This is a genomic window from Catenulispora pinisilvae, assembly GCF_015356865.1.
GTDB lineage: Bacteria > Actinomycetota > Actinomycetes > Streptomycetales > Catenulisporaceae > Catenulispora > Catenulispora pinisilvae.
The window spans coordinates 1-43,573 of record NZ_JAAFZA010000071.1; the positions used below are offsets into that span (position 1 = coordinate 1).

Annotated in this window: 40 protein-coding genes and 2 pseudogenes; 23 read left to right on the forward strand and 19 right to left on the reverse strand. The window is 70.3% G+C overall.

Annotated elements, in window-relative coordinates; translation table 11 throughout:
• The 4 genes and pseudogenes from IZR01_RS20525 to mctP form a co-directional block, all read left to right on the forward strand.
• Nucleotides 1–271: pseudogene (locus tag IZR01_RS20525) on the forward strand (hypothetical protein); the annotation flags it as partial.
• Nucleotides 268–1,032: a bestrophin-like domain gene (locus IZR01_RS20530; protein WP_194895020.1), complete on the forward strand. Its 765-nt coding sequence runs from the start codon at nucleotides 268–270 to the stop codon at nucleotides 1,030–1,032. The pseudogene IZR01_RS20525 and the gene IZR01_RS20530, both read left to right, overlap by 4 nt.
• 111 nt (nucleotides 1,033–1,143) lie before the next feature.
• On the forward strand, nucleotides 1,144–1,533 hold the full coding sequence (locus IZR01_RS20535; RefSeq protein WP_194924767.1) for a DUF3311 domain-containing protein: 390 nt from the start codon (nucleotides 1,144–1,146) through the stop codon (nucleotides 1,531–1,533).
• Nucleotides 1,530–3,236, forward strand: coding sequence for a monocarboxylate uptake permease MctP (mctP, locus tag IZR01_RS20540; RefSeq protein ID WP_228554753.1), 1,707 nt, complete (start codon nucleotides 1,530–1,532; stop codon nucleotides 3,234–3,236). The genes IZR01_RS20535 and mctP overlap by 4 nt, the downstream gene beginning before the upstream one ends.
• Nucleotides 3,237–3,393: 157 nt before the next feature.
• Here the strand turns inward: mctP and IZR01_RS20545 are convergent, their stop codons facing one another.
• The 3 genes from IZR01_RS20545 to IZR01_RS20560 all read right to left on the reverse strand — a co-directional run bounded on the left by IZR01_RS20545 (nucleotide 3,394) and on the right by IZR01_RS20560 (nucleotide 7,484).
• Entirely contained in the window at nucleotides 3,394–4,806 is a 1,413-nt protein-coding gene (locus IZR01_RS20545; protein WP_228559895.1) for an acyl-CoA dehydrogenase family protein, read from the reverse strand.
• Nucleotides 4,807–6,149: 1,343 nt separating this feature from the next.
• Nucleotides 6,150–6,743, reverse strand: a complete 594-nt coding sequence (locus IZR01_RS20555; RefSeq protein ID WP_194924768.1) for a pyridoxamine 5'-phosphate oxidase family protein — start codon at nucleotides 6,741–6,743, stop codon at nucleotides 6,150–6,152.
• Between the two features lie 57 nt (nucleotides 6,744–6,800).
• The gene (locus tag IZR01_RS20560) at nucleotides 6,801–7,484 is read right to left on the reverse strand and encodes a PadR family transcriptional regulator (RefSeq protein WP_194895024.1); all 684 of its coding nucleotides are present in this window, start codon (nucleotides 7,482–7,484) and stop codon (nucleotides 6,801–6,803) included.
• Between the two features lie 110 nt (nucleotides 7,485–7,594).
• Between IZR01_RS20560 and IZR01_RS20565 the strand changes: the two genes are divergently transcribed.
• Together IZR01_RS20565 and IZR01_RS20570 are read left to right on the forward strand one after the other, a co-directional pair.
• Entirely contained in the window at nucleotides 7,595–8,722 is a 1,128-nt protein-coding gene (locus tag IZR01_RS20565) for an LLM class flavin-dependent oxidoreductase (protein WP_194924769.1), read from the forward strand.
• Complete coding sequence (locus IZR01_RS20570) at nucleotides 8,719–9,690, forward strand: alpha/beta hydrolase (protein WP_194924770.1); 972 nt, start codon at nucleotides 8,719–8,721, stop codon at nucleotides 9,688–9,690. The genes IZR01_RS20565 and IZR01_RS20570 overlap by 4 nt, the downstream gene beginning before the upstream one ends.
• A gap of 11 nt (nucleotides 9,691–9,701) precedes the next feature.
• On the opposite strand, the gene IZR01_RS20575 is transcribed toward IZR01_RS20570, so the two are convergent.
• The 4 genes from IZR01_RS20575 to IZR01_RS20590 all read right to left on the reverse strand — a co-directional run bounded on the left by IZR01_RS20575 (nucleotide 9,702) and on the right by IZR01_RS20590 (nucleotide 13,561).
• Nucleotides 9,702–10,454 (reverse strand): DUF4097 family beta strand repeat-containing protein, encoded by a 753-nt coding sequence (locus IZR01_RS20575; protein ID WP_194924771.1) that lies wholly within the window; start codon nucleotides 10,452–10,454, stop codon nucleotides 9,702–9,704.
• 9 nt (nucleotides 10,455–10,463) lie between these two features.
• Nucleotides 10,464–11,210 (reverse strand): DUF4097 family beta strand repeat-containing protein, encoded by a 747-nt coding sequence (locus IZR01_RS20580; RefSeq protein WP_194924772.1) that lies wholly within the window; start codon nucleotides 11,208–11,210, stop codon nucleotides 10,464–10,466.
• Between the two features lie 157 nt (nucleotides 11,211–11,367).
• Entirely contained in the window at nucleotides 11,368–12,258 is an 891-nt protein-coding gene (locus IZR01_RS20585) for an acyl-CoA dehydrogenase family protein (RefSeq protein WP_194924773.1), read from the reverse strand.
• A gap of 160 nt (nucleotides 12,259–12,418) precedes the next feature.
• Nucleotides 12,419–13,561: an acyl-CoA dehydrogenase family protein gene (locus IZR01_RS20590; RefSeq protein WP_194924774.1), complete on the reverse strand. Its 1,143-nt coding sequence runs from the start codon at nucleotides 13,559–13,561 to the stop codon at nucleotides 12,419–12,421.
• Nucleotides 13,562–13,603: 42 nt separating this feature from the next.
• Between IZR01_RS20590 and IZR01_RS20595 the strand changes: the two genes are divergently transcribed.
• From IZR01_RS20595 to IZR01_RS20620, 6 genes are all read left to right on the forward strand, one after another.
• The gene (locus tag IZR01_RS20595) at nucleotides 13,604–14,788 is read left to right on the forward strand and encodes an acyl-CoA dehydrogenase family protein (RefSeq protein WP_194895031.1); all 1,185 of its coding nucleotides are present in this window, start codon (nucleotides 13,604–13,606) and stop codon (nucleotides 14,786–14,788) included.
• 14 nt (nucleotides 14,789–14,802) lie between these two features.
• Complete coding sequence (locus IZR01_RS20600) at nucleotides 14,803–15,585, forward strand: SDR family oxidoreductase (RefSeq protein WP_194924789.1); 783 nt, start codon at nucleotides 14,803–14,805, stop codon at nucleotides 15,583–15,585.
• Nucleotides 15,578–16,171 (forward strand): TetR/AcrR family transcriptional regulator, encoded by a 594-nt coding sequence (locus IZR01_RS20605; protein WP_194895032.1) that lies wholly within the window; start codon nucleotides 15,578–15,580, stop codon nucleotides 16,169–16,171. Before IZR01_RS20600 ends, IZR01_RS20605 begins: the two co-directional genes overlap by 8 nt.
• Before the next feature lie 89 nt (nucleotides 16,172–16,260).
• A complete protein-coding gene (locus IZR01_RS20610; RefSeq protein WP_194924775.1) occupies nucleotides 16,261–17,412 on the forward strand; it encodes an acetyl-CoA C-acetyltransferase in 1,152 nt (383 codons plus the stop codon).
• A gap of 182 nt (nucleotides 17,413–17,594) precedes the next feature.
• Nucleotides 17,595–18,059, forward strand: coding sequence for a hypothetical protein (locus IZR01_RS20615; RefSeq protein WP_194895034.1), 465 nt, complete (start codon nucleotides 17,595–17,597; stop codon nucleotides 18,057–18,059).
• Nucleotides 18,060–18,203: 144 nt separating this feature from the next.
• Nucleotides 18,204–18,440 carry a hypothetical protein gene (locus IZR01_RS20620; protein ID WP_194895035.1) on the forward strand — a complete coding sequence of 79 codons (237 nt, stop codon included), beginning with the start codon at nucleotides 18,204–18,206 and terminating at the stop codon, nucleotides 18,438–18,440.
• Between the two features lie 109 nt (nucleotides 18,441–18,549).
• Here the strand turns inward: IZR01_RS20620 and IZR01_RS20625 are convergent.
• Nucleotides 18,550–18,837 (reverse strand): annotated as a pseudogene (locus IZR01_RS20625) (cell division protein CrgA); the annotation flags it as partial.
• Nucleotides 18,838–18,980: 143 nt separating this feature from the next.
• On the opposite strand from IZR01_RS20625, the gene IZR01_RS20630 reads away from it, so the two are divergent.
• Complete coding sequence (locus tag IZR01_RS20630) at nucleotides 18,981–20,192, forward strand: alkane 1-monooxygenase (RefSeq protein ID WP_194924776.1); 1,212 nt, start codon at nucleotides 18,981–18,983, stop codon at nucleotides 20,190–20,192.
• A gap of 192 nt (nucleotides 20,193–20,384) precedes the next feature.
• Here IZR01_RS20630 and IZR01_RS20635 read toward each other — a convergent pair whose 3' ends face one another.
• The 6 genes from IZR01_RS20635 to IZR01_RS20660 are packed head-to-tail and all read right to left on the reverse strand — an operon-like array spanning nucleotide 20,385 to nucleotide 25,493.
• A complete protein-coding gene (locus IZR01_RS20635; protein WP_267254852.1) occupies nucleotides 20,385–21,467 on the reverse strand; it encodes a helix-turn-helix transcriptional regulator in 1,083 nt (360 codons plus the stop codon).
• Nucleotides 21,468–21,503: 36 nt separating this feature from the next.
• Nucleotides 21,504–22,094, reverse strand: coding sequence for a GNAT family N-acetyltransferase (locus tag IZR01_RS20640; protein WP_194924777.1), 591 nt, complete (start codon nucleotides 22,092–22,094; stop codon nucleotides 21,504–21,506).
• A 10-nt stretch (nucleotides 22,095–22,104) separates the two neighbouring features.
• The gene (locus tag IZR01_RS20645) at nucleotides 22,105–23,175 is read right to left on the reverse strand and encodes an NAD(P)H-dependent flavin oxidoreductase (protein WP_194924778.1); all 1,071 of its coding nucleotides are present in this window, start codon (nucleotides 23,173–23,175) and stop codon (nucleotides 22,105–22,107) included.
• A 7-nt stretch (nucleotides 23,176–23,182) separates the two neighbouring features.
• A complete protein-coding gene (locus tag IZR01_RS20650) occupies nucleotides 23,183–23,953 on the reverse strand; it encodes a CoA-transferase subunit beta (RefSeq protein WP_194895039.1) in 771 nt (256 codons plus the stop codon).
• Nucleotides 23,950–24,735, reverse strand: a complete 786-nt coding sequence (locus IZR01_RS20655) for a CoA transferase subunit A (RefSeq protein ID WP_194924779.1) — start codon at nucleotides 24,733–24,735, stop codon at nucleotides 23,950–23,952. The genes IZR01_RS20650 and IZR01_RS20655 overlap by 4 nt, the downstream gene beginning before the upstream one ends.
• A 2-nt stretch (nucleotides 24,736–24,737) precedes the next feature.
• Nucleotides 24,738–25,493: an enoyl-CoA hydratase family protein gene (locus IZR01_RS20660; protein WP_194924780.1), complete on the reverse strand. Its 756-nt coding sequence runs from the start codon at nucleotides 25,491–25,493 to the stop codon at nucleotides 24,738–24,740.
• 181 nt (nucleotides 25,494–25,674) lie between these two features.
• Here IZR01_RS20660 and IZR01_RS20665 point away from each other — a divergent pair, with 181 nt between their 5' ends.
• From IZR01_RS20665 to IZR01_RS20675, 3 genes are all read left to right on the forward strand, one after another.
• Complete coding sequence (locus IZR01_RS20665) at nucleotides 25,675–26,805, forward strand: hypothetical protein (protein WP_194924781.1); 1,131 nt, start codon at nucleotides 25,675–25,677, stop codon at nucleotides 26,803–26,805.
• Between the two features lie 182 nt (nucleotides 26,806–26,987).
• A complete protein-coding gene (locus tag IZR01_RS20670; RefSeq protein ID WP_228559897.1) occupies nucleotides 26,988–28,040 on the forward strand; it encodes an ATP-binding cassette domain-containing protein in 1,053 nt (350 codons plus the stop codon).
• A gap of 112 nt (nucleotides 28,041–28,152) precedes the next feature.
• On the forward strand, nucleotides 28,153–28,962 hold the full coding sequence (locus tag IZR01_RS20675) for an ABC transporter permease (protein ID WP_194895043.1): 810 nt from the start codon (nucleotides 28,153–28,155) through the stop codon (nucleotides 28,960–28,962).
• Here IZR01_RS20675 and IZR01_RS20680 read toward each other — a convergent pair.
• A complete protein-coding gene (locus tag IZR01_RS20680) occupies nucleotides 28,944–32,573 on the reverse strand; it encodes a BTAD domain-containing putative transcriptional regulator (RefSeq protein ID WP_194924782.1) in 3,630 nt (1,209 codons plus the stop codon). The genes IZR01_RS20675 and IZR01_RS20680 overlap by 19 nt on opposite strands.
• A 73-nt stretch (nucleotides 32,574–32,646) precedes the next feature.
• Here IZR01_RS20680 and IZR01_RS20685 point away from each other — a divergent pair, with 73 nt between their 5' ends.
• From IZR01_RS20685 to IZR01_RS20710, 6 genes are all read left to right on the forward strand, one after another.
• Entirely contained in the window at nucleotides 32,647–33,417 is a 771-nt protein-coding gene (locus IZR01_RS20685; protein WP_194924783.1) for an SDR family oxidoreductase, read from the forward strand.
• Between the two features lie 70 nt (nucleotides 33,418–33,487).
• Nucleotides 33,488–34,393 carry an SDR family oxidoreductase gene (locus IZR01_RS20690; protein WP_194896353.1) on the forward strand — a complete coding sequence of 302 codons (906 nt, stop codon included), beginning with the start codon at nucleotides 33,488–33,490 and terminating at the stop codon, nucleotides 34,391–34,393.
• Nucleotides 34,394–34,585: 192 nt separating this feature from the next.
• Nucleotides 34,586–35,329 carry a glucose 1-dehydrogenase gene (locus tag IZR01_RS20695; protein WP_194896352.1) on the forward strand — a complete coding sequence of 248 codons (744 nt, stop codon included), beginning with the start codon at nucleotides 34,586–34,588 and terminating at the stop codon, nucleotides 35,327–35,329.
• Nucleotides 35,330–35,420: 91 nt separating this feature from the next.
• Nucleotides 35,421–36,131, forward strand: coding sequence for a peptidylprolyl isomerase (locus IZR01_RS20700; protein ID WP_194896351.1), 711 nt, complete (start codon nucleotides 35,421–35,423; stop codon nucleotides 36,129–36,131).
• Nucleotides 36,132–36,233: 102 nt separating this feature from the next.
• Nucleotides 36,234–36,800, forward strand: a complete 567-nt coding sequence (locus IZR01_RS20705) for a SigE family RNA polymerase sigma factor (protein ID WP_228555141.1) — start codon at nucleotides 36,234–36,236, stop codon at nucleotides 36,798–36,800.
• On the forward strand, nucleotides 36,797–38,182 hold the full coding sequence (locus IZR01_RS20710; protein ID WP_194924784.1) for a PBP1A family penicillin-binding protein: 1,386 nt from the start codon (nucleotides 36,797–36,799) through the stop codon (nucleotides 38,180–38,182). Before IZR01_RS20705 ends, IZR01_RS20710 begins: the two co-directional genes overlap by 4 nt.
• A 123-nt stretch (nucleotides 38,183–38,305) precedes the next feature.
• Here IZR01_RS20710 and IZR01_RS20715 read toward each other — a convergent pair whose 3' ends face one another.
• Entirely contained in the window at nucleotides 38,306–39,985 is a 1,680-nt protein-coding gene (locus IZR01_RS20715) for a DUF885 domain-containing protein (protein ID WP_194924785.1), read from the reverse strand.
• A gap of 176 nt (nucleotides 39,986–40,161) precedes the next feature.
• Nucleotides 40,162–40,965 (reverse strand): maleylpyruvate isomerase family mycothiol-dependent enzyme, encoded by an 804-nt coding sequence (locus IZR01_RS20720; RefSeq protein WP_194924786.1) that lies wholly within the window; start codon nucleotides 40,963–40,965, stop codon nucleotides 40,162–40,164.
• Nucleotides 40,966–41,357: 392 nt separating this feature from the next.
• On the opposite strand from IZR01_RS20720, the gene IZR01_RS20725 reads away from it, so the two are divergent.
• Complete coding sequence (locus tag IZR01_RS20725) at nucleotides 41,358–42,254, forward strand: DMT family transporter (protein WP_228559901.1); 897 nt, start codon at nucleotides 41,358–41,360, stop codon at nucleotides 42,252–42,254.
• On the opposite strand, the gene IZR01_RS20730 is transcribed toward IZR01_RS20725, so the two are convergent.
• Both IZR01_RS20730 and IZR01_RS20735 read right to left on the reverse strand, forming a co-directional pair.
• Nucleotides 42,212–42,979: a DedA family protein gene (locus IZR01_RS20730; RefSeq protein ID WP_228555139.1), complete on the reverse strand. Its 768-nt coding sequence runs from the start codon at nucleotides 42,977–42,979 to the stop codon at nucleotides 42,212–42,214. The two genes, IZR01_RS20725 and IZR01_RS20730, sit on opposite strands and share 43 nt — an antisense overlap.
• Before the next feature lie 80 nt (nucleotides 42,980–43,059).
• Complete coding sequence (locus tag IZR01_RS20735; protein ID WP_194924787.1) at nucleotides 43,060–43,428, reverse strand: CBS domain-containing protein; 369 nt, start codon at nucleotides 43,426–43,428, stop codon at nucleotides 43,060–43,062.
• Nucleotides 43,429–43,573: the final 145 nt, after the last annotated feature.

Here is a 43,573-nt window from a genome sequence, read left to right on the forward strand (position 1 = left end):
GCCACCGCCCCCGCGTCCCCGGCCGCCGGCACCTCGTCCGGTGCCGCCGCCTCCGGTGCACCACATCGTGCCGTCGCCCAAGCTCCCGGTGAAGAAGCCTGGGATCCCCCCGGCACAGGCGGCGCTGATCCCGGCCCGCCAGGACCAGGGCCCCGACTGGGGCCTGACCACACTCGTCGCCCTGATGGTCCCGGCGACCATCGCGGCGGCCGCCGCGGCCGGCGGGGCCGCCGGCGGACCAACCGGCCCGGCCACAGGAGGCAAGCCATGATGGTGTTCTGGGCGATACTCGCGCTCGTCGTCGGGGTGATCGTCGCGGTCGGACTGGCCAGGATGCTCGGCCGTTCCGAGCGCGCGGTGTCTGGCTCGCACAACCCGCAGGCCCTGTCGGTGGTCGGCAGTGCCCTGCTTTCCTCGTTCATCCTGGTGACCGCGTTCCTGATCGCCAGCACCTGGTCCACATACAACACCGACCGTCAGCACACGTATGACGAGGCCCGGTCTGTGACCACCGCGTACTGGCTGGCCGGCAAGCTCCAGCCCGCCGACCGGGACCGGGTGCGCGCCGGGCTGACCATGTACGCCGACCAGGTGATCGCCGACGACTGGCCGGCGATGGGCCGGCATCAGACCTCGGACACGGCCGCCGCCACGCTGGACGCCCTGCGGGTCGAGGTCGGCGCCGTCAAGCCGGCCACCGCGGCCGACGAGCAGGACCGGGCCGACGTCTCCGCCGCCCTGGACGACCTCTACTCCAAGCGGCTGATCCGGGCCGCGGACGTCAACTACTCGATGCCCTCGCTGCTCTACCTGGCGCTGGTGATCGCCGCCGTGCTGCTGGTCGCCTACCCGCCGCTGGTCGGACTGACCGCCAACCTTCGCAACACGGTCGTGCTGTCCGGTCTCGGCGCCATGGTCGGCTTGGGAATCCTCATCGTGATCGGGCTCTCCCATCCCTACTCCGAGCCGTTGAGTATCGCCCCGACAGCCTTCCGACACGCACTGCAACAGTTCACGCAGATCAACGGATGACGCCAGTAGCATCCGTTACCGAGTCGTTGTCAATTAACCCGTGATCGGAAACGCGCCGGGCGACTAGATTTCGGCGCAGTTTCCCTACGTAAACGGGAGGGGTCTCGTCTCATGTCAGAGAGCGAGCAGAGTACTAGAGGGCCGGTGGTGACGCCGGCCCGCCTCATCGCGGCGGTCTGCGTCATCGTGCCCTTCATCGCCGTGTTGGGGGTGCCGATTTTCGATAAGGACAAGCCGGAGGTGGCGGGCTTCCCGTTCTTCTTCTGGTGGCAGCTGCTCTGGGTCGCGGTGACGGCCGCGCTCATGGGGCTGGCGTACTACGTCGTGCGGCGCGAGGAGTTGGCGCGCCGGCCGGTCGCGGTCGGGGGGACAGTCGTAGCGGCTGCCCCGAAGGCGGACGGCGGCGACGGCGCCGCCTCTTCCGAGACGGACGGTACCGACGGTACCGACGGCACCAACGGCACCGAAGGTGACACCGCCGAGGAAGGGGACGCGGAATGACCCGCCCGCTGAGCGCATCGAGCGTCCCGACCCCGAACGTCGGCTCGCACGGCATCAACCAGACCGAGCTGTTCGTCGTCATCTTCTTCTTCCTGGTGGTCTCGGTACTCGGCTTCCTGGCCGCGCGCTGGCGCAAGGCGCGCGACGCCAACCACCTGGAGGAATGGGGCCTGGGCGGCCGCAGCTTCGGCGGCTGGATCACCTGGTTCCTGCTCGGCGGCGACCTCTACACCGCCTACACCTTCGTCGCGGTCCCGGCCGCACTGACCGCCGGCGCCTTCGGCTTCTTCGCGGTGCCCTACACGATCATCGTGTGGCCGCTGGTCTTCCTGTTCCTGCCCCGGCTGTGGTCGGTCTCGCGCAAGCGCGGCTACGTCACCCCGGCCGACTTCGCCCGTGGCCGCTACGGCTCCAAGAGCCTGGGCCTGGGCGTGGCCATCGTCGGCGTGGTGGCGACGATGCCCTACATCGCGCTACAGCTGGTCGGCATCCAGGCCTGCCTGGACGTCATCGGCATCGGCGGCAAGGGCTCCTCGACCTTCGCCAAGGACCTGCCGCTGTTCATCGCCTTCGCAGTCCTGGCGGCTTTCACCTACACCTCGGGCCTGCGCGCCCCGGCGGTGATCGCGTTCGTCAAGGACTTCCTGATCTACCTGGTCATCATCGTCGCGGTCATCTACATCCCGACCCGGGTCGTCGGCGGCTGGCACGGGATCTTCCACCTGGCCTCCACCACCAAGGGCAAGACCAAGCCCGGATTCCTGTCCCTGAACGAGGCCAACGGCAAGGCCAACGCCTTCCCCTACGCGACCCTCGCGCTCGGCTCGGCGATGGCGTTGTTCATGTACCCGCACGCGCAGATCGGCGTGCTGTCCACCAAGAATCGCAACACGGTCCGCAAGAACCTGGCCGGCCTGTCGCTGTACTCGCTGGTCCTGGGCTTCATCGCACTGCTCGGCTACATGGCCCTGGCCGTCGGCTTCAACGGCACGCCCACCGGCCACCTCGGCGGCAACGCCCAGCGCGCGGTCCCGGCCCTGTTCGACGCGGTGTTCCCGTCCTGGTTCGCCGGCGTCGCCTTCGCGGCCGTGGCGATCGGCGCCCTGGTCCCGGCGGCGATCATGTCGATCGCGGCGGCGAACCTGTTCACCCGCAACATCTTCGTGGACTTCATCAAGCCGGACGCCACCCCGAAGCAGCAGGCGCAGGTCTCCAAGACCGTCTCACTCCTGGTGAAATTCGGCGCCCTGATCTTCGTCCTGGGCCTGGACGCCACCAGCGCGATCAACTTCCAACTGCTCGGCGGCGTCCTGATCCTGCAAACCTTCCCAGCCATCGTCATCGGCCTGTTCAACCGCTGGTTCCACCGCTGGGCCCTGGTCGCGGGCCTCTGGTCGGGCGTGATCTACGGCATCGTGGTCGCCTGGCAGCAGAAGAAGTTCGCCGCCGACGGCAAGACAGTCCTCCAGCAGCACTTCGGCAACCAGATCGCGAAGGTCCCGGGCACGCACCTGTACTCGTACATCGCGATCACGGCGCTGGTCCTGAACCTAGTCGTCGCAGTGGCGCTGACCCTGGTGTTCCGGGCACTGAAGGTGGCCGACGGCGTCGACGAGACGCAGGCCGGCGACTACACCGCCGACGAAGGCGACGCCGACCTGCCGGACCTGATCGAGGCCGAGCCGGCGCTCGCGGAGATCTAGAGCCGATTTGGCCCCAGTGGTTGATCCAGCATTTGATCCAGCGTTAAGGCTGGAGCTAAAGACAAGGCCCCGATCCCTTATGGGCTCGGGGCCTTGCTTGTTCCGCAACAGGCAGCGGCAACGCGCAACGGGCAGCGGCAACGCGCAACGGGCACCGTCAGGCGGCGAGGCCGACCGCGTGCGCATACCGCCGACGGTGCCACGCGGGGGTGCCGAAGAGCTGCGAGGTGGCGTGCGCACGCTTGAAGTAGAGATGGATCGGGTGCTCCCACGTGATGCCGATGCCGCCGTGCAGCTGGATCGCCTCACCGGCGATGACGGAGAAGGCCTCGGAGCAGTAGGCCTTGGCACGTGACGCGGCGACGGTGAGTTCCTGCCCTGATACAGCTGCGAACGCGGCGGCGTAGGAGGCGGAGCGTGCCGACTCCAGAAGGGTGAACATGTCGGCGAGGCGATGCTTGACCGCTTGAAAGGAACCGATGGGGCGGCCGAACTGCACACGCTGCTTCGCATAGGCAAGGGTCAGGTCGAAGGCACGCTGGGCCGCCCCCACTTGCTCGGCGGAGATGGCGACGCAGGCCAGGTCGAGGATCCGGTCGAGGGGAGCGTCGGCACTGAGCAAGGTCGCGGGGGAGCGGCGGAATTCGACGCGCGCCTGCGGTCGACCCGGGTCGACAGTCTCGATCGACCGCAGCACGGCATCTGAGGCGGCGACCGCAAACAAACCGACACCCGGCGCTGGTTGGGACCCGCGCGCCAGGCTTCGGCGTGCCTCCTGCGCTAGACCCCGGGGTGCCTCTTGCGGCAGATCCGGGCGTGCTTCCCGCGCCAGGCCCGGAGGTGCCTCTTGCGGCAGATCCGGGCGTGCTTCCTGCGTCAGGCCCGGAGGTGTCGCTTGTGCCAGGTCCGGGCGTGCTTCGTGGGTTAGACCCGGGCGTGCCGCTTGTGCCAGGCCCGGGCGTGCTTCGTGGGTTAGACCCGGGCGTGCCGCTTGTGCCAGGTCCGGGCGTGCTTCGTGGGTTAGACCCGGGCGTGCCGCTTGTGCCAGGCCCGGGCGTGCTTCCTGCGTCAGGCCCGGAGGTGCCGCTTGTGCCAGGCCCGGGCGTGCCTCCTGCATCAGTCCACTGCGATCCGCTATCAGCGCCGGCACCACCAACAAGTCTGCCTCGCCGCCATCCAGCACATGCTCATCCACGCCAGTCAGCCGCCAGCCGCCACCTTCGCTACTAGCCTCGACAGCCCCGCCCCATCCCACCGTCGCCCGCGTCTCACCCGCTGCGATCCCCGGCAGCAAATCCCCCTTAGCCCGCACCGAATCCCCCGCCAGAATCGCCTGCGCAGCCAACGTCGTGCTCAGAAACCCGGGCGCCGCCAAAGCCGCCCCAAGCTCCTCCAACACCACATGCGTCTCCAACACCGAGAACCCGGCACCGCCGAATTCCTCGGGAACCGCAAGCCCAAGCGCTCCGACCTGCTCGGCGAGCAGCCGCCACACATCGCCACCGGCGGCCCGCTCCAGCAGCGTCCGCACCGTCCGCCGGAGTTCTTCCTGTTCGGGGTCGAAGCGCATGGCGCGGACCGTAGCCGCCTTCGCGGCAACTCGCCAGAGCGATCTAGGGGCGGTCGGGGCGGGGAGTTTTCGAGTCGGGGAGTTTCGAACCGAACTGCGGTTCGGCTGTGGCCTTAGAAGCTGTTTACGGCCTTCGGTATTAGTTGTGCCGGTTCGGGGTTCGGGTCGGCGAGTCTGTGTGTCGGCTGCCAGTTCCCGCGTTCACGACCCCGCCGCACCTCAGGCCTCTTCGACTCCGGTGGGTCGGAGCAAGGGCAAAAAGTCAAGGTCAAGAGCCCTGGTGAAGGGCCGGCGCCTCCGGCGGGGGCTCTTGGCTCCCTCGGGGAACTGGCGCTGCTCCATAGGGTGGTCCGGCTAGGGCCCTGCGGCGGCGGTCCCTGAGGCGGCTACGGTTCGTTCCCCTCGCTCGCGTCGTCAGCCCGATGGGTACAGCGCCGAACCCCGGGAGTAAAGTCCGCGCCCTTACGGTAAGCGGGCAGGTGGCGGCTGCGTACAGCGCGAACTTGACTCCCGAGAACCGGCACTGTAGGCAAAGCCCTGCCGACGCGACCGAGGGGAACGAACCGAAAACCGGCCGGAGAAGTACAAAACTGGTGGTGCGGGGCCGTCGGCTCGGTGAGTTCGGCTGCCGGTCCAGGTGCTGGTAACGCAGCAGTCGCGCGGGCGCGGATTTTGGGCTGGCGGGTGCGGACCGGCCCGGCTGCCGATATGAATACCGACGGCCAGCGGATTGGCATCGCCCCCAAGTCTGATCGAGTGCGCGTGGGTTGGAGGCTGCTTAGCGGGTGTCGAGCAAGCCCGGTGGATGCTGCCGGTGTCAAAGCGACCGGAGGGTTCCATTCGGCAGCGGCGCGCTCGGCGTTGAGCACCAGGTTGCATATTTCCTCGCGTGCGACCGCGTTGACGGCGCGCGGATCGGAGTCGGCAGATAGGTACTTCTGCACCAAGGCTTCGAAGACGACGCGAACGACGATGAATTCGGCAAGGGCGAACTGCCTCGCCTCGATTCGCGTCTCTACGGTTGCCAGTTGACGGCGGCCTTCGACCGGGTCGTGGATCAATGTCGACAGGCCATGCTCCGACTGCCGACGCGGGCTGTCGGTTCTTGGCCTTGATCACTTGTCGCCGACCGGAGATTGTCAGGAGTCTGGCTCGCATCTGGGCTTCATTGTTGCCTGCGTCGCAAGGGGTGGCAGGCCGTCTCGGCCGTGTGCAGCGGTCTCGCGTCTGGGCGGCGAAGCCGGCTTCGCCGTAGGGGGCTTTGATGAAGGGCGGGCTGGTATTCGGGGTGATGTCGAACACGGCAGACAGGTGCAGCGGGTCGTCGTTGTGCGTGACTTCCTCTACGCCTGCTGCCCCGACTTCAGTTGTGAGCGCAGCGTCTCGACCGGGACGGCCGGCAGCCCGTCGATGCTCGTCGTGTTCTTCCGCGCCACGTAATCCACGTGGAACTCCTCGTCGCGTCGTCCGAAGTACTCCGCGAGCAGCCGTCGGTCGCCCTTGTACTCCATGAACGGTACGGCGTAGCCGCATGAGTCGCTGATCCGTGTTGCCCGCACCAGGACGATCGCGCGGGCGCCGGGGTCGGCGGCGGCTGGGAACAGGGCGATGTGGTCGTCCCAGCGTGGGTCGTCGTGCCATAGGACCTCGCCGGTGCCGTGGACGCGGACGATGTTCGGTGGCCCCTCGAATGCCACCCACATCAGGGTGATGCGGCCGTTTTCGCGGAGGTGGGCCAGGCTTTCGGCGCCGCTGCCGGTCAGGTCCAGGTACGCCAGTCGGTCCGGGCCGAGGACGGCCAGGGAGCCGAGGGTGCCCTTGGGCGAGAGGTTGACGTGTCCGTCGGCGGCCAGCGGGGCGGTCGCGACGAAGAACAGGGGCTGCGCCTCGATGAACTTGCGCAGTTTGGCGTCGATGACCTCGTGCACGTTAGCCATGCTCCGAGTGTCCACCCGTGCCCGTATTCTGGGCAATATCGTTTCGAATAGTGGACGTTATTCAGTGCTTGGCACTCCCGGCAGTCGCGGTGCCAGCGAAGGCGAATCCGGCGGCAACGGTACGGGCTCGGTGGCTCGCCCCGAAGCCGCCAACTCGTCCAGATCGCCCAGCATCTGCTCGGCGAGGTCTCGTTCCGCCGCGTGGTACCGCTCGGCCCACTTCAGCGCGATCTCCGGGTACGCCCAAGCCGTCTCGTCGTGGGCGGCCTCGGCGTCCACCGCGGCCTCGGCCCGCCGCCGCTCGGAGTTGTCCCGGTGCTCGGTCACGATCTCGCGCAGCCGCTCCGGCTCGGTCAGGTGTCCCAGCCAGACCCGCAGGAGCACCCCGTGCTTCAGCACCGGTACCTCCACCGGCGCCGTCCGGGACCAGTTCCGCACCGCCTCGCGCCCGGTGTCGGTGATCGCGTACACGCGCTTGCCGCGCACCTCGTCCTGCATCACGGTCCGCGACGTCACGTACCCGTGCTTCTCCAGTCGCTTGAGCTCGCTGTAGATCTGGCTGAATGACGGCGACCAGTAGAACAGTTTCAGCGACCAGTCGGCCCACTTCTTGATGTCGTAGCCGGACAGCTCCTGCTCGAACGACAGCATGCCGAGCACCGCCCAGCTGGTCGCCGGCAGCCGCGGGTCGTCGGCGCCGGTCTCGGCGTCCACCGGTTCGTCCTGTGCTTGAGGGGCCATCTCAGCAACAGTAGTGGAGGCCGCGGCGGGCCTTGACACCTCGCACCGCCTGAGATTCCATGCGCCACGCAGTGTGTTTCTAATAGGAATACAAACCGCGGGAGGCGCCCGTGCAGTTCTCCGTGATCTTCGAAGCCCAACTCGCCGACCCCACGCCGCAGCGTGAACGCGCGACCCTGGCCGACTGCGTCGAGCAGGCCGTGGCCGCCGAGGCCGCCGGCTTCGACCGGATCTGGGCCGTGGAGCACCACTCGCTGCTCCGCTACGCCCACATGTCCGCCCCCGACGTCTTCCTGGCCCACGTCGCCGCCAAGACCAGCCGCATCCGCCTCGGCCACGGCGTCGTCTGCCTGCCGTTCGGCTACGGCCACCCGATCCGGGTCGCCGAACGGGCCGCGATGCTCGACGTCCTGTCCGGCGGCCGCCTCGACCTCGGGGCCGGACGTGGGGCGACCCGGCAGGAGATGGCGATGTGCGGTGTGGACCCCGCCTCGACCTACGAACAGGTCGAAGAAGCCTTACGGATCATCGGAAACTGCTGGACGGCCGAGCAGTTCCAGTGGCACGGACTGCTCGACATCGGCCCCGGCCAGGTGCTGCCCCGCCCGATCCAGACCCCGCACCCGCCGCTGTTCATGGCGTGTTCGAAGGCTGAGACCCTGCGCACCGCGGCCGACTACGGCGTCGGCGCGCTGGTCCTGGGCTTCGCCGGTGCCGAGGAGATCTCGGCGCTGCGGCGGGTCTACGACGCGGCGCTGGCCGAGCGCACCGGCGAGCGGTTCGTCTCGGCGGTCCGCAACGACCACTTCGCCGCACTGTGTCCGACGATCGTGGCCGACGACGGCGCCGAGGCGTTCCGGATCGGCGCGCGCGGCCAGCGCTTCTTCGCCGAGTCGATCCTGCACTGGTACGGCGGCGGCCCGGAGCCGTCCGAGGACACCGCGGACGACGACAACGCGGCCGTGCTCAAGCTGGAGCGGGAAGTGGTCGTCGCCAAGCTGCACGAGGCGAACATCCCGGTCCGTCCCAGCTCCACCGGCACCTACAACGTGGACCACGCCTACGGCACCGCGTCCCGCGCCGTCGAGTACGTCGAACAACTCGCCCGGATCGGCGTCGACGAGGTGATCTGTCTGATCCAGATGGGTACCGTCCCGCATGACGCCGCGCTGGAGACCATCGGCCAGTGGGGAGCTCATGTCATCCCGCACTTCCGGAAGAAGGACGAGACCCGATGACGCTCGATCCAAGTGCCCGCGCCATCGTCGACGTGCTCACGGCGGTCTTCCCCGATCTCGGCGAGACCGTCACCGACGCGGTCCAGGCCCGCGAAATCCTTGCGCACGCACCGGAACTGCCGATCCTGGTGGAACTTCCCTCGGTCGTGGACCGGACGGTCCCGGGGCCCGAAGGCGCCTCCGAGGTCCCGGTCCGGATCTACCGCCCGGTCGCGGATCAGGATGCTGATCCCGATGCGACGACACCTGTCGTCGTGTTCTTCCACGGCGGCGGCTTCTCGATCTGCAACATCGCCGTCTACGACAACTTCTGTCGCGACCTCGCGCACTCGACGGGCGCGACGGTGGTCTCGGTGGAGTACCGGCTCGCGCCGGAGACGCCTTACCCGGGTGGCCTGAACGACGCCTACGCCGTCACGAGTTGGGTCAGCTCGCACGCCGCTGAACTGCGAGTGGACCCGGCCCGGCTCGCCGTCGCCGGGGACAGCTCCGGCGGCAATTTCGCGGCGGTGGTGTCGTTGATGGCGCGGGATCGCGCCGCGCAGGGGAGTCCGAGCCCTGCGATCGCCCTCCAACTGCTCATCTATCCGTCCGTGGACATCGGCGAGAACGGCTACCCGTCGCGGGAGGAGAACGCGACAGGGTTCTTCCTCACCGCGAAGCACATGGCCTGGTTCCACGAGCAATACGTGCAGGGTGCCGACGTCGCCGATCCCTACATGTCGCCGATCAATGCGCCAGATCTCAGTGGTCTGCCGCGGGCCTGCATCGTCACCGCCGAGCACGATCCGCTGCGGGACGAAGGCGACGCCTACGCGGCCAGGCTCGCCGCGGCCGGGGTCGCCGTGGAGCACCTTCCGGTGGAGGGGATGTTCCATGGCTTCCTGAACATGCCGCATCCGACCGCCGCGAAGACCCGCGCCGCGGTGTTCGCCGCGGTGCGGGCCGGTCTAGCGGTCGGCCGATGAGTGCCTGAGCGCTACTTGACCGTGACGGGGGAGTTGGTGGTCCGCACCGTGATCAGGTTCTCGGAGTGGCGGTTCGAGCCGTTTTCCAGATTCGTGTCGCCGTTGGTGGCATGGGCGTCGTCGAAGTAGCTGGTGCGACCGTCGGTGGTGATGTCGACCGGCGCGTTGGTGCTCAGTGCTGTGATGTTCTTCGGGCCGCCGGCGAAGGCGGCCTGGATCGGGGCGTTCGTGGTCTTCATGTATGCGTCGCCGCCGCCGAGCTGGTCCGTGGTGATGCCGCCGTTCGTGGTCTTCAGGTTCACGGACCCGGACACGTTGCTCACCTGGACACCGCCGTTGGTGGTCACCACCTGCACCGAAACGGACGGCGCTACCTGGATGTCGATGTCCGCGCTGCCGCACTGGCCGCCGTCGCAGGACTTCGACAGGGTCAGCACGCCGTTCGCGAGACTCTGGTCGAGGGCTACCGGATGGCCGTCGCCGCCCAAGTCGCCCCACTGCAACGTGGCGTGCCCGGACACGCCGGGAACCGTGGCGTTGCCGGTGATGTGCACCGAGCTGTCGGTGTCGGACACCACGATCTTCTGGACCGGACCGGCCTGGTCGATGTCCACCTGCTCGGTCTTCTCGCTCACCGAGCCGGACACCACGAGCGCGGCGGCACCGGCCGGGACCGCGATCGCGGCGACGATGCCGAGCAGGGCGACGGTGCTGATCCGGACGGTCGTGATCGGGCGGCGGGTCGGGGTGGGTTCGGAGGTCATTTCAGGGCCCTAACTGATGGTCACGTCGCCGTTGGCGGTGGTCACGTCGATCTCGTTCGGCGACCTGCGGTCCCGCACGTTGGACAGCTGCCGTGTGCCGTTGGTGACGTGGACCGCGTCGGAGTACGCGGTGCTGCCGTCGGTGGTGATGTGCACGTCGGCGTTGATGGTGCCGGCGGTGATCCGGGACGGCGCGCCGCGGAACGAGGCGTCGATGCCGCCGTTCGTCGTCTTGAAGGAGCAGTTCGCCGACCCCAGCCCGTCGGCCTCGATCCCGCCGTTGCTCGACGTCAGCACGGCGGCGCCGCTGACCCCGTTGAGCACGATCTGCCCGTTGGAGGTGGTGGCCTGTACTGAGACGGACGCGGGCACCGTCAGTGTGATGTCGATCGGCCCGCACCCGCCGTCGGAGCAGTCCTTGGTGAGCGTCAGCACCCCGCCGGCGACACTCTGCCGCAGCGCCGCCCGCTTCCCGCCCTTGCCCTTCCACTGCACGACGGCCTGCCCGTCCACGCCCGTGACCGCCGGATCGCCGGAGATCTGCACGTCGCTCTCGGAGTCGTCGACGACGACCCGCGTGATCGGTCCCGCCGCCCGGATCGGGACCTGTGCCTGCTGGTCGGTGACCTGCGTGGACATCCCCATCGTGGCGACGGCGACCGGCACGCTCACGGCCACGATCACGCCGGCCATGGCGAGGCTGCTCATCCGCAGGGCGCCGATCGGGGCGCGGGGCGGGGTGGCGTCGAAGGTCATGAGTAGATGGTGGCTCGGCGGCGCGGGTCGGGGCGATGGGGGTAACCCCACTGTTGGGCGGTACTCACCCTACCTGGGAGGATCTTGGGGCGGCGCGGACCGCCGCCGGAGAATCTGCCGGATAGCGGTCTGACCTGCGTGAATCGTGAGTCCCGGGTCAAAGCTCCCCGAGGTCCCGGAGCAGCCGATCGCGGTGGAAGGCGGGGCCGCCCCAGGCGGCGTGCAGCGACCGGATCTTCTTGAAGTAGACGGACAGGTCGTACTCGTCGGTGTAGCCGATGGCGCCGTGGAGCTGGAGCGCGGCCCGGGCGGCACGGTAGGCGGCCTCGCTCGCGGCAGCCTTCGCGGCCGAGACATCGCGCGGCTCGGCGCTGAGCGCGGCGGCGAAGACCAGGGGCCGGGCGAACTCCAGGCCGGTGTGCGCATCGGCGAGGCGGTGCTTGACGGCCTGGTACTCGCCGATCGCGCGGCCGTACTGAACGCGCTGCTTGGCGTAGGCGACGGTCATATCGAGGGCGGCACGTCCCAGGCCCAGGAGCTGCGCGGCGGTGAGGAGCGCGGCGGTGTCGAGGATCAGCTCGGCGGGAGCGGGAGCGGGCTCGGGCTGGGGCCGCTCGGCGATGCGGAAGAGGGACCGGGTGGGGTCGAGCGAGGCGACCGGCTGCGAATCGGCAGCAGGGAAACAGGCCTCTGCGATATCGGCATTCGGTGCGTAGGGCGAGACCGGCGGCACGGCGGCGGTCACGATCGCCCCGGCGGCGATGCGCGGCCGCCACTCGGGGAGCGCGGCCGCGACGGCGAGGGATTCCGGATACGGGCCGGGAGCCGCGTGGTAGCCGATGCGCTCCATGGCGGTACACAACTCGACCGGATACTCGCCGGCCAGCGAGTGCACGCCGATGGCCGCCAGCCCGCGCCAGATCTCCAGCCCCGGCTTGGTATCACCCGCTGCCCAGGCGCGCGCCGCGGCCACGCCGTTCGCGTCGCGCAACAAGGAGTCGACCGCATCGCGGAAGTCGCGCTGCTCCTCGGTCAGTGCGAACCTCACCGCGCCGCCTCCTCAGCTCGCGCCCGATCACCAGCGTCAGGGATATCAGTGTCACCGGGGCCATCAGCACCACCGGGGACGCCAGCATCACCGGGAACACCAGCATCACCGGGGACACCAGCGTCACCGGACATCACCATCGCGCCGCGCGACTCCACTGTCACCGAGCCCCCCTCGGCAATCCGAGCACCCGCTCGGCCACCACATTCCGCTGCACCTCATTGGTCCCGGCGTAGATCGGTCCGGCGAGCGCGAACAAGTACCCGGCCATCCAGGCCGAGTCCAGCGTCTCCGCTTCCGGTCCCAGCAGATCCAGCGCCGTCTCGTGCATCGCCAGGTCCAGCTCCGACCAGAACAGCTTGTTCACGCTCGTCTCGGCCCCCAGCGTGCCGCCGTCCGCGATCCGCGCCGCGGTCTCGAACGTCGCCAGCCGGTAGGCCCGCGCGCCGATCCAGGCGTCCGCGACCCGGTCGCGGAACTCCGCCGGCCGGCCCGCCGCCTGCCACGACGACACCAGCCGTGCGGCCGTGGCCATGAACCGCCCCGGCGAGCGCAGGTAGAGCCCGCGCTCCTTGCCGGCGGTGGCCATCGTCACCTTCCAGCCCTCGCCGACGCCGCCGAGCACGTCCGCGTCGGGCACGTACACCGCGTCGAAGAAGAGCTCTGCGAAGCCCGGCTCGCCGTCGAACTGGGGGATCGGGCGTACCGTGATTCCCGGTGCGGTCAGCGGGAACAGGAAGTACGTCAGCCCTTGATGACGCTCGGCCGCCGGGTCGCTGCGGAACAGGCCGAAGCCCCAGTCCGCGAACGCCGCACGCGAGGACCACGTCTTCTGTCCCGACAGCAGCCATCCGTCGTCCGACGGCGCCCGCACCGCCGTGGAACGCAGCGACGCCAGGTCCGAACCGGCCTCCGGCTCGGACCACACCTGCGCCCAGATCTGCTCGCCGGAGGCCATCGCGGGCAGGAACCGCGCTTTCTGCGCGGCGCTCCCGTGGTCCAGCATCGACGGCGCCAGCAGGTTGATCCCGTTCTGCGACACGCGTCCCGGGGCGCCGGCGGCCCAGTACTCCTCCTCGAAGATCAGCCACTCGGTGATCGACGCGCCGCGGCCGCCGTATTCGGCCGGCCACGACACCACCGAATAGCGCTCCCGGAACAGCTCGAGTTCCCAGCGGCGGTGCGCCTCGAAGCCCTCGGCGGTGTCCATCGACGGCAGCGGTCCGGCCGGCAGGTGGGCGGCCAGCCAGGTCCGCACCGTCGCCCGGAACTCCTCCTCGGCCGTGCTGAAGCTCAGGTCCACGCGGCCTACCGTACCAAGCAAACGATTGGTAGGGTAGCCTCCGTGGACCTCACCGACACCGCCGAGGACGAGGCGTTCCGTGCCGAGGTCCGGGCATGGCTCCACGACCACCTGACCGGCGAATTCGCCGAGGCCAAGGGATTGGGCGGGCCGGGGCGCGAGCACGAGGCCTTCGACGTCCGCCTCAAGTGGGACCGCGACCTGGCGCTGCACGGCTGGACTTGCCTGGACTGGCCCAAGGAGTACGGGGGCCGGGCCGCCAGCGTCGCGCAGCAGGTGATCTTCCACGAGGAGTACGCCCGCGCCGACGCCCCGATCCGCGTCAGCCACATCGGTGAACAGCTCCTCGGCCCGACGCTCATCGCTTTCGGCACCGAGGAGCAGAAGCAGCGCTTCCTGCCCGGGATCCGGGACGTGACAGAGCTCTGGTGTCAGGGCTATTCGGAACCCGACGCCGGCTCCGACCTCGCCAACGTCAAGACCACAGCCGTGCTCGGCGAGGACGGCGCCGAGTGGATCCTCAACGGCCAGAAGGTCTGGACGTCGCTGGCGCACCTGGCCGACTGGTGCTTCGTCGTGGCCCGCACCGACCCCGAGGCGCCGAAACATCGAGGCCTGTCATACCTGCTGGTCCCGATGAAGCAGCCAGGCGTGGAAGTCCGGCCGATCCTGCAGCTGACCCGGACCTCCGAGTTCAACGAGGTCTACTTCACCGACGCCCGCACGGCCGCGGCGAACGTCGTCGGGGCGGTGGACGACGGCTGGCGGATCGCGATGGCCACGCTCGGCTTCGAGCGCGGCGTGTCGACGCTCGGGCAGCAGATCGGCTTCCGGCGCGAGCTGGACGCGGTCATCGCGCTGGCCCGCCGGACCGGCGCGCTCGACGAGCCGCTGATCCTGGACCGCCTCACCCGCGCCGGTATCGGTCTGGACGTCCTGCGCCTCAATGCCCTGCGTTCCATGACCGGTCTGGCCGACGGCGCGCCCGGCCCGGCGGCCTCGATCGCGAAGCTGGCCTGGGCCCGCTGGCACCGGGACCTCGGCGAGCTGGCGATGGACGTGCTCGGCCCGGCCGGCACCGTCACCGGACCCGACTACGACCTGGACGAATGGCAACGGCTGTGGCTGTTCAGCCGCGCCGACACCATCTACGGCGGATCCGACGAGATCCAGCGGAACGTCATCGCCGAGCGCGTTCTCGGCCTGCCGAAGGAGCCGCGAGCGTGAGTGCAGCAAAGGGGATCCCCGCGCCTTCCTACGTCCCCGGCCACAACCTGCTGGCCGGCAAGAACATCGCCGTCACCGCCGCCGCCGGAACCGGCATCGGCGCCGCGGCCGCTCGCCGCTGCCTGGAAGAAGGCGCGCGGGTCGTCGTCAGCGACCACCACGAACGTCGCCTGGAGGAAACGCGTACGGCGCTCGCCGAGGACTTCGGCGAGGACCACGTCCACGCCATCGTCTGCGACGTCACCCGCGAGGAGCAGGTGCAAGGTCTGATCGACGGTACCGCCGAGCGCTTCGGAACCCTCGACGTCCTGATCAACAACGCCGGCCTGGGCGGCACCGCCTCAGTCCTGGACATGACAGACGACCAGTGGCTGCGCGTCCTGGACGTCACCCTGAACGGCACCTTCCGCTGCACCCGGGCTGCCCTGCGCCGGATGCGCGACCAGGGCTCCGGCGGCGCCGTCGTCAACAACGCCTCGGTGACCGGCTGGCGCGCGCAGGAGGGCCAGGCGCACTACGCCGCCGCCAAGGCCGGGGTCATGGCCCTGACCCGCTGCTCGGCCCTGGACGCCGCCCCCTACGGTGTCCGGGTGAACGCCGTGGCGCCCTCGCTGGCCATGCACCCGTTCCTCGCCAAGGTCACGACCGACGAACTGCTGGCCGAGCTGACCGCCCGCGAGGCGTTCGGGCGCGCCGCCGAGCCCTGGGAGGTCGCGAATGCCATGGTGTTCCTGGCAAGCGACTATGCCTCCTACCTGACCGGTGAAGTCCTCTCCGTTTCGAGCCAACATGCCTAAGCCACCTGCCTCCGACCGCCGCGCCGAACTGCTGAACCTGGCCGCCGGCCTGTTCGCCGAGCGCGGATACAAGAACACGACGGTGCGCGACATCGCCGACGCCGCCGGGATCCTGTCCGGGAGCCTCTACCACCACTTCGATTCCAAGGAGACGATGGCGGACGAGATCCTGCGGACCTTCCTGGACGAGCTGTTCCGCGACTACCGCGCCATCGTCGAGCAGGAGAGCGATCCGCGCCGCGCCTTCGAGCAGTTGGTCGACGCCTCGTTCCAGGCCATCGACCGCAGCCACGCGGCGATCGCGCTGTATCAGAACGAGGCGAAGCAGCTGCGGCAGTCACCGCGTTTCGGGTATCTGGACGAGACCGACCGCGAGTTCCGCGAGATCTGGCTGGGGACGCTGGAGAAGGGGATCGCGTCCGGCACGTTCCGGGCGGATCTGGACGCGACCATGGCGTATCGGTTCGTGCGCGACACGGTGTGGGTGGCGGTGCGCTGGTACGCGCCGGGCGGGAAGCTCACGGCCGAGGCGGTTTCGGCGCAGTACCTCTCCATGATCCTCGAAGGGTTCCAGAGCCGGGATTAGCCGTGCCTAGCAGGGCGGGATCAGCAGTACCTAGCAGGATCAGCAGTACCAAGCAGGATCAGCAGTACCAAGCAGGGAGTGATGCAGCCATGGCCGAGGCCTACATAGTCGGGGCACTGCGGACGGCGGTCGGGCGTAAGAAGGGCGCACTGGCCGCGGCCCACCCGGCCGACCTGGGAGCACACGTCATCAAGGCGGTCGTGGACGCGGCCGGGGTGGATCCGGCGGCGGTGGACGACGTCGTGTTCGGCTGCGTCGACACCATCGGGCACCAGGCCGGCGACATCGCCCGCACCGCGTGGCTGGCCGCCGGGCTGCCCGAGGAGGTGCCCGGCGTGACCGTGGACCGGCAATGCGGCTCGTCGCAGCAGGCCGTGCACTTCGCGGCGCAGGCGGTGATGAGCGGGACGGCGGATCTCGTGGTGGCCGGCGGCGTGCAGAACATGTCGCAGATCCCGATCGCGGCGGCGATGACGGTCGCCACGCAGTTCGGCATCACGGATCCGTTCTCCGGATCGAAGGGCTGGAAGGCGCGCTACGGCGACCAGCCGGTGACGCAGTTCCACGCGGCCGAGCTGATCGCAGCGAAGTGGGACGTGTCGCGGGAAGCGATGGAGGCCTACGCGCTGGAGTCGCATCGGCGCGCGCTCACCGCGATCGACGAGGGGCGGTTCGAGCGCGAAATCGTGCCGTACGAAGGGTTCGCGGTGGACGAGGGCCCGCGGCGGGACACGTCGAAGGAGGCGATGGCCGGACTGCGGACGCTGGTCGAGGGCGGCCGGCTCACCGCGGCCGTCTCGTCGCAGATCTCTGATGCCTCCGCCGCGCTCCTCATCGCCTCCGAGGACGCGGTACGGACCCACGGCCTCACCCCGCGCGCCCGGATCCATCACCTGTCGGTCCGCGGCGCCGACCCGATCTACATGCTCACCGCGCCGATTCCGGCTACCGCGCACGCCTTGAAGAAGGCCGGCATGAAACTGGCCGACATGGACCTCGTGGAGATCAATGAGGCTTTTGCGTCCGTGGTCTTGGCCTGGGCCCGGGAGACTGACGCCGATCTCGCCAAGGTGAACGTCAACGGCGGCGCCATCGCGCTGGGCCACCCGCTCGGCGCCACCGGCGCGCGACTGATGACCACGCTCCTGCACGAGTTGGAGCGCACCGGCGGCCGCTATGGGCTCCAGACGATGTGCGAGGGCGGCGGTCAGGCCAACGTCACGATCATCGAAAGACTCTGATCTGCGACGTCTTCCCACGCCGGGATCGCCGACGGGACGGGCGGCGGGATCGGCGGCGGATAGTCGTGGGACCAGCCGCGCGATGCCCGGCGAATCGTTCGCTGAAACGTATGCGATCCGTGATGCTTATCAGTTCGTGAAGCCCGTGACCGAGCTGATTCCCGGCAGTACTCTGAATGGCGATGAACCTGAATTGGAAAGCCGGCGCGGCAGTCGCCGCCGCGGTGCTGCTGCTGGTGCTCATCGTGCGGCCGACCAGCTCGGGGCACCACTTCAAGGTGACCGCCACCGAGTACGACTGCAACGTCAAGATCAGCGACGACCCGCGCCCGCTGAACAAGGAAGTCCTGTCGACGGTGAGCATAAAGTGCGCCACGCCGCCGAAGCAGACGAACCTGGTACTCCAGCTCCAGTACCACAAGGCCGGCAACGCCCCGTGGGCGAACGCCGGCGACGCCCGCGCGTACACCGGGATGCCGACCCCGAACTATCAGGACATTAACATCACGCAGCCCTGTGCGGCCGGCAGCTGGCGGATCGAGTACTCGCTCGGCGGCGTCGCCTCGGTGCTCGGGACGAACTTCCAGCAGCCGCCGCAGTTCGGCGGCAGCAAGGACATCAGCGACTCCCAGTGCGTCAACTCCTGAGCTCATCTCACCCGCTCTGACCAGGGATTCAACCCTTGGTGATCACCCACGCGGAGGTATCGGGGTGCGCGCGCCCCGGGCCGGTCATGCGAGCCTACTTAGGGCACCCTACGTGCCTGACTGGTTACTCGAAGGAGTACTCGCATGCGTAAGATCGCCACCATCGCTGCCGGCGCCGCTCTCGCGGCCGGCGTGGTCCTGGTCCCGGTCGCTACTGCCAGCGCGGCCACCTCTGCCACCGCCAGTCCTCCGGTCACCAACGTGCATCCGCGAGTATCCCTCTACGACTGCATCGCATCGGGCGGCCAGGTCCTGGAACTCCAGCCTGGCTACGGCATCTGCTTGGGTGGCCCGCTCGATGGCCAGCCGGTCTGGTGGTAGTCGCACAGCAAGACCAGCATCGCAGGTTGGCATAGTCACAGCACGCATGGGTCTCCGCGTCTGCCTGACGCGGGGACCCTTGCGTGTGTTGGGAATTCCGGCTCTGTCTTTAGCTCGCGGTCTTTGCGCTGCCCGCGGCCGATCCGCCGCTGCTCCGCTCCGCGTGCGCCGCCCGCGCCTCCCGCCGGCTCTTATCCAGCGGGTCGCCGTGCCAGAGCATCGACAGGCCGATGAACAAGTTCAGTAACACTCCCACGATCGCGTAGTTCCACCCGCCGAGGGCGTGTTGTCCGGGGATCGGCGCGAGGGTGTATGTCAGGATCCAGGCGGCGGCCACTACCAGGCAGCCGAGGATCACCGCGCCGAACCACGGGGGCGAGGGCTTGTCATTCATGGCGCTCCTGTCAACTTGGACCCTTGCCCTGCAGTGTGATGCGTGCCACTCTCATTGTGCAAGGGATCCAATAGCGGAATCCCTCGAAAGCGTGCCGGAGAACGACAGAACGCAACAGACAGGAACGGACAGCGGGAGGCTGTGACATGTCGGCGTCGACCCTCAGTACCAGTGAGCTGCGACCGGAGGCGCAGGCCTGGCAGGACGGCAAACGCTACCTGTGGCCGCTGGCCCTGGTGGTGCCGATCCTCCCTTACGTGGGCTACGGCCTGTGGCACCGCTTCGACAACGCGCTGGCCTGGTACCTGACCCCGTTCCTGGTCTACGTCATCGTGCCGGTCGGGGACTGGCTGATCGGCGAGGACGCCGCCAACCCGCCGGTGGAGCGGGAGGCGCAGCTCCAGTCGGCCTGGTACTACCGGGTTCTGACGTTCCTCTATCTACCGCTGCAATTCGGGTCGCTGGTGCTCGGAGCGTGGGCCTGGAGCCAGCCGCACGTCAACCTGGCGTCCAAGGTCGGCATCGTGATCACCATCGGCATCGTGACCGGCATCGCCATCAACACCGCGCACGAACTCGGGCACAAGCGCGAGGAAGTGGAGCGCTGGCTGTCGAAGATCGCGCTGGCGCCGTCCGGCTACGGGCACTTCTACGTCGAGCACAACCGCGGGCACCACGTGCGGGTCGCGACGCCTGAGGACCCGGCGTCGGCGCGCCTGGGCGAGTCCTTCTACCGCTTCTGGCCGCGTACCGTGTGGGGCTCGCTGAAGTCGGCGTGGGCGCTGGAGACGAAGAAGCACCGGCTGCGCAAGCGTTCGCCGTGGTCGCTGCGCAACGACGTGCTGAACGCCTGGCTGATGACGGTGCTCCTGTTCGCGGCGCTGACCGTCTGGCTCGGGGTCGGGGTGCTGCCGTTCCTGCTGCTACAGATGGTGTTCGGCTTCTCGCTGCTGGAGATCGTGAACTATCTGGAGCACTACGGCCTGCTGCGTCAGCGCACTGATAGCGGCCGCTACGAGAAGGTCGAGCCGGTCCACAGCTGGAACAGCGACCGGCTGTCGACGAACGTCTTCCTGTACCAGCTCCAGCGGCACAGCGACCACCACTCCTACCCGAACCGCCGCTACCAGGTCCTGCGCTCGTTCGACGAGGCCCCGCAGCTGCCCGGCGGCTACGCGACGATGATCGTGGTCGCGCTGTTCCCGCCGGCCTGGCGCCGGTTGATGGACCAGCGCGTGCTGGACCACTACGACGGCGACGCGCTGAAGGCGAACCTGACGCCGAAGCTGCGGGCCAAGTACGAGGCCGAGTACGAGGCTGGGGCTGGGGCTGGGGCTGAGGCGGCGGCGCGCGGCTGAGCCACGCCGCCGAGTAGGGAAGCGTCCCCGGCTCCTTCACACGCTTCTTACTCCCTCACATGATGGAGTGGGTGCGTAGAAAGGCTTCCCGGCCCTTGACCCGCCCGACCCAAGCGTGCTGATATCACTCACGCAGGGATGCCGACCCGAGGGGTGGTTTCCTTTGCGTTCCCCGATGTCGCTCTGGTACCGCTACCGGTTCGGCGCGTTCTTGTTCTGCGCTCTCCTGGTGTCGGCGGCGTCGGTGGGTACGGCCGCGGCCGTGATCGCGGCCTGGGTGGCCGAATAGGCGGCGCCGTACAGCTGGGCCAGCCCCGCGGCCGTCTCCGCGATCCGCTCCCGCAACGTCTCCGGCGCCAGTACCTCGACCCCGGCGCCCAGCTTCAGGAATTCGCCGTGGGCGTGGGTCAGCGACTCGATCGGCACCGTCGCCTTCACCCAGCCGGCCCGCTCGCAGTCGTCCTCGGCGGTGGTGTCCACCGCCTTCACCACATCCGTGGCCATCACCTCCGCCAGCCGCCGCCGACCGCCCGGCGAGAGCCGGATCAGCGCCTCGCCCTGGACCAGCCGGGTCCGGAACTCCGCGACCTGGTGGGACCAGTAGGAGTCGAGGTCGAAGTCCGCCGGCCGCTCGAAGCGCGAGTCGTCGTCCTGCAGCGCGGTCAGTTCCAGGATCTGGTTCACGCGGTAGGTGTTCACCCGCCCCGCCGATTCCGCGACCGCGTACCACTTCCCGGTCTTCAGCACGATCCCGTACGGCGCCAGCGTCCGCTCGACCTCCGTCGGCTCGGTCCACCGCCGGTACAGCACCCTGATACGCCGTTGGTTCCACACCGCCTCGGCGACCGCGGGCAGGAAGGCGCTGGTGTCCCCGTCGTCGTACCAGCCGGGCGCGTCGAGCAGGAAGCGCTCCTGGATCCGGCCGCTGCGGTCGGCCAGCTCCGGCGGCAGTGCGGCCTTCACCTTCAGCTGCGCGGCGGCCATCACCGAGCCCAGTCCCAGCTCCGCCGCCGGTCCCGGCAGCGCGGCCAGGAACATCGCCTGCGCCTCGTCCGCCGACAGGCCGGTCAGCCGGGTGCGGTAGCCGGCCAGCAGCTGGTAGCCGCCGGCCGGGCCGGCGTCGCCGTAGAGCGGGATGCCGGCCTCGTGCAGCGATTCGACGTCCCGGTAGATGGTGCGGACCGAGACCTCCAGTTCGTCGGCGAGTTGCTGGGCCGTCATGCGTCCCCGCGTCTGCAACAGCAGGAGCAGGGAGACGAGTCGACTGGCGCGCATAGCTGGATTATCCGTCCAGCCGCCGACAGATTCGCGTTACGCCGTGAACCCGGTGCGGACCTTCGTGCCGCGGCTCGCGGCCCGGGCCTGCTCGAAGTCCGCGCGCACGAGGGCGTAGACCACCATGTCGCGGTACTCGCCGGCCCGGAAATGGCAGCCGCGGGTGATGCCCTCGCGCAGCAGCCCGGTCTTCTCCAGCGACCGCTGCTCGGCCAGGTTCTCGACGTCCGTCGAGGCCTCCACCCGGTTCACCGTCGTGTTCTCGAACAGGTACGCCACCAGGAGCCGCTGCGCCTCGGTGCCGTAGCCCTTGCCCCGGCCGGCCGGGATCAGGCCGATGCCGAAGTTCAGGCCCGGGGCCGGGACCGGGCCGTAGTGCACCGGGTGCCAGCTGACGTGGCCGATGTACTCGCCGTCGGCCTCGACCGCGAGCCGGCCGGTCAGATCGCCCCACTTCTGGTACGCCTCGCCCGATTCCACGCTCTTGCGCAGCCGGTTCGGGTCGGTGAAGCCGTAGAAGCTGTAGGGGTCGTTCTCGGGGGTCGACACGTTGGCCTCGTCGATGGCGCAGTCTTCCAGCGTGATCGGTCGGAGCCGGACCGTGGTCCCGGGGGTGTCGTAAGTCATAGACGCCAAGTTAGCCCACTACCGTCGCGGACGTCTTGACCATTGTCGCGACCGCCTCGGCGATGATCCGGTCCACCAGTTCCTCGCAGCTCGGCAGGTCCTCGATCAGTCCCACGACCTGGCCGGCGGACAGTACGCCGGCCGCCGGGTTCCCCTGGACCAGCCCGGCCTTCAGCAGCATCGGGGTGTTCGCGGCCATCACCACCTGGCCGAGCCGCAGGCCGTGGTGCTTGCGCATGGCCAGGCCGTCCTTGACCATCGCCCGCAACGACATCCCGGTCATCTTCTTGAACGCCAGGCCGTTGCGGGCCGAGCGCACGAGCGAGCTGACGCGTCCCGAGTCCTCGATCCGCTCCACCAGGCCGGTGCGGAGCACGCGGTGCGGCACACCGTCGATCTTCGGCGTCGCGACGGTCCCGTTGACGTCCTTGGCCAGATACAACGCCTTCACGGCTTCGGGGACGCGGGAGTCGGACGTCAGCAGGAACCGCGTTCCCATCGCCACGCCCTCGGCGCCGAATGCCAGCGCCGCGGCCAGTCCGCGTCCGTCGAAGAAGCCGCCGGCCGCCACCACCGGGATGTCCACGGCCGCGGTGATCTGCGGCAGCAGCAGGCTGGTGGCGACGCCGCCGGTGTGCCCGCCGCCTTCGCCGCCCTGCACGATGACCGCGTCCACGCCCCAGGCCGCGACCTTCTCGGCGTGCCGCTTCGCGCCGATCGACGGGACCACGACCGTTCCGGCGTCTTTGAGCTTCGCGATCAGTTCTTGTCTCGGGGCCAGGGCGAAGGACGCGACGCGCACGCCTTCTTTGATCAGCAGGTCCACGCGTTCGGCGGCGTCGGCGGCGTCAGCCCTCAGATTCACCCCGAAAGGAGCATCAGTACGCTCCTTCACCTCGCGGATCGCCGTCGCCAGTTCCTCGTAGGACATCGTCGCCGAGGCCAGGATCCCCAGCGCTCCGGCCCGGGCCGTCGCCGTCACCAGGTGCGGGCCGGCGACCCAGCCCATGCCGGTCTGCACGATCGGGTGCCGGACGCCGACGAGCTCGGTCCAGCGTGTGCGGATCCGCTGCTCCAACATGCCTCGCTCAGCCCCTTTTGGCGGACGGGACTTCGCGCTCGCGGGTGTTCTCCGGATCCAGGACCTCGCGGATCAGCCACAGAGCCACGTCGTCCGGCTCCGGGGTGGTCTCCGGATTGTCGGTGCCGACCAGGACGAAGCCGGTCGCCTCGACCACGTCGTCGACCGAGACGCCGGGATGGACCGAGCGGATCCGCATCCGGTTGTCCTTGGTCTGGAAGTCGAAGACGGCCAGGTTCGTCACCACGCGGCGCAGTTCGTGGAACCGCGCCGCGTGTCCCACGCCCCGGGCCCGGTCGTATCCGAGCCCTGAGACGACGTCCACCTTCTCCACGAACACCTTGGGGGAGTGGTTGGCGATCCAGTAGCTCGTCGGGTGGTTGACGGTGTTGCCCGGCGCGCCGCGCACGCCGATCAGCTGTGCCTTGGGCCGGGCGAAGTCGGTGCCGATGGCGGAGATGTTCTGGTTGCCGAACTTGTCCAGCTGGCTGGCGCCCATCATCACGTGGCGCGAGCCGTGCCAGACGAAGTCGAACAGCTGGCGGTAGGGGATGTGCGCCTCGACGAGGGAAGCAGTGCCCGTGGGGTCGGTCAGGTAGTCCGCGTCTCCGTCGGAGAGCATGAGGCCCAGGGCGAAGGTCATCTTGGCCAGCCGGGCGCCGAGCGCCGGGATCAGGCCCATCGGCGAGGCGATGATCTCGCCGTCGCCGCGCCAGGCTTCGGCGCAGGCCGCCACGCAGATTTCGGCGCGGGTCACGTCGCGGGTCACGTCGCTCATCGGCTTGCCTCCACGAAGATCTCGCCGGCCGCGTATGCCTTCTGCGCCACCTCATCGCGGCCGTAGTCCGGTACGCAGCTGGTGAAGCCGGCGCCGCCCGGGGCCTCGATGACGCCGTCCACCATCATCCGGTTGATCTTCAACGACTGCGGCGGACCGGCGGCGGCCAGCTCGGCGGTGTCGACGATCCGCTCGCACGAGACGTAGCGCTTCTCGGCCGCCAGGCAGTACAGGTCGTCGAAGTAGATGTCAGGGCCCAGATACTGGGCGTTGCCGAAGATGTCGGCCCGGTTCATGTGGACCAGCGCGGCGTCCAGGTGGATCGCGGGCATGGCCAGCAGCTTCTCGCCGTCGTCGTACGGCGAGTCGACGGTCCGCAGGCCGGGGTTGTTCCGCATGACGTCCGTGCCGAGCCCGGCCCGGGTCGGCAGGAACGGCAGGCGCAGCGCGGCGGCGTACAGGCCCCACTGCAAGGAGCCTTCGTCGAACTCCGACACCTCGATCTCGCCGTTCTGGCGGGCCCTGCGGAAGTGCGGGTCCAAGGGGATCGAGTCCAGGGAGACGAACCCGTACACCGCTTTGCGCACCTTCCCGGTCGCGCACAGCATCCCGACGTCCGGTCCGCCGTACGACACGACGGTCAGGTCCTTCAGGCTGGATTTGGCGATCGCGGTCACCAGGGCCATCGGTTTGCGCCGCGAGCCCCAGCCGCCGATGCCCACCGTCATGCCGTCGCGCAGCTCGGCGACCACCTCGTCGACGGTCATCCCTTTGTCGTGCATGCTCACGCCCCGCCTTCCACGAACTTGTCCCGTTCCTCGTCGGCGACTCCCGCCAGGTTGATCTCGAAGGTGAAGCCCTGCTCGTAGCGGTAGGAGCGCTTGACGTCGACCGGGTCGATGCCGTTCAGCGCGGCCTTGGCGGCCCGGATCACCGCCGGGTGCTTGGCGGCGATCTCGGCGGCGAGTTCCAGGGCGCGCTCGTGCAGCTTCTCGCGGGGGACGACGTCCCAGACCGAGCCGAACTCCAGCAGGCGCTGCGCGGAGACCGTGCGGGCCGTGTAGTACATGGTCCGCAAGTAGTGCTGGGGAACGAGCCGGCCCAGATGCGTCGCGGCACCGAGGGCGCCGCGGTCCACTTCCGGCAGGCCGAAATACGCGTCGTCGGCAGCGATGATGCTGTCGGCGTTGCCCACCAAGCCGATCCCGCCGCCGACACAGAACCCCGCGACCTCGGCGATCACCGGCACCGGGCAGTCGTAGACGGCGGCGAACGCGGCCGCGCAGCCGGCGTTGGCGCCGAGCAGCGCGTCGAAGCCGGGGGTGTTCTGCATCTCCTTGATATCCACGCCGGCATTGAAACCGCGGCCCTCGGCGCGCAGGATGACCACACGGGTGTCAGGGTCCTGACCGGCCGTCCGCACGGCGTCGGCGAGCGCGAACCAGCCGGCCACCGGCAGCGCGTTCACCGGGGGCTGGTCGACGGTGACGGTGACGACGCCGCGCGCCGTGCCGGGCTCGCTGGTGCTGGTGACGGCCAAGGCGGCCTCCCGGGTCCGAGGAAGAGGGCAGTCGAGCAACCTAGCATTTGCTTGGGATCCTAGCGGTCGCTCGGAGGGGTGACCAGAGCGGCGGGAAACGCGCGTGTGACGGACAGTGGCCCTTGTAGGGAAACAGTGGCCCTCGTAGGGAACAGGACCGCGACCGATCGGAGCGCGCACGATGTCCCAGGACGACCAGCGGCGCAACCAGCCGAACGAGGATCCCGCCGAGGCGGCGCGGCGGCGGGCGCAGGCCGAGGCGGAGACACAGGCACAGGCCGCGCGCCGGGAACCGGGAACGGGATCCGGGATGAGTGCCGCTGACGAGGCGGGCGCGACCAGTCAGCCTGGTACCGGGGCGCAGCAGGGTGCGGAAGAAGGTGCGCGCGAGGCTGCTGGCGGAGCCGCGGCCGGAGCCGCCAGCGTCAACACTCCCGCTGGTGCTGGTGCTGGTGCTGGTGCTGTTGGTGCTACGGCTGCCGGGGCGAGCCAAACGACTCCCCGCCGCGAGTTCCACGACCCCGGCGAAGGCGCCCCGCGCTATGCCGCCGTCGGCGAGCAGGCCCCGCGGTCGGGGTCCGAGCAGTCCTGGAGCGCGGCGCCGCACCCCGGGTACCAGCCCGATCCGACGCGCAACTACTCCAGCAAGCGCCTGCTGGCCAGTACCTTGATCGGCATCCTGTTGCTGGGCGGCGGCGTCGTCTACGTCTACCGCATCCTCAGCAACCGCTCCAGCAACGGTTTCGGTGCCGCGCCGTGGACCGCCGCGGTGAAGCACGACGGTGCCTACGTCGGTGGCATCAACGCCCAGAACGACGGCGCGGCGCAGCCGGTCGACCTGCCGCAGGGCGTCAGTCCCGGCTCTTCCGGGAACGCCGGGGCCGCCGCCGTCAGCAGCGCGATCGCCGTGTGCCGGACCGCGACGGCCACCACGATCCCGGTGACCACCGCCACCGGCACCACGGCCACCATCGGCGACTGGGCCGTGCGCGCCACTCCGAGCGTGCAGATCCTGCGCTCCGACGCCGCCACCCTGCAAACCGCGCTCAGCCTCGGGCACGTCGCCGCGGTGGCCAGTGCGGCGAACACCCTGTGCTCGACCGTCCCGCACATCGGAGGCCTGCCGCCGATGCCGGACGCGGTCGGCTCCCAGGCGTGGTCCTCCGCCATCAGCGCCTTCGCCACCGCCGCGACCGAGTCGCTGCAGGGCGCCAGCGGCAACCCGGACGCCACGGCGGCGGCCTTCGACGGCCTGAACGAGGGCGATATGCAGCTGAACGCGCTGGCCGCGCGGATCGTCGCCGCGACCTGATCGCCTTCCCAGATCACCCTGATCAACGCTCCGACCTGCGCCTGAGCTCGAACTGACAGCCGCTGACGGCCTCTGCGTCAGCGGCTGTCAGCCGCTGTCAGCGCCGTGTGCGCGACCTATCAGCGGTGCCCTGCATCCTCGTAGTCGTACCAAGATGACGACTACCCAGAGGGGACGGGGCGATGACCTCCTACGCGATCGAGGCCGAGGGCCTGCAGAAGTCCTTCGGCGAGACGAAGGCGCTCAAGGGCGTGGACCTGTACGCCGCCCCGGGCACCGTGCACGCGGTCCTCGGCCCGAACGGCGCCGGCAAGACCACCAGCGTCCGGATCCTGGCCACGTTGACCAAGGCCGACGCCGGCTGGGCCCGGATCGGCGGCTACGACGTGGCCAAGCAGGCCGAGAAGGTCCGCGCCACGATCGGCCTGACCGGCCAGTACGCCTCGGTCGACGAGGACCTGACCGGTACGGAGAACCTGGAGCTGATCGGCCGTCTGCTGGACCTGTCCAAGCGCGACGCCCGGGCCCGCGCCGCCGAACTGCTGGAGTGGTTCGACCTCACCGAGGCCGCCAAGCGCTCGGCCAAGACCTACTCCGGCGGCATGCGCCGGCGCCTGGACCTGGCCGCCTCGCTGGTCGGCCGGCCCGCGGTGATCTTCCTGGACGAGCCCACCACCGGCCTGGACCCGGCCAAGCGCGAGGACATGTGGGGCGTGGTCCGGCGGCTGGTCGCCGAGGGCTCCACGGTCATGCTCACCACGCAGTACCTGGAGGAGGCCGACGCGCTGGCCGACGAGGTGACGGTGATCGACCGCGGCCAGGTGATCGCCCACGACACCCCGCTGGGCCTCAAGCGCGTCGTCGGCGGCCAGCGGCTGACCGTGCAGCCGCTGGACCCGGCGCGCCTGGCCGAGGCCGCGGCGCTGCTCCAGCAGGTGTCCGGGAACAAGGCCGAGTCGCCGCGCACCGGCGTGGTGTCGGTGCCGGTGAAGGACGACGCCGCGCTGACCGAGGCCGTGGCCCGGCTGTCCGCGGCCGGGATCGGCGTGACCGAGCTCTCGCTGCACCTGCCGAGCCTGGACGAGGTGTTCTTCTCGCTGGTCGGTCGCCGGGCCGGGGACGACCGGCCGGCCGCCCAGACTCCGGGTGACAGGACCCCGGGTGACAAGACCCCGGCCGACCAGACCCCGGGTGAGCGTGCTGACACCGAGTCGTCCACCCCGGTCGCGGTCTGACCGCGACCGGGCGAGCCACACCCGACAGCCCTGATAGCCGCCCGGCGACCACACCACACCGCGCCGCGCCACTGAATCAGAACCCAGACAGACTTCTCCGAGGGGACCCATCATGACCGCCATCACCGCCGATCCGGTAGGCGCCACGACCGTCAGCACCAAGCCGTTCAAAGTCATCCGGCACAGCGCCGCCCTGGCCAAGCGCAGCCTGCTCAAGACCATGCGCACCCCCGAAGCGCTGCTGGACGTCACCCTCCAGCCGGTGATCTTCCTGCTGCTGTTCACCTACGTCTTCGGCGGCGCGATCGCCGGATCGCAGAAGACTTACTTGCAGTACCTGTTGCCCGGCATCCTGGCGCAGACCATCGCGATGAGCGCCACGGCCATCGGCGTGAACATGAACACCGACATCTCCAAGGGTGTCTTCGACCGCTTCCGGTCCCTGCCGATCGCCAGGTCGGCACCGCTGGTCGGTGCGGTGCTCGCGGACTTCGTCCGCTACGCGCTGGTCGCCGTCATCACCCTGACCGTCGGCTACGCCATGGGCTTCCGGATCCACACCAACCCGTTGGAGGCCGGGGCGGCGCTGCTCATCGCGGTGGCCTTCGCGCTGGCGATGAGCTGGGTGTCGGTGTTCCTCGGGATGGTGGCCCGCACCCCCGGCGCGGTGCAGGGGATCATGATCCTGGTGGTCCTGCCGCTGAGCTTCGGCAGCAACACCTTCGTGCAGACCGGGACGCTGCCCGGCTGGTTGCAGGGCTTCGTCAAGGTCAACCCGATCACCCACCTGGCCGGCGTCTCGCGCGGGCTGTTCCTGGGCGGGCCGGTCGCCGACCACATGCTGTGGACGTTCGTCTGGATCATCGGCCTGACCGCCGTGTTCATGCCGCTGGCGCTGCGGGCCTACGGCCGCAAGGTCTGACGCATGACCTCGGGGTCGGTCAGGACAGCGTCCGGAAGACCCAGGACGCGCGCGACGAGGATCTTGTTCTCGTCGCGCGCCGCGTTCTTCCCGACCGCGTAACAGGACTCGTAGTCAGGACGCTCATGAAGCCGTGCCGCCAGCGCCAGCCGTTCGGTGTCGCTCTGGTCGGCGGCGCCGAGCATCTCCTCGGCGGCGCCGAGGAGCCGGATGGCGAGCTCGGTCTGGCCGGTGGCGTCCGCGTAGCGGGCCGTGCACACCGTCATCCGGGCTTGGATGGGCATGTCGCGCGTGATGAGGCCGTAGCTGTAGGCGCGGCCCAGGGCCGCCCGCGCCGGCTCGGCTTCGCCGTCGTCCAGGTGCAGCATCGCGGCAGTGGCCTCACGGAACGCCAGCAGTTGCGGCGGGCCCTTCCAGTCCTCGACGAACTCGACCTGGGCCATCCGCAGATAAACCCAGGCCTGTTCGCGTTCTCCGTTGTTCCGGTGGAACTCGGCCAGGCCCAGCAGCGCCACGAAGCAGCTCATCGCCGATCCCGAGCGCTGTGCGTCGGCCAGTACCTCCTCCAGCAGTTCGCGGGCGGCGTCGTTCTGGCCGAGCCGGGCGAGCAGCTGGGCCCGGCCGATCTGGATCTGGCTGGCGCTGGTGAAGGCGTTTATCTCCCGGATCAGCTCCAGCGACCGGCTCTGCAACCCCAGGGCGGTCTGGTCGTCGCCGTCGGTGATCGCCAGCTGCGCCAGGCCGTTGAGGGCGGCCGACAGGCCCCAGCGCTCGCCGAGCTCTTCGAAGGTCTTCCGGGCCCGCTCCAAGTCCGCGCGCACCGGCGCGCGGACCCCGGCGTTCTCCGCGGACATGCCGCGCATCAGGTAGACCATGGCGCCGACCCACGGGTCCGGGTGGTCACCGTGCTTGTCGACCATGGCCTGCAACCGCTCCCGGTCGTCGTTGAGCATCGGCACGATGACCGAGACCAGGGCCAGCAGCGGATGCTCGGAGGAGCCCAGCTCGGCGATCAGGTCGGAGATGTCCTGGGTCAGCCGCGGGATCTCGTCCCACAGATAGTCCTCGAACACGGCCGTGACCCGCTCGAAGATGGCGACGATCGCGTGCGCCTGCCTCGGCGAGGGCCCCGGTACGGCCAGCGCCACCTGCATCCAGGCCCGGCCCTCCTGGGTCTGGTCGCCGAGCGTCCAGTACCAGGACATCGCGGCGGCGAGGCGGATCGCGGTGTCGGCGTCCTCGTCGGCGGCCGCGAAGCGCAGCGCGGCCAGGATGTTGTCGCGTTCGGCGTTCAGCCGCATGAGCCATTCCATCTGGGTGGCGCGCCGCAGATGCGGTTCGGCGGTCTCGGTCAGGCGCAGGAAGAACGCGGCGTGCGCCCGCCGGACGTCGGCCAGCCGGCCGGCCCCGCTGAGCCGGTCGGCGCCGTACTCGCGCAGTGTTTCCAGCATGCGGAAGCGCGGGTCCTGACCGGGCTCGGTCGGCACGGCGTGGAGCAGCGACTTGTCGATGAGCGCTGAGAGCAGGTCGAAGGCGGTATCAGGATCCAGACCCGGGGTCACCGCGGCCGCGGCCTCGGCGGTCACCCCGCCGGGGAAGACGGCCAGTCGCTCGGCCAGATCGCGCTCGTCGTCGGACAGCAGTTCCCAACTCCACTCCACGACGGCGCGCAGCGTCTGGTGCCGGGGCATCGCGGTGCGACTGCCGCCGGTGAGCAGCCGGAAGCGGTCGCCGAGCCGGTTGGCGATCTGGTGCAGCGGCAGGGTGCGCAGCCGGGCCGCGGCCAGTTCGATGGCCAGCGGCAGGCCGTCCAGGCTGCGGCAGACGCGGACGACGTCCGGGAGCGTGTCGGTGTCGACGGCGAAGTCGGGGACGACGGCGGCCGCGCGGTCGGCGAAGAGCCGGACCGCGGGGTAGGTCAGGAGGGTGTCGGCGACGGTGAGTGGCGTCGGGTCGGTGAGCGGGTTGGCATATGGGGCGCCGCGCGAGCCGGTGCGCGAGCGGGTGGGCGGGCCAGGGTGCGGGCTGGTGTGCGGGCTGTGCGGGGCGGTGTGCGGGGCGACGCTCGGCGTGGGATCGGTGTGCGAGCTGATGCGCGGGTCGGTGCGCGGCACGGGACGGGTGACCGGGGTGGGTCGTTGGGCGCTGCCGCTGCCGCTGCCGCTGCCGCTGCCGCCGGTGCCAGAGCCGGAGCTAGTGCCGGTGCCGGTGCCGGTGCCGGAGCCGGAGCTAGTGCCGGCGCTAGCGCGCGGCGCGGAGTCCACTGGAGAGTTCGAGACAGGCCGAATTTCCGTTGCCGGGCCATCGATGGAGTCCTGCTCCGGCATCGCCAGCGGCGGCACCGGGAACAGGCTCTCGCCGTCGATGGTCAGCGGTTCGCGGCTGGTGGCCAGCACCCGCAGCCCCGGCGCGCGGCCGAGCAGGGTCTCGGCCAGATCGGCGGCGGCGCCGATCAGATGCTCGCAGTTGTCCAGGATCAGCAGGATCCGCTTCTCGGCCAGCGCCTCGACCAGGTGGTCGATCGCGCTGCGCAGCATCGCGGCGGCGGCCGCGGGCGAACCGCCGGCGCTCATCAGCTTCGTCTCGCGGGGACCGAGCGCCGAGAGCACCGCCTGCGGCACTTCGCCGGGATCGGTGACCGGGGCGAGCTCGGCGAGCCACGCGCCGTCCGGGAAGCGCTCCAGGACCCGCTGCGCGGCCTCGGCGGCCAGCCGGGTCTTGCCGGCCCCGCCCGGACCGACCAGCGTCACCAGCCGCGAGGCGTCGAGCATCTTGCCGATCCGCGCGACTTCCTCCTCCCGGCCGACGAAACTGGTCAGCCGGGTCTTGAGGTTGGTGCGCGGCGCGTGGTCGGCGGCCGGCGGGGCCAGCGCCGGATCGCTGCGCAGCACCGCGAGATGGACCTGGGCCAACTCCTTCGACGGGTCGATGCCGAGCTGGTCGGCCAGCGCCCGCCGGACCTGTTCGTAGACGGCCAGCGCGTCGGCCTGCCGCCCCACCGCATACAGGGCTCTGACATGGAGCGCGGCGACGTTCTCCCGCAGCGGGTGCTCGGCGCTGAGCGCTTCGAGCTCGGCCAGCGCCTCGGCGGCCTGTCCCAACCGCAGCTCGGCGTCCAGCCGGTCGATCAACGCGGCCAGCCGCAACTCGTCCAGCCGCGCGGCCGGCGCCACCGCGAACGCCGCGTCGGCCACGTCCGCCAACGCCGGACCGCGCCACAATGCCAACGCCGCACGCAGGGTCGCCCGCGCCGCCGAGGGATCGTCGGCCCGCAACGCCTCGCGCCCCGAGCGCGACAACGACTCGAACCGCACCGCGTCCACCGACTCCGGCGCGATCGCCAGCCGGTACCCGCCCGGCGCCGCGGCGAGCAACGCCGGGTCCCCGAGCACCTTGCGCACCCGGGAGATCAACGACTGCAACGCGTTCGCGGCCCCCTCGGGCGGCTCGTCGCCCCACAGCGCGTCGACGAGCGCCGCGACGGTGACGGCCCGCCCGGCGTCCAGCGCGAGCCGGGACATCAGGGTGCGCAGACGCGCGCCGCCCACGGCCACCGGCGCGCCGTCCACGCGGATCTCCAGCGGGCCCAGGATCGATACGGTCAGCGGCACGGTCCCAGTCTGGCACGCGCGCTGGGCCCGGGGTCGCTTCCCAACCTAACACTTGCTTGGTACGCTCCGCCCCGTGCCCCTCTCCCTGGACCTGACCGGCAGCGTCGCGTTGGTCACCGGCGGCGCCCGGGGCGTCGGCCGGGGTGTCACGGCCCGGCTGCTGGCCGCCGGGGCGACCGTCGTCAGCTGCGGACGGACCGTCCCGGAAGCGCCGCTGCCCGCGGGCGCGGAGCACCGGACCGCTGACGTGCGCGTCCCCGAGCAGGTCCGGGAGTTGATCGACGGCATCGCCGCCGACCACGGCCGACTGGACCTGGTCGTCAACAACGCCGGCGGCGCACCCTACGCCCTGGCCGCCGAAGCGAGCCCGCGCTTCTCGGCGGCGATCGTCGGCCTGAACCTGTTGGCCCCGTTGGCGGTCGCGCAGGAAGCGAACCGGATCATGCAGCGGCAGACCGGCGGCGGCCACATCATCAACATCTCCAGCCAGAGCGCTCGGCGGGCCAGCCCCGGCACCGCCGCGTACGGTGCCGCCAAGGCCGGGCTGGAGAACCTGACGCGCACGCTCGCGGTCGAGTGGGCCCCGAAGGTGCGGGTCAACGCCATCACGGTCGGGCCGGTCCGCACCGAGCAGTCGCACCTGCACTACGGCGACGAGGACGGCGTCGCCGCCGTCGCGCGGACCATCGCCCTGGGCCGGCTGGCAGAGCCCGACGACGTCGGCGATCTGTGTGCCCTGCTGGCATCGCCGTTCGCCTCCTACGTCAACGGCAGCGCCATACTTCTGGACGGCGGCGGCACTCGCCCGGCGTTCCTGGACGCCGCCAACGCCGAACATCCCTGAGAATCAGCGGGAAGTAGCGCTTGTCTTTACCTCCAGCATGAGAGCCGGACCAACGAAGGAGTGGGCAGCCATGGCAGGGATCTGCGAAGGCCGCGTGGCCGTCGTCACCGGGGCCGGCCGCGGTCTGGGCCGCGCGCACGCCCTGGCGTTCGCCAGGCAGGGCGCCAAGGTCGTGGTCAACGACCTCGGCGTCGGGCCCGACGGCCGGGACGGCAGCGACGGCCCGGCGCGGGAGGTCGTCCGGGACATCGTGAAGGCCGGCTACGAGGCGGTCGTGGACCACCACGACATCGCCACCTGGGACGGCGCCGCGGCCCTGGTGCAGACCGCGCTGGAGGCGTTCGGCAAGCTCGACGTCCTGGTCAACAACGCCGGGTTCCTGCGCGACCGGATGCTGGTCAACCTCTCCGAGCAGGACTGGGACGACGTCGTCCGGGTCCACCTCAAGGGCCACTTCCTGACCCTGCGGCACGCCGGCGCGCACTGGCGCGACCAGTACAAGCTCGGCAACCTCAACGACGCGCGCGTCATCAACACCAGCTCGGGCGCGGGCCTGCTCGGCTCGGTCGGGCAGGGAAACTACGCGGCCGCCAAGGCCGGCATCGCCGCGCTGACCATCCAGGCCGCCGCCGAACTCGGACGGTACGGCGTCACCGTCAACGCGATCGCCCCGGCCGCCCGCACCCGGATGACCGAGGGCCCGTTCAGCACGATGATGGCCGCGCCGCCGGACGGCTTCGACGCCATGGCGCCGGAGAACGTCTCGCCGCTGGTGGTCTGGCTCGGCTCGGACCGCTCCCGGGCGGTCAGCGGCCGGGTCTTCGAGGTCGAGGGCGGCCGCATCGGCGTCGCCGACGGCTGGCAGCACGGGCCGACCGTGGACAAGGGCGCGCGCTGGGACCCGGCCGAGCTGGACGCGGTGGTCGCGGCGCTGATCGACGAGGCGCCGGTGCCGGGGCCGGTTTACGGGGGCTGAGGGGACCGGTTTACGGCGGTTGGGCGGGCCGGGCTCGCCGGTCTGGGGCCCGCTTGCCGAGCTCCGGCGGTTTGAGTTTCTGCCGGGTCTGAGCCTTCGCATGCCCGCCTTCGCATGCCCGCCTTCGCATGCCCGCCTTCGCATGCCCGCGCGTAGTATGCCTATTAGAAATACTACGAAGTGGAGCAAACCATGGGCAGGGTCACGGGCCGGGTCACGGGCAAGGTCGCGGTCGTCACCGGCGGCGCGCGGGGACTGGGCGCGGCGCAGGTCCGCGCGCTGGCCGGCGAGGGGGCGAAGGTGCTGGTCACCGACGTGCTGGTGGCCGAGGGCGAGAAGCTGGCCGCCGAGCTGGGGCCGGACGTGCGGTTCGCCGAGCTCGACGTCACCGACTTCGCCCGGTGGCAGGCGGTGCTCGCCCAGGCCGCCACGGCGTTCGGGGCGCCGGTGAACGTGCTGGTCAACAACGCCGGCATCGTGAAGGAGTCGTCGATCGAGGACACCTCGGAGGCCGACTTCCGCAAGGTGATCGACGTCAACGAGGTCGGCGTGTTCCTCGGCATCAAGGCCGCGATCCCGCTGATGCGGGCGGCCGGCGGCGGCTCGATCGTCAACATCTCCTCGATCGGCGGCATCATCGCCTTCACCAACATCCCCGGCTACGTGGCCAGCAAGTGGGCCGTGCGCGGGCTGACCAAGGCGGCGGCGCAGGAACTCGGGCCGGAGCGGATCCGGGTCAACTCCGTGCACCCGGGCTTCATCGAGACCGAGATGACCACCGGGACCGGCACCGAGCAGATCGCCGCGATCCAGCCGCTACGGCGGCAGGGCCGGCCCGAGGAGGTCGCCACCTTGGTGCTGTTCCTGGCTTCCGACGAGGCCTCGTACGTCACCGGTGCCGAGTTCGTCGCAGACGGCGGTTTCACCACCATGTGACGCCACTGTCATGGGATAGCCTCGCCAGTCGGAGCGTCCAAGAAGTCCGGACGATCTGGACGATCTGGATGATCCGAACGGAGCGGCGAAGATGCGGGTGTCACTGCGGCACGGTCGATGGGCGGTGCTGGCTGCGGTCGGCGTGCTGGCGCTGGCGGGCTGTAGCTCGTCCGGCAGCTCGAAGGGGTCCGCGGCCGGCGGGTCCGGCGGGACGGCCGCCGGCGGTTCGTCGTCCAGCGCCGCTTCGGGGGCCAAGAGCTGGTCCAAGGAACCGGCGATGACCATCGACCCGGGCAAGAAGTACACGATGGTCCTGCACACCTCGCAGGGCGACATCACGATCGCCATGGACGCCGCCAAGGCCCCGCACGCGGTGAACTCCTTCAACTTCCTGGCCGCGCAGCACTTCTTCGACGGCAGCTACTGCCACCGGCTGTCCACCTCGGCCGGCCTGGAGATGCTCCAGTGCGGCGACCCGACGGCCGGCGCCACCCCGAAGGCCACCGACGGCCAGAACGGCCCGGGCTACCAGTTCCAGGACGAGAACCTGGCCGGCGCCACGTACCCGGCCGGGACCGTGGCGATGGCCAACGCCGGACCGAACACCAACGGCTCGCAGTTCTTCCTGGTCTTCGGCGACAGCCAACTCCAGCCGGCCTACACCCCCTTCGGCACCATCACCGACGGCATGGGCGTCCTGGCCCACGTCGCCTCCGGCGGCATCAGCGACCCGGGCCAGGACGGCACCGGCCGCCCGACCATCCCGGTCGAGCTCAAGTCGGTCACGGTCACCGCGAGCTGACTTCCGAACGCGCGGCGATGTGACGCGCGGCGATGTAACCCGTAACCCCGTCGGCCGGTGTGTCCAGTGATGAACTAGCCACCGACCGATGAGGGGCGGGGAATGGAAGGGACGATCGCCGAACGGCGATTGCGGATGCCAGGCGGGGGAGCGGCGGTGAAGGCCGCGCAAGAGGAGTCGTTCCGCCAGTTCGTCGAAGGCTCCTGGCACCGCCTGCTGCGCACGGCATACCTGCTGACCGGCGACCACGGCGCGGCCGAGGACCTGGTGCAGACCGCACTCATGCGCACCTACCGGCACTGGGCCCGGATCGAGGACTACGAGGCCCCCGAGGCCTACGTCCGCCGGGTGATGGTCAACATCAACATCTCGGCGTGGCGGCGCCGCAAGGCGGTCGTGCACGTGGTGGCCGAGCCGCCGGAGCCGGCGCCGGCGGCCGGGGCGGGCGATCATCAGAACACGTACGCGGTCCGCGACGAACTGTGGCGCGCGGTCTGCGCGATGTCGCCGCGCATGCGCACCGCCTTCGTGCTGCGCTATTTCGAGGACCTGACCGAGGCCGAGGTGGCCACGGCGATGGGCTGCGCGGTCGGCACCGTGAAGAGTCAGATCTCGCGCGGGCTGGCGCGGCTGCGCATCGACCTGCAAGCCGAGGGGAGTTTCCGATGAATGCTGATAAGCCGATGCGCGCCGACAAACCGGAGAGCGGCCCCGGCGACGAAGTCCTGGAGAACGAGTTCCGCGCCATGTTCGCCGAACGCTCCGAGACGGTGCGGATGGCGACGGCGCCGTACGCGTCGGTGCGTCAGCGGATCGCCGCGGCCCGCCGCAAGCGCCGGCTGCGGCTCGGCAGCGCGGGCGTCGCGTTCGCGGTGGCGGCGGCCGGGATCGGGGTGTGGGCCACGGTGCCGGGGCGGCATCAGGCCGCGGTGGCGCCGATATCGAAGATCCCGGCGTCCGGCGGGCCCGCGAAGTACCTGTACGCCGACGGCCACACCGAGATCCCGGCCGGGCCGTTGCAGCAGGCCGCGCTGGCCTGGCTGCGGGCGAACTACCACGGCGATCTGCGCGGGCTCACCGTGGTGACCACCTTCGACCCGGGCATCCAGGCCGCGGCGAACGCCTCCCCCGGCGACAGCGGCGTCGCGGTCCTCGACGCGCGGACCGGCGCGGTGCTGGGGCTCGGCGGAACCTGGGACACGCCGATGCAGGTCGCCGACCTCATGAAGCCGATCGTGCTGGCGGCGGCGTTCCAGACCGGGCACTACACCCCCGATTCCAAGGAGCCGCTGGACGCTCAGAAGCACCCGGTGTACTGGCCCCCGGGGAGCGAGAAGACCCCCCTGACCTTCGTGTCGGGAAACCAACAGTTCAATTGGCCGCCGGAATCACCCACCACGACGATCCACGACACGGACGTCACGCTGACCCAGGCCGCCGAGTCGGGTGCCAACGAGCCGTTCGCGCAGCTGGAACTCGCGGCCGACATGGGGCCGTCCGGGGTCTACCAACTCGCCATGCGCATGGGGATGCCGAAGAGCAGCCCGGACTTCTTTCCCGTGCCGTCGCTGGTCCTGGGGGTCCCGGCGGCGAGCCCCCTGACGATGGCGAGCGTCTACGCGACCTTCAACGACGGCGGTGTCCGGCACGATCCCAGGATGGTCGGGCAACTGCTCGCCGAGAACGGGCGGAACGTGTGGATGCCGCCCGACACCTTCACCCGCGTCCTGTCGCAGAGTACTGCGGACCAGGTCACTGCCGTCCTACACGCGCAACTACTCAACGGTCCCACCACCATCGGCGTCGATTCCATCCTCGCCGGGGACCGCTCCGGGTTGTGGGCCGCTGCCGGAGCCCCCACCTCGGAGGAGGCGGCCTGGCTCACGGGGGGCGACTCGCACTACGTGGCCTCGGTGGGGGTGTCCTCGAAGACCTCCAACGGCACTCTCAAGCCGCTGGGCGACGATCACCATGGCGGCGTCGACATCGGCAGTGAGTACGCCGGGCCGATCTGGGCGCGGGTGATGGGGGCGCTGAAGACCCGCGACTGACCCACTGCTGTGAACGACTGCGGTGAACGACTGCGATAAACGACTGCGATAAACGACGGATCCGCCGGGCGGCCTGAGCGCCGCCCGGCGGATCCGGGTTCTTATTCTTCGCCTATTGCCGCCTCAGCGCAGCGCGACCCGCCGGGCCAGCCCCAGGGGCAGCCCGCCGGAGCCGGCGATCGTGTCGTGGAACTGCTTCAGCGTCCCCTTGCCCTGCTTCAGATACTCCGCGCGGATCGCCTCGATCTCCAGGCACCCCGTCAGGTACGACGCCGCCTGCGTAGGCCACGCGCAGTACCGGTTGACCTCTCCCTTGGCCGTCTCCGGCGTCAGCGTCGCCTTCGAGGCCATGAACTTCTCGGCCTCCTCGATGCTCATCTCCCCGGTGTGCAGCGCGGTGTCGACCACGATCCGCGCCGCGCGGAAGATGCGCGCGTCCAGGTGCCCCAGCTCGTGCCGCGGGTCGGCGAAGTAGCCCTGCTCGCGCATGGCGGTCTCGATGTACAGACCCCAGCCCTCGACGAAGTACGGCGTGGTGAACGTGCTGCGCACCAGCCGCCCCTGCTCGGCCACCCACGACAGGTGCCAGTGGTGCCCCGGGTACGCCTCGTGGACGGCGATCGTCGGCATCGTCACGCGGGCGTTGGTCTTCAGCCGGCCCAGGACCGCCTCCGGCGAGGAGCCCGCCGGCGTGAACGGCACGTTGAACACCCCGGTGCGGGACGGCGTCAGCGCCGGCGGCCGGTTGTAGGAGGCCACCGACAGCACCGCGCGCAGGAACTCCGGGCCCGGCTGCACCAGGCATTCCTCGCCCTGCGCGAACGTCACCAGGTCGTGGTCCACGGTGAACTGCCGGGCCCTCGCCGTCTCGGCCCGGTACTCCGCGAGCATCGCCTCCTCACTCGGGGAGATGTCTTCGCAGAGTGCTTCCATCGTCGCCCGCCAGTCCCGGGACCCGCCGGGGATCCGCGCGGCCAGCTCCTGCATCTCCGCGTTCAGCCCGTCGTACGCCGCCTGGCCGCGCCGGTGCAGCTCCGCGGTGTCGTAGCCGAGCATCTCGACCTCTTGCAGCAGCCGCGAGTACGTCGCCTCGCCCAGCCGCCAGTCACCTTCGCAGCGTTCTGCGAAGTCGGCCAGGAACGCCGCCAGTTCGTCGAACGCGACGGCGGCCGGCTCGGCGGCGTCGGCCAGTTCGGCCCGCAGCGTCGGGTCCTGGACCATCGACGGCAGCGACTCGGTCAGGAACCGGCGGCCGGTGCGCGCCTGGCCCAGCGCCCGCTCCACCAACAGCTTCGGCGCCACGCCCGGATCCAGATTGCTGCGGCAGGCCGCCAGCGCCTCCGGCACCTGCTTCAGCTTGGCCAGCGACTCCTGGACCAGGCGTGCCTCGGGCCGGGTCTTCTGCTGCAACGGGAGGTAGAGGCCGTACAGGGTGGGGGACACGGATTCGGCCGGATCCCGGCGCCACATCTGGCGTTCGGCCATGATGCCGTGCTTGCGCAGCTGGGCCCGGACCAGGTCGCGGTCGACGCCGTCCTCGAAGTCGCCGACGCTCTCGGACGCGTCCCCGCCAGCCCCGCCAGCGCCGTCGGCCCCGGCCAACGCGTCCAGCTTCGCCAGCTGTTCGGCCGCCTCGCGGGCCCGGCGTTCGAAACCCTCGGCCGAGTGGTCGCCGAGGGTGGTCGTGTGGTCCGGATCGCCGGAACCCATCACCGTGGCCGAGACCGGATACGCGTTCAGGTACCAGCCCACCGCCTCGGCGACCGCCGACGCCACCGGGTTCTGGGAGTCTTCAGTCGTCATGGGCCGACCGTAGCGCTCCAAGAGCGTCGGCGGCGTGCACGTCCCCCTTGACTGACCCTGGACTTCGGCTCGGAATCGGTACCGACGGCGCGACACCGGCGCGACACCGGCGTGGCACCGGCCGGGGCCGGGCCGGTGCCACGCAATCGGTTGCCGGCGCTTGAACTTTGCCGGCGCTAGAACGAAGCGTTCGTCACCCAGTGGTCCAACAGCGTGTGGTCGCCCAGCGCCTCGATCTGCCTGGCCCCCGGCGCGCGCCGGCCCCAGACGAACAGGTACAGCTCGCCGACCGGCCCGCGCACCGCCGCCGCGCCCTTGGCGTGCGCGCGGCGCCAGCGGAAACCGTTCGGCTCCAGGGTGATCAGCCACTCGGCGCGCTCCTCGGCGGCCGCCGCCGGGTCGCCGTCGGTGGCGTGCAGGTGCACCGTCTCGCCGTCCCCGGTCAGGGTCCTGATCTTCGGGGCGAACGCACCGGCCGCGGGCAGGATGGTCAGGAACTCGTCGATGCCGTCGGCCGCCACCGCCGGGTCGTACTCCGGGGCGCGGCCCAGTGCCAGCTCCATGTCCGCGCGGTGCACGGCGGTCTCGTGCAGCATCCGCCGGGCCCAGAACCGGGCGTGCTTGTCCGGGCCCCAGGACCACACCGGCTTGTCGGGACCGGCGTCGCGGACGGCGCGCGCCAGGTCCTCGGCGCCCTCGCGGATCCAGGCGCCGTAGCCGCCGTAGGAGTCGGGGAAGCCCAGGTCCAGGCTGCGCGGGTTGACCGCCTCGCCGTCCGGCGAGCGCACGATCGCGGCCGCCCAGCGGTGCGCGGTGCCGATGTGCCGCGCGACCTTGCGCACGGTCCAGCCGGGGCAGGAGGGGACCGGCCGGCCCCAGTCGTCGGTGCCGAGGCTGTCGAGCAGCGCCGCCGCGCGCTCCGCCTCAGCGGTGAGTCGGTCCGTGTGGACGAGGTGCGGGTTGGCCGTCTCGCTCATCATCGGCTTGCCTTCCATCGGTGGTCTCGGGCGCCGCCGGTACCCGGGCGGGAGTCGCGGCCGGGACGACGGCGTGAGGGGACGAGTCATCGGTGGTGAACGGATATGGAATTGGTCGTGGACGTCGGTGCGCCCAGGAGGAACATTGGACCACCGCGCGGCGGGCCGCCACCCCCGGACGTGTGATCATCGTCTCTTGCGTCCGCGCGGTTCGGCGACCACCTTCCCCGCCTGGACCACCCCCACACCTGCCCCGCAGGTCCGACTGCGGCGCGAGTCAGGGGACGTCCGGCGCGTAAGGTTTCCGCCCGGTAGCGCCGGTGCGTAACAATCGGGCAAAGGAACCGGGACTCACCGACCACGGTGCGGGCTCCGGACGATCGGGAGGCGCTCGCGTGGGACTGGCATGGGGCTTGGCTGCGGCGGTCGTCTGCGCGCTCGCCTACGGGGCGGCGACGGTGTTCCAGGCGATCGGCGCCGCGCGCACCAAGGACACCGCCGGGGCCGGCGTGGACCCGCGGGTGCTGATCAGGGCCCTGTCCCAGCTGCCGTTCCTGGCCGGCGTCGGCCTGGACACCGTGGGACTGGTCGCGGACCTGGTGGCGCTGGAGAAGCTGCCGCTGTTCGCGGTGCAGGCGATCATGAACTGCTCGCTGGCGGTCACCGCGCTGCTCGCGGTGCCGCTGCTGAAGGCCAAGCTGAGCCGCAAGGACTGGATCGCGGTCGGCACCGTGGTGCTCGGCCTGATCCTGGTCGGGATCTCGGCCGGCGCGGAGTCCCCGGTGCACGTGGGCCGGGACGTGCACTGGGGTCTGCTGGTCGCGGTCGTGGTCCTGATCGCCGGGTCGTTCTTCGCGATCTGGAAGCTCGGCGGGAACCCGGTGGTGCTCGCGGCGTTCGCCGGGTCGCTGTTCGGGGCGTTCGCGATCTGTGTGCGGATCCTGCCGGACCTGCATCCGGTGGCGCTGCTGACCGACCCGGCGGCCTACGCCGGGGTGGTCGCCTCGATCACCGGGTTCCTGTTCTTCACCACGGCGCTCCAGCGCGGCTCGGTGACGATGGCCACGGCGACGCTGGTGGTCGGGGAGACCGGGCTGCCGGCGCTGCTCGGTTTCACGCTGTTCCACGACCACACCCGGCACGGGTTCGCGCCGGTGGCCGTGGCCGGGTTCCTGTGCGCGGTCGGCGGCGCGGTGGCGTTGTCGCGGTTCGGGGAGGCCGAGCCGCATCCGTCGGGCCCCGGGGACGGTCAGGACGTGGAGGCGGTCTCCGAGTCGTCGGCGACCAAGTGAAGGCCGACCCGCTCCGGCGGGGCGCCCAGCACCGACTCGACTTCCACGGACTCGACTTCCACGGACTCGGCCGCCACTGACGTGACTTCCACCGACTCGGCGGGCCGCGCCGAGCCCTTGCGCTTCTTGAGCACGAACAGCGCCACGCCGGCCAGCACGATCAGGCCCAGCAGCACGTAGCTGACCACCGAGGCGTAGTGCTCGACCTTGTGCCAGGCATTGCCCGCGGCATAGCCCAGAAGAGTGAATCCGGTGGCCCAGACGATGCCGCCGAGCGCGTTCCAGAACAGGAACTTCCGGTATGGGATCCGCGACACCCCGCACAGCCCCGGCACCAGCGCCCGCAGCGCCGCCGCGAACCGGCCGGTGAACACCGCCTTGCCGCCGAGCCGGTTGATCAGCAGCTTGCCCTGCTCGATGTGCTCGGGCTTGACGAACCGGGCCGGCAGCCTGGTCAGCAGGCTGTCGCCCCACTTCTTACCGACCTCGTAGCCGACGCTGTCGCCGATCACCGCGCCCAGGATCGCCGCGGCCAGCGCCACGCCCAGGTTGACCTTTCCGCTGAAGGCCAGGAAGCCGCCGATCACCACGGCGATCTCGCCGGGGATCAGGAAGCCCAGGAAGATCGAGGCCTCCAGGGCGGGCAGCAGGAAGACCAACACCAGCGCGGCCGGGCCGGGCATCTTCTGCAGCGTGTCCGCGATCCAGGTCAGTAGGGCTCCCATAGCGGTCAAGCTTAGGCGCTCGGATTATCGGGCGGGACGTGCGAAGGTCGCCGGTCGGGGTCATCCCTGAGGATGACCTCTCAAGCCGGCGACGGCACCCGGGTCCACGCCTTGACGATGTCCCGGACCGAGATCATGCCGACCACCTCGTCGCCGTCCACCACGATCAGGTGCCGGAAGCCGCCCCGGGTCATCGCCTCGGCGGCCTGGTCCAGGGTCCAGCGCGGGGTGGCGAAGACGACGTCGGAGGTCAGGTGCGCCTCCACGGCCTCGGTGTCGGCGTCCAGCCCGGCGCCGAGCGCGTGCAGGATGTCCCGCTCGGTGATGATCCCGATCCCCGCGGTCTCGGGGTTGTGCACCACGGCGCTGCCGACGCCGCGCTGGGTCATCCGCAGGGCGGCCTGCCGCAGGGTGTGGCGCGGGCCGATCATGAGGATCTCGGTGGACATGGCTTCGCGGACGTGGTCGTGGCGCCGGGTGGGGAGCGGCTGGACGGGCTGATCTGCCCGGATCTGGACCGGCTGACGCGGGACAACCGCGATTTGGAGGACTCTATCGATGTCGTGCAGCGTTTCGGCCGTTTGATCCTGGACA

Excerpts from the sequence above, each read along its gene's own strand:
- IZR01_RS20530 (WP_194895020.1), top strand. The coding sequence starts at position 268 with ATGATGGTGTTCTGGGCGATACTCGCGCTCGTCGTCGGGGTGATCGTC.
- IZR01_RS20535 (WP_194924767.1), top strand. The coding sequence starts at position 1,144 with ATGTCAGAGAGCGAGCAGAGTACTAGAGGGCCGGTGGTGACGCCGGCC.
- mctP (WP_228554753.1), top strand. The coding sequence starts at position 1,530 with ATGACCCGCCCGCTGAGCGCATCGAGCGTCCCGACCCCGAACGTCGGC.
- IZR01_RS20545 (WP_228559895.1), bottom strand. The coding sequence starts at position 4,806 with ATGCGCTTCGACCCCGAACAGGAAGAACTCCGGCGGACGGTGCGGACG.
- IZR01_RS20555 (WP_194924768.1), bottom strand. The coding sequence starts at position 6,743 with ATGGCTAACGTGCACGAGGTCATCGACGCCAAACTGCGCAAGTTCATC.
- IZR01_RS20560 (WP_194895024.1), bottom strand. The coding sequence starts at position 7,484 with ATGGCCCCTCAAGCACAGGACGAACCGGTGGACGCCGAGACCGGCGCC.
- IZR01_RS20570 (WP_194924770.1), top strand. The coding sequence starts at position 8,719 with ATGACGCTCGATCCAAGTGCCCGCGCCATCGTCGACGTGCTCACGGCG.
- IZR01_RS20575 (WP_194924771.1), bottom strand. The coding sequence starts at position 10,454 with ATGACCTCCGAACCCACCCCGACCCGCCGCCCGATCACGACCGTCCGG.
- IZR01_RS20580 (WP_194924772.1), bottom strand. The coding sequence starts at position 11,210 with ATGACCTTCGACGCCACCCCGCCCCGCGCCCCGATCGGCGCCCTGCGG.
- IZR01_RS20605 (WP_194895032.1), top strand. The coding sequence starts at position 15,578 with ATGCCTAAGCCACCTGCCTCCGACCGCCGCGCCGAACTGCTGAACCTG.
- IZR01_RS20610 (WP_194924775.1), top strand. The coding sequence starts at position 16,261 with ATGGCCGAGGCCTACATAGTCGGGGCACTGCGGACGGCGGTCGGGCGT.
- IZR01_RS20615 (WP_194895034.1), top strand. The coding sequence starts at position 17,595 with ATGAACCTGAATTGGAAAGCCGGCGCGGCAGTCGCCGCCGCGGTGCTG.
- IZR01_RS20620 (WP_194895035.1), top strand. The coding sequence starts at position 18,204 with ATGCGTAAGATCGCCACCATCGCTGCCGGCGCCGCTCTCGCGGCCGGC.
- IZR01_RS20630 (WP_194924776.1), top strand. The coding sequence starts at position 18,981 with ATGTCGGCGTCGACCCTCAGTACCAGTGAGCTGCGACCGGAGGCGCAG.
- IZR01_RS20635 (WP_267254852.1), bottom strand. The coding sequence starts at position 21,467 with ATGCGCGCCAGTCGACTCGTCTCCCTGCTCCTGCTGTTGCAGACGCGG.
- IZR01_RS20640 (WP_194924777.1), bottom strand. The coding sequence starts at position 22,094 with ATGACTTACGACACCCCCGGGACCACGGTCCGGCTCCGACCGATCACG.
- IZR01_RS20645 (WP_194924778.1), bottom strand. The coding sequence starts at position 23,175 with ATGTTGGAGCAGCGGATCCGCACACGCTGGACCGAGCTCGTCGGCGTC.
- IZR01_RS20650 (WP_194895039.1), bottom strand. The coding sequence starts at position 23,953 with ATGAGCGACGTGACCCGCGACGTGACCCGCGCCGAAATCTGCGTGGCG.
- IZR01_RS20655 (WP_194924779.1), bottom strand. The coding sequence starts at position 24,735 with ATGCACGACAAAGGGATGACCGTCGACGAGGTGGTCGCCGAGCTGCGC.
- IZR01_RS20665 (WP_194924781.1), top strand. The coding sequence starts at position 25,675 with ATGTCCCAGGACGACCAGCGGCGCAACCAGCCGAACGAGGATCCCGCC.
- IZR01_RS20670 (WP_228559897.1), top strand. The coding sequence starts at position 26,988 with ATGACCTCCTACGCGATCGAGGCCGAGGGCCTGCAGAAGTCCTTCGGC.
- IZR01_RS20675 (WP_194895043.1), top strand. The coding sequence starts at position 28,153 with ATGACCGCCATCACCGCCGATCCGGTAGGCGCCACGACCGTCAGCACC.
- IZR01_RS20690 (WP_194896353.1), top strand. The coding sequence starts at position 33,488 with ATGGCAGGGATCTGCGAAGGCCGCGTGGCCGTCGTCACCGGGGCCGGC.
- IZR01_RS20695 (WP_194896352.1), top strand. The coding sequence starts at position 34,586 with ATGGGCAGGGTCACGGGCCGGGTCACGGGCAAGGTCGCGGTCGTCACC.
- IZR01_RS20700 (WP_194896351.1), top strand. The coding sequence starts at position 35,421 with ATGCGGGTGTCACTGCGGCACGGTCGATGGGCGGTGCTGGCTGCGGTC.
- IZR01_RS20705 (WP_228555141.1), top strand. The coding sequence starts at position 36,234 with ATGGAAGGGACGATCGCCGAACGGCGATTGCGGATGCCAGGCGGGGGA.
- IZR01_RS20710 (WP_194924784.1), top strand. The coding sequence starts at position 36,797 with ATGAATGCTGATAAGCCGATGCGCGCCGACAAACCGGAGAGCGGCCCC.
- IZR01_RS20715 (WP_194924785.1), bottom strand. The coding sequence starts at position 39,985 with ATGACGACTGAAGACTCCCAGAACCCGGTGGCGTCGGCGGTCGCCGAG.
- IZR01_RS20720 (WP_194924786.1), bottom strand. The coding sequence starts at position 40,965 with ATGATGAGCGAGACGGCCAACCCGCACCTCGTCCACACGGACCGACTC.
- IZR01_RS20730 (WP_228555139.1), bottom strand. The coding sequence starts at position 42,979 with ATGGGAGCCCTACTGACCTGGATCGCGGACACGCTGCAGAAGATGCCC.
- IZR01_RS20735 (WP_194924787.1), bottom strand. The coding sequence starts at position 43,428 with ATGTCCACCGAGATCCTCATGATCGGCCCGCGCCACACCCTGCGGCAG.